This window comes from Hasllibacter halocynthiae (assembly GCF_003003095.1).
In the GTDB taxonomy this organism is placed as follows: Bacteria; Pseudomonadota; Alphaproteobacteria; order Rhodobacterales; family Rhodobacteraceae; genus Hasllibacter; species Hasllibacter halocynthiae.
On the sequence record NZ_PVTT01000001.1, the window covers coordinates 713,405 to 769,879 of the forward strand.

General features: G+C 71.6%; 51 protein-coding genes (2 of these 51 only partly in view). 26 read left to right on the forward strand and 25 right to left on the reverse strand.

Annotation, left to right across the window (positions count from 1 at the left end):
- Window positions 1–717 carry the 5' portion of an ABC transporter ATP-binding protein gene (locus tag BCF33_RS03625; RefSeq protein ID WP_106159542.1) on the reverse strand. The gene continues 15 nt to the left of window position 1, outside the view, so 717 of the gene's 732 nt are visible here — the first part of the coding sequence; the start codon lies at window positions 715–717; its stop codon lies beyond the left edge, outside the window.
- A 121-nt stretch (window positions 718–838) separates the two neighbouring features.
- On the opposite strand from BCF33_RS03625, the gene BCF33_RS03630 reads away from it, so the two are divergent.
- On the forward strand, window positions 839–1,894 hold the full coding sequence (locus BCF33_RS03630; protein ID WP_106160189.1) for a PAS domain-containing sensor histidine kinase: 1,056 nt from the start codon (window positions 839–841) through the stop codon (window positions 1,892–1,894).
- A gap of 11 nt (window positions 1,895–1,905) precedes the next feature.
- On the opposite strand, the gene BCF33_RS03635 is transcribed toward BCF33_RS03630, so the two are convergent.
- The 3 genes from BCF33_RS03635 to BCF33_RS03645 form a co-directional block, all read right to left on the reverse strand.
- On the reverse strand, window positions 1,906–2,679 hold the full coding sequence (locus BCF33_RS03635; protein ID WP_106159543.1) for an ABC transporter ATP-binding protein: 774 nt from the start codon (window positions 2,677–2,679) through the stop codon (window positions 1,906–1,908).
- Between the two features lie 77 nt (window positions 2,680–2,756).
- The gene (locus BCF33_RS03640; protein WP_106159544.1) at window positions 2,757–3,947 is read right to left on the reverse strand and encodes an ABC transporter substrate-binding protein; all 1,191 of its coding nucleotides are present in this window, start codon (window positions 3,945–3,947) and stop codon (window positions 2,757–2,759) included.
- A 70-nt stretch (window positions 3,948–4,017) separates the two neighbouring features.
- Window positions 4,018–5,028 carry a GlxA family transcriptional regulator gene (locus tag BCF33_RS03645; protein WP_106159545.1) on the reverse strand — a complete coding sequence of 337 codons (1,011 nt, stop codon included), beginning with the start codon at window positions 5,026–5,028 and terminating at the stop codon, window positions 4,018–4,020.
- A gap of 143 nt (window positions 5,029–5,171) precedes the next feature.
- Between BCF33_RS03645 and BCF33_RS03650 the strand changes: the two genes are divergently transcribed.
- Window positions 5,172–6,539, forward strand: coding sequence for a class II 3-deoxy-7-phosphoheptulonate synthase (locus tag BCF33_RS03650; protein WP_106160190.1), 1,368 nt, complete (start codon window positions 5,172–5,174; stop codon window positions 6,537–6,539).
- 9 nt (window positions 6,540–6,548) lie between these two features.
- Here BCF33_RS03650 and BCF33_RS03655 read toward each other — a convergent pair whose 3' ends face one another.
- Window positions 6,549–7,163 carry a PAS domain-containing protein gene (locus BCF33_RS03655; RefSeq protein ID WP_158259348.1) on the reverse strand — a complete coding sequence of 205 codons (615 nt, stop codon included), beginning with the start codon at window positions 7,161–7,163 and terminating at the stop codon, window positions 6,549–6,551.
- A 180-nt stretch (window positions 7,164–7,343) separates the two neighbouring features.
- On the opposite strand from BCF33_RS03655, the gene gmk reads away from it, so the two are divergent.
- The 4 genes from gmk to BCF33_RS03675 all read left to right on the forward strand — a co-directional run bounded on the left by gmk (window position 7,344) and on the right by BCF33_RS03675 (window position 10,624).
- On the forward strand, window positions 7,344–7,991 hold the full coding sequence (gene gmk / locus BCF33_RS03660; protein ID WP_106159547.1) for a guanylate kinase: 648 nt from the start codon (window positions 7,344–7,346) through the stop codon (window positions 7,989–7,991).
- Window positions 7,988–8,515, forward strand: a complete 528-nt coding sequence (locus tag BCF33_RS03665; RefSeq protein WP_106159548.1) for a gamma carbonic anhydrase family protein — start codon at window positions 7,988–7,990, stop codon at window positions 8,513–8,515. Before gmk ends, BCF33_RS03665 begins: the two co-directional genes overlap by 4 nt.
- 203 nt (window positions 8,516–8,718) lie before the next feature.
- Window positions 8,719–9,372 (forward strand): outer membrane protein, encoded by a 654-nt coding sequence (locus BCF33_RS03670; protein WP_106159549.1) that lies wholly within the window; start codon window positions 8,719–8,721, stop codon window positions 9,370–9,372.
- A gap of 67 nt (window positions 9,373–9,439) precedes the next feature.
- Window positions 9,440–10,624 carry a trans-sulfuration enzyme family protein gene (locus BCF33_RS03675; protein ID WP_106159550.1) on the forward strand — a complete coding sequence of 395 codons (1,185 nt, stop codon included), beginning with the start codon at window positions 9,440–9,442 and terminating at the stop codon, window positions 10,622–10,624.
- On the opposite strand, the gene BCF33_RS03680 is transcribed toward BCF33_RS03675, so the two are convergent.
- Window positions 10,621–11,007 carry a hypothetical protein gene (locus tag BCF33_RS03680; RefSeq protein ID WP_106159551.1) on the reverse strand — a complete coding sequence of 129 codons (387 nt, stop codon included), beginning with the start codon at window positions 11,005–11,007 and terminating at the stop codon, window positions 10,621–10,623. The genes BCF33_RS03675 and BCF33_RS03680 overlap by 4 nt on opposite strands.
- 98 nt (window positions 11,008–11,105) lie before the next feature.
- On the opposite strand from BCF33_RS03680, the gene BCF33_RS03685 reads away from it, so the two are divergent.
- The 9 genes from BCF33_RS03685 to BCF33_RS03725 all read left to right on the forward strand — a co-directional run bounded on the left by BCF33_RS03685 (window position 11,106) and on the right by BCF33_RS03725 (window position 19,756).
- The gene (locus tag BCF33_RS03685; protein WP_106159552.1) at window positions 11,106–12,149 is read left to right on the forward strand and encodes a sensor histidine kinase; all 1,044 of its coding nucleotides are present in this window, start codon (window positions 11,106–11,108) and stop codon (window positions 12,147–12,149) included.
- A gap of 109 nt (window positions 12,150–12,258) precedes the next feature.
- Window positions 12,259–13,293, forward strand: a complete 1,035-nt coding sequence (locus BCF33_RS03690) for a substrate-binding domain-containing protein (protein WP_106159553.1) — start codon at window positions 12,259–12,261, stop codon at window positions 13,291–13,293.
- 64 nt (window positions 13,294–13,357) lie between these two features.
- Complete coding sequence (pstC, locus tag BCF33_RS03695; protein ID WP_106159554.1) at window positions 13,358–14,803, forward strand: phosphate ABC transporter permease subunit PstC; 1,446 nt, start codon at window positions 13,358–13,360, stop codon at window positions 14,801–14,803.
- A complete protein-coding gene (gene pstA / locus BCF33_RS03700) occupies window positions 14,800–16,134 on the forward strand; it encodes a phosphate ABC transporter permease PstA (RefSeq protein ID WP_106159555.1) in 1,335 nt (444 codons plus the stop codon). The genes pstC and pstA overlap by 4 nt, the downstream gene beginning before the upstream one ends.
- 10 nt (window positions 16,135–16,144) lie before the next feature.
- Window positions 16,145–16,942: a phosphate ABC transporter ATP-binding protein PstB gene (gene pstB, locus BCF33_RS03705; protein ID WP_106159556.1), complete on the forward strand. Its 798-nt coding sequence runs from the start codon at window positions 16,145–16,147 to the stop codon at window positions 16,940–16,942.
- Window positions 16,943–16,947: 5 nt separating this feature from the next.
- The gene (gene phoU / locus BCF33_RS03710; RefSeq protein WP_106160191.1) at window positions 16,948–17,664 is read left to right on the forward strand and encodes a phosphate signaling complex protein PhoU; all 717 of its coding nucleotides are present in this window, start codon (window positions 16,948–16,950) and stop codon (window positions 17,662–17,664) included.
- Window positions 17,665–17,669: 5 nt separating this feature from the next.
- Entirely contained in the window at window positions 17,670–18,359 is a 690-nt protein-coding gene (gene phoB, locus BCF33_RS03715) for a phosphate regulon transcriptional regulator PhoB (protein WP_106159557.1), read from the forward strand.
- A gap of 3 nt (window positions 18,360–18,362) precedes the next feature.
- Entirely contained in the window at window positions 18,363–18,845 is a 483-nt protein-coding gene (locus BCF33_RS03720; protein ID WP_106159558.1) for an ASCH domain-containing protein, read from the forward strand.
- A gap of 137 nt (window positions 18,846–18,982) precedes the next feature.
- A complete protein-coding gene (locus tag BCF33_RS03725; protein WP_245883706.1) occupies window positions 18,983–19,756 on the forward strand; it encodes a LuxR family transcriptional regulator in 774 nt (257 codons plus the stop codon).
- Window positions 19,757–19,918: 162 nt separating this feature from the next.
- On the opposite strand, the gene tsf is transcribed toward BCF33_RS03725, so the two are convergent.
- Together tsf and rpsB are read right to left on the reverse strand one after the other, a co-directional pair.
- Complete coding sequence (tsf, locus tag BCF33_RS03730) at window positions 19,919–20,794, reverse strand: translation elongation factor Ts (RefSeq protein ID WP_106159559.1); 876 nt, start codon at window positions 20,792–20,794, stop codon at window positions 19,919–19,921.
- Window positions 20,795–20,881: 87 nt separating this feature from the next.
- Window positions 20,882–21,859 carry a 30S ribosomal protein S2 gene (gene rpsB / locus BCF33_RS03735; protein ID WP_106159560.1) on the reverse strand — a complete coding sequence of 326 codons (978 nt, stop codon included), beginning with the start codon at window positions 21,857–21,859 and terminating at the stop codon, window positions 20,882–20,884.
- 199 nt (window positions 21,860–22,058) lie between these two features.
- Here rpsB and BCF33_RS03740 point away from each other — a divergent pair, with 199 nt between their 5' ends.
- Genes BCF33_RS03740 through BCF33_RS03755 form a run of 4 tightly spaced genes read left to right on the forward strand, consistent with a single transcriptional unit; the run spans window position 22,059 to window position 25,212 of the window.
- On the forward strand, window positions 22,059–22,931 hold the full coding sequence (locus BCF33_RS03740) for a PfkB family carbohydrate kinase (RefSeq protein ID WP_211292354.1): 873 nt from the start codon (window positions 22,059–22,061) through the stop codon (window positions 22,929–22,931).
- The gene (locus BCF33_RS03745; protein WP_106159561.1) at window positions 22,928–23,851 is read left to right on the forward strand and encodes a pseudouridine-5'-phosphate glycosidase; all 924 of its coding nucleotides are present in this window, start codon (window positions 22,928–22,930) and stop codon (window positions 23,849–23,851) included. Before BCF33_RS03740 ends, BCF33_RS03745 begins: the two co-directional genes overlap by 4 nt.
- A 49-nt stretch (window positions 23,852–23,900) precedes the next feature.
- Entirely contained in the window at window positions 23,901–24,608 is a 708-nt protein-coding gene (locus tag BCF33_RS03750) for a DUF502 domain-containing protein (protein WP_106159562.1), read from the forward strand.
- Between the two features lies 1 nt (window position 24,609).
- Entirely contained in the window at window positions 24,610–25,212 is a 603-nt protein-coding gene (locus BCF33_RS03755; RefSeq protein ID WP_106159563.1) for a LysE/ArgO family amino acid transporter, read from the forward strand.
- Here the strand turns inward: BCF33_RS03755 and BCF33_RS14430 are convergent.
- The 3 genes from BCF33_RS14430 to BCF33_RS03765 are packed head-to-tail and all read right to left on the reverse strand — an operon-like array spanning window position 25,209 to window position 27,218.
- Entirely contained in the window at window positions 25,209–25,340 is a 132-nt protein-coding gene (locus BCF33_RS14430) for a hypothetical protein (RefSeq protein WP_281259999.1), read from the reverse strand. The genes BCF33_RS03755 and BCF33_RS14430 overlap by 4 nt on opposite strands.
- Window positions 25,341–25,400: 60 nt before the next feature.
- On the reverse strand, window positions 25,401–26,420 hold the full coding sequence (locus BCF33_RS03760) for a patatin-like phospholipase family protein (protein WP_106159564.1): 1,020 nt from the start codon (window positions 26,418–26,420) through the stop codon (window positions 25,401–25,403).
- A 24-nt stretch (window positions 26,421–26,444) separates the two neighbouring features.
- Window positions 26,445–27,218 (reverse strand): 3-hydroxybutyrate dehydrogenase, encoded by a 774-nt coding sequence (locus tag BCF33_RS03765; protein ID WP_106159565.1) that lies wholly within the window; start codon window positions 27,216–27,218, stop codon window positions 26,445–26,447.
- A gap of 305 nt (window positions 27,219–27,523) precedes the next feature.
- On the opposite strand from BCF33_RS03765, the gene BCF33_RS03770 reads away from it, so the two are divergent.
- The 4 genes from BCF33_RS03770 to BCF33_RS03785 all read left to right on the forward strand — a co-directional run bounded on the left by BCF33_RS03770 (window position 27,524) and on the right by BCF33_RS03785 (window position 31,798).
- Window positions 27,524–29,326, forward strand: coding sequence for an extracellular solute-binding protein (locus BCF33_RS03770; RefSeq protein ID WP_245883707.1), 1,803 nt, complete (start codon window positions 27,524–27,526; stop codon window positions 29,324–29,326).
- Between the two features lie 126 nt (window positions 29,327–29,452).
- Window positions 29,453–29,797 carry a hypothetical protein gene (locus BCF33_RS03775; protein WP_106159566.1) on the forward strand — a complete coding sequence of 115 codons (345 nt, stop codon included), beginning with the start codon at window positions 29,453–29,455 and terminating at the stop codon, window positions 29,795–29,797.
- A gap of 91 nt (window positions 29,798–29,888) precedes the next feature.
- On the forward strand, window positions 29,889–30,545 hold the full coding sequence (locus BCF33_RS03780) for a DsbA family oxidoreductase (RefSeq protein WP_106159567.1): 657 nt from the start codon (window positions 29,889–29,891) through the stop codon (window positions 30,543–30,545).
- 53 nt (window positions 30,546–30,598) lie between these two features.
- Window positions 30,599–31,798, forward strand: coding sequence for an MFS transporter (locus BCF33_RS03785; RefSeq protein ID WP_106159568.1), 1,200 nt, complete (start codon window positions 30,599–30,601; stop codon window positions 31,796–31,798).
- Between the two features lie 3 nt (window positions 31,799–31,801).
- On the opposite strand, the gene BCF33_RS03790 is transcribed toward BCF33_RS03785, so the two are convergent.
- From BCF33_RS03790 to BCF33_RS03800, 3 genes are all read right to left on the reverse strand, one after another.
- Window positions 31,802–33,127, reverse strand: coding sequence for a cation:proton antiporter domain-containing protein (locus BCF33_RS03790; RefSeq protein WP_106159569.1), 1,326 nt, complete (start codon window positions 33,125–33,127; stop codon window positions 31,802–31,804).
- A gap of 375 nt (window positions 33,128–33,502) precedes the next feature.
- Window positions 33,503–36,958 (reverse strand): transcription-repair coupling factor, encoded by a 3,456-nt coding sequence (mfd, locus tag BCF33_RS03795; protein ID WP_425432741.1) that lies wholly within the window; start codon window positions 36,956–36,958, stop codon window positions 33,503–33,505.
- 36 nt (window positions 36,959–36,994) lie between these two features.
- On the reverse strand, window positions 36,995–37,582 hold the full coding sequence (locus BCF33_RS03800; protein WP_425432742.1) for a component of SufBCD complex: 588 nt from the start codon (window positions 37,580–37,582) through the stop codon (window positions 36,995–36,997).
- 95 nt (window positions 37,583–37,677) lie between these two features.
- On the opposite strand from BCF33_RS03800, the gene hemB reads away from it, so the two are divergent.
- The gene (hemB, locus tag BCF33_RS03805) at window positions 37,678–38,691 is read left to right on the forward strand and encodes a porphobilinogen synthase (protein ID WP_106159570.1); all 1,014 of its coding nucleotides are present in this window, start codon (window positions 37,678–37,680) and stop codon (window positions 38,689–38,691) included.
- Between the two features lie 119 nt (window positions 38,692–38,810).
- Window positions 38,811–39,371 (forward strand): lipid-binding SYLF domain-containing protein, encoded by a 561-nt coding sequence (locus tag BCF33_RS03810; RefSeq protein ID WP_106159571.1) that lies wholly within the window; start codon window positions 38,811–38,813, stop codon window positions 39,369–39,371.
- 253 nt (window positions 39,372–39,624) lie between these two features.
- Here the strand turns inward: BCF33_RS03810 and BCF33_RS03815 are convergent, their stop codons facing one another.
- Window positions 39,625–40,488: an NAD(P)-dependent oxidoreductase gene (locus BCF33_RS03815; RefSeq protein WP_106159572.1), complete on the reverse strand. Its 864-nt coding sequence runs from the start codon at window positions 40,486–40,488 to the stop codon at window positions 39,625–39,627.
- A 109-nt stretch (window positions 40,489–40,597) separates the two neighbouring features.
- Between BCF33_RS03815 and BCF33_RS03820 the strand changes: the two genes are divergently transcribed.
- Entirely contained in the window at window positions 40,598–43,099 is a 2,502-nt protein-coding gene (locus tag BCF33_RS03820) for a penicillin acylase family protein (protein WP_106159573.1), read from the forward strand.
- Window positions 43,100–44,232: 1,133 nt separating this feature from the next.
- On the opposite strand, the gene hflX is transcribed toward BCF33_RS03820, so the two are convergent.
- The 10 genes from hflX to dusB all read right to left on the reverse strand — a co-directional run.
- Window positions 44,233–45,552, reverse strand: coding sequence for a GTPase HflX (hflX, locus tag BCF33_RS03825; RefSeq protein WP_425432744.1), 1,320 nt, complete (start codon window positions 45,550–45,552; stop codon window positions 44,233–44,235).
- Window positions 45,553–45,786, reverse strand: coding sequence for an RNA chaperone Hfq (gene hfq / locus BCF33_RS03830; RefSeq protein WP_106159574.1), 234 nt, complete (start codon window positions 45,784–45,786; stop codon window positions 45,553–45,555).
- An 87-nt stretch (window positions 45,787–45,873) separates the two neighbouring features.
- Window positions 45,874–47,406, reverse strand: a complete 1,533-nt coding sequence (locus BCF33_RS03835; RefSeq protein WP_106159575.1) for a TrkH family potassium uptake protein — start codon at window positions 47,404–47,406, stop codon at window positions 45,874–45,876.
- Window position 47,407: 1 nt separating this feature from the next.
- Window positions 47,408–48,784 (reverse strand): Trk system potassium transporter TrkA, encoded by a 1,377-nt coding sequence (gene trkA, locus BCF33_RS03840; RefSeq protein ID WP_106159576.1) that lies wholly within the window; start codon window positions 48,782–48,784, stop codon window positions 47,408–47,410.
- Window positions 48,785–48,851: 67 nt separating this feature from the next.
- Window positions 48,852–49,748 carry an alpha/beta fold hydrolase gene (locus BCF33_RS03845; RefSeq protein ID WP_106159577.1) on the reverse strand — a complete coding sequence of 299 codons (897 nt, stop codon included), beginning with the start codon at window positions 49,746–49,748 and terminating at the stop codon, window positions 48,852–48,854.
- 19 nt (window positions 49,749–49,767) lie between these two features.
- A complete protein-coding gene (ntrX, locus tag BCF33_RS03850; RefSeq protein ID WP_106159578.1) occupies window positions 49,768–51,183 on the reverse strand; it encodes a nitrogen assimilation response regulator NtrX in 1,416 nt (471 codons plus the stop codon).
- A gap of 13 nt (window positions 51,184–51,196) precedes the next feature.
- On the reverse strand, window positions 51,197–53,440 hold the full coding sequence (locus BCF33_RS03855) for a sensor histidine kinase NtrY-like (RefSeq protein ID WP_245883708.1): 2,244 nt from the start codon (window positions 53,438–53,440) through the stop codon (window positions 51,197–51,199).
- Window positions 53,441–53,598: 158 nt separating this feature from the next.
- Window positions 53,599–54,969, reverse strand: a complete 1,371-nt coding sequence (locus BCF33_RS03860; protein WP_106159580.1) for a response regulator — start codon at window positions 54,967–54,969, stop codon at window positions 53,599–53,601.
- A gap of 1 nt (window position 54,970) precedes the next feature.
- On the reverse strand, window positions 54,971–56,056 hold the full coding sequence (locus BCF33_RS03865) for a two-component system sensor histidine kinase NtrB (RefSeq protein ID WP_106159581.1): 1,086 nt from the start codon (window positions 56,054–56,056) through the stop codon (window positions 54,971–54,973).
- Window positions 56,053–56,475, reverse strand: the 3' end of a protein-coding gene (gene dusB, locus BCF33_RS03870) for a tRNA dihydrouridine synthase DusB (RefSeq protein WP_106159582.1). 531 nt of this gene lie beyond the right edge of the window; the window shows 423 of its 954 coding nt (coding positions 532–954); its start codon lies beyond the right edge, outside the window; the stop codon is at window positions 56,053–56,055. The genes BCF33_RS03865 and dusB overlap by 4 nt, the downstream gene beginning before the upstream one ends.

Here is a 56,475-nt window from a genome sequence, read left to right on the forward strand (position 1 = left end):
GCTGCGCCGCACGTCCGGGTCGGCGAGCAGGGCGGAGCCCGTGTCGGTGTGGCGGTTGCGGCCCTGGACGAGGACGTAGCCGCGGTCGGCGATCTCGAGGGCCTGGCGGGCGTTCTGCTCGACCATGAGGACGGAGATGCCGGTGCGGGCGACCTCGATGATGCGGTCGAAGAGCTCGTCCATCACGATGGGCGAGACGCCGGCGGTGGGCTCGTCGAGCATGAGGACCGACGGCTGCGTCATCAGCGCGCGGCCCACGGCGACCTGCTGGCGCTGGCCGCCCGACAGCTCGCCCGCGGGCTGGCGCCGCTTGTCGCCGAGCACGGGGAAGAGGTCGTAGACCTGGCTGATCGTCGGGCGGACGTCGTCCCGGCGCAGGAAGGCGCCCATCTCGAGGTTCTCCTCGACCGAGAGGGCGCGGAAGACGTTGTTGACCTGCGGCACGAAGGCCATCCCCTCGGCCACGCGGGCCTGGGGGGAGAGGGCGGTGATGTCCTTGCCGTTCAGCGTGACGATCCCGCCGCGCAGGGGGAGCATCCCGAACACGGCCTTCATGGCGGTGGACTTGCCCGCGCCGTTGGGGCCGACGATCACCGCGATCTCGCCGGGTTTCGTGCCGATGGTGCAGTCGTGCAGGATGTCGGCCGCCCCGTAGCCGCCGGTCATCCCGGCGCCGAGAAGGGCGTAGTCGGTCGCGGCTGGGGCGGCGTCGAGCATGGCGGGCCTTCGCGTTGGGCGGCGCGCCCGGTCTGCCCCGGCCCCGCGCGGCTGTCCAGCGGGCCCGCGGTTGCGCCGGCGCACCGGACGTGATGCTGTGGTGCAGCAGCCGGGGGGCATCATGGACGGGCAGTTTCAGCCGCAGAGCGTGTTCTGGAAGGTATCGGCGGACCTTTTGGGCGTGAACGACGCGACGGGCCGGTTCCGCCACACGAATCCGGCATGGCGGACCGTGCTCGGCTGGTCCGCCGAGGAGGTCGAGGCGTTCCGCTACGAGGATCTTCTACACCCTGACGACGTCGACAGGACGAACGAGGCCTTCGCCGCCCTTCTCGATGGCCGCCCGGTGATGCTGTTCGAGAACAGGTATCGCCACAAGGACGGCAGCTATCGCTGGCTGTCGTGGAATGCGGTGCCCGAGGGTGACGTCTTCATCTGCTCGGCGCGCGACGTGACGCAGTCGAAGGCGGACGCGGCCTCGCTCCGCACGCGCGAGGAGGAGGCGCGGCTGCGCGAGCAGTTCGTCGCCGTGCTGGGCCACGACCTGCGCAACCCGCTGACGGCCGTCTCGGCGGCGATGCGGCTGCTGTCGCGCGAGGTCCAGTCGGAGCGCGGGACCGAGCTGATCCGCATGACGACGGAGGCGGCGGACCGCATGGCGGCGCTGATCGGCGACGTGCTCGACTTGGCCCGCACGCGCCTTGGCGAGGGGATCGAGCTGGCCCGCCAGGAGGTCGCCGACCTCGAGGCGGTGATCGACAAGGTCGTCGACGAGACCGCGCTGTCCTACCCGGGCATCACGATCGAGCGATCCTACGACCTGGGCGGGCCCTACCTGTGCGATCCGGGGCGGCTCGGGCAGCTCGTCTCGAACCTGGTGTCGAACGCGGTCACGCATGGCGGGACGGACCGGCCCATCCGCATCGAGGCGCGCGACGACGGCACGGACCTGCACCTCAGCGTGGCGAACGAGGGCGAGGCGATCCCCGAGGACAAGCTTCCGCTGCTGTTCGAGCCCTTCGCGCGGGGCGACGGCAGGGCCTCGCAGAACGGGCTGGGGCTGGGGCTGTTCATCGCCCGGCAGATCGCGCGGGGACATGGCGGCGAGCTGACGGTCGCCTCGGACGACGACCGGACCGTGTTCGCCCTGCGGATGCCCGCGCGGCACCCGTCCTGATCGGGCGAGGCCTAGCCGGCCTTGTTCTTCAGGCCGGTGCCCAGGTAGGCCTCGACGACCTGCTCGTTCGCCTTGACCTCGGCCATGGTGCCGGTCGCGAGGACGCGCCCCTCAGCCATGACGATGACCGGATCGCAGAGGCGGCCGATGAAGTCCATGTCGTGCTCGATCATGCAGAAGGTGTAGCCCCGCTCGCGGTTGAGGCGCTGGATCGCGTCGCCGATCGTCCCGAGGAGGGTGCGGTTCACGCCCGCGCCGACCTCGTCGAGGAAGACGATGCGCGCCTCGGTCATCATCGTGCGCCCGAGCTCGAGCAGCTTCTTCTGCCCGCCGGAGAGGTTGCCGGCCTTCTCGTCCGCGAGATGCGAGACGGTGAGGAAGTCGAGCACCTCGTCCGCGCGGGCGGCGAGCGCGCGCTCCTCCTCGCGGATGGCGGCGCGGCGGGTCCAGGCGGACCAGATCGATTCGCCCGTCTGGCCGCCTGGGACCATCATCAGGTTCTCGCGCACGGTCATGGTCGGGAACTCGTGCGCGATCTGGAACGTCCGCAGGAGGCCGAGGTGGAAGAGCTCGTGGGGCGGCAGGCCGGTGATGTCATCGCCCCCCATCAGGACGCGGCCCGAGGTCGGCGCATGGACCCCGGCGACGCAGTTGAAGAGGGTGGTCTTGCCGGCGCCGTTGGGCCCCACGAGGCCCGTGATCGAGCCCTCCGCGATCTCCAGCGTGGCGCCGTCGACGGCATGGAAGCCGCCGAAGGACTTCACGAGGTTCTCGACGCGGATCATGGGCGTGGCTCCAGGGTTCGGGCGGGGCGGCGGGACGCCAGGAGGGGCGGGCGCCGGGTGCGCCCGCCCGGGATGGCTCAGCGGTAGCCGACGACCTCGAGGCTGCCGTCCACGACCTCGTACTCGGCGTAGCTGCCGGCGGCCTCGCCGGGATCGACCAGCTCGACGCCGGAGGCGCCGACATAGTCCACCTCGCCCCCATCGGCGATGATCTGCAGCGCGCGCGACAGGTCGCCGGGAAGGATGGCCTCGCCCGGGGCGTTGGCGACATCCATGATCCCACCCGCGTAGTCGGCCGGATCGGCCGAGCCGGCGGCCGCCATGGCCAGGAGGATCAGCGCGGCGGCGTCGTAGGATTCGCCGGCGTAGACGGAGGTGCCGTCGATCCCCTCGGCCTCGGCCATGTCGGCGAAGACGGCGCCGCCCTCGTTCTCGCTGCCGGGCGCGGTGCCGACGCTGCCGGCGATGTCCTCGCCGAAGGCGTCGGTCAGGTTGTCGCCGATCATGCCGTCGCCGAAGGCGAACATGTCGAACGCCCCGGTGTCGAGCGCGCCGCGCACGATCCCGGCGCCGCCCTGGTCCACGTAGCCGAGCACAACGAGCGCGTCGCCACCCGCAGAAGCCAGCGCGCCCACCTCGGCCGCGTAGTCGGCCTTGCCGTCCTCGTGCGCGGTGTTGAGGGTGACGGTGCCGCCCATCCCCTCGAACGCGCCGGCGAAGGCGTCCGAGAAGCCCTTGCCGTAGTCGTTGTTGGTGTAGGTCACGGCGACGTCCTCGATCCCCTTCTCCATGAGGATCTGGGCCAGCACCTCGCCCTGGCGGGCGTCGGATGGCGCGGTGCGGAAGAAGAGGCCGTTGTCCTCGATCCCCGTGAGGCCCGGCGAGGTCGCCGCGGGCGAGATCATCACCATCCCGTTCGGCACCGCCACGTTGGTCAGCGTCGCCGTCGTCACGCCCGAGCAGTCGGCGCCCATGATGCCGGACACGCGGTCGCTGTTGACCATCCGCTCGGCCGCGGTGGTGGCGGCGCCGGCGTCGATGCAGGTGGCGTCGGCGCGCACGGGCTCGACCGTGCGGCCGCCGAGGAAGTTCTCGTCGCCGCTGACCTCGGAGAGGGCCAGCTCGGCGCCGGAGGCCATGGCGGGCGTCAGGCTCTCGATCGGGCCGGTGAAGCTGAGCAGCACGCCGATCCTGACCGGATCCTCCTGGGCGTGCGCGGCACCCGCGAGAAGGGCCGCCGCGGCGGCGGAGGCGAGGAACTTGTTCATGTGGTGGTCTCCCTGAAGGAACGTTGTCCTGGCCTGGGACGATACAGCGAAGGGCGCCGGGGGCAACGCCCTAGCCGCGAAGCCCCGGCCCCCGCGCCGCCTGGGCGCCGCGTTCGCGGTAGGGGGTGGTGCCGTATTGGGCGCGGTAGCACTTGGAGAAGTGGGAGGGGGATGCGAAGCCGGATGCCAGGGCGACCTCGATCACCGGCATCTCCGTCTGCATCAGGAGGTTGCGCGCCTTCTGCAGCCGCATCTCCATGTAGTAGCGCTTGGGCGAGCGGCTGAGGTAGCGGCGGAAGAGACGTTCGAGCTGGCGGGTCGACATGCCGACGTCGCGCGCGAGGACGGAAGGGGAGATCGGCTCCTCCAGGTTCTCCTCCATGCGGCGGACGACGTCGGAGAGACGGGGGTGGCGCACGCCGATGCGGGTCGGGATGGACAGGCGCTGCGTGTCCTCGGCCGTGCGTATCGAGGAGTAGACGAGCTGGTCGGCGACCGCGCCCACCAGCCCCTCGCCGTGGTCCTCGGCGATCAGCTTCAGCATCAGGTCGATGGAGGCGGTGCCGCCCGCCGTGGTGATGCGGGGGCCGTCGACGACGAAGACCTGCTTGGTCAGGTCGGTTCCGGGGAACGCCTCGGCGAAGCTGTCGTGGTTCTCCCAGTGGATGGTGGCGCGGCGCCCTTCGAGGAGGCCCGCCGCGGCGAGCGCGTGCCCCGCGGTGCAGAGCCCGCCGAGGACGGGGCCCTTGCGCGCCTCGCGCCGGAGCCATGCGAGGAGGCGCCCGGAGGTGTTGCGCTGCACGTCGAGGCCGCCGCAGAGGAACACGGCGTCGTCGCGCCCGACCTCGCCCAGGTCGCCGTCCACGCCGACGACCACGCCGTTCGAGCAGGCCACCGTCCCGCCGCCCTCGGACCGGACGGACCAGGCGTAGAGGTCGCGGCCGGCCACCCGGTTCGCGATCCGCAGCGCCTCGACCGCGGCGGCGAAGCAGAGCATCGTGAACTCCGGCAGCAGGACGAAGACGAAGCGCCGGGGGCGGGCGGGGGCTTCGACGGGGACGCGCTGGGGTGCGATGGCCATGGCGGGGACCGGCTGTGATGTCCCCGCGCCGTGGCAGGAAGCGACCCCCGAGGCAATCCCGCCTTTCCGCCGCGGCGCGGCGATGGTATGCGCCGCGACCGGGAAGGACCCCGGCGGCCGTGCCGGGGCAGGAGGATGACGAGATGGCCGATTGGACCCCGCAGGACTGGCGCGCGAAGCCCCGGGTACAGATGCCCGACTATGCGGACGGCGAGGAACTGGCCGCGGTCGAGGCCCGGCTGCGGCGGTACCCCCCCCTCGTCTTCGCGGGCGAGGCGCGGCGGCTGCGCGCGCGCCTCGCCGAGGCCGCGCGGGGGGAGGCGTTCCTCCTACAGGGGGGCGACTGCGCGGAGAGCTTCGAGGAGTTCAGCGCCGACGGCATCCGCGACACGTTCAAGGTCATGCTGCAGATGGCGATGGTGCTGACCTGGGGCGCCAAGGTGCCCGTGGTGAAGGTCGGCCGGATGGCGGGCCAGTTCGCCAAGCCCCGCAGCGCGCCCACGGAGACGAAGGGCGGGGTCGAGCTGCCCTCCTACCGGGGCGACATCGTCAACGATCTGGACTTCACCCCCGAGGCCCGCGTTCCCGACCCCGGTCGGATGCTGCGCGCCTACACGCAGGCCGCGGCGACGCTGAACCTGATCCGGGCCTTCAGCACCGGCGGCTTCGCGGACGTCCACAAGGTCCACCAGTGGACGCTGGGATTCACCGAAGGCGAGGGGGCCGAGCGCTACCGCGAGATCGCCGAGCGGATCAGCGACACGCTGGACTTCATGAACGCGGCCGGGGTCTCGGCCGACGCCGCCCACACGCTGCAGTCGGTGGACTTCTACACCTCGCACGAGGCGCTGCTGCTCGAGTACGAGGAGGCGCTGTGCCGGGTCGATTCGACCACGGGCAAGTGGCTGGCCGGGTCCGGGCACATGATCTGGATCGGCGACCGGACGCGCCAGCCGGACGGCGCCCATGTCGAGTTCTGCCGCGGCGTGCAGAACCCTATCGGCCTGAAGTGCGGGCCGTCCATGACGGCGGGGCACCTGAAGTCGCTGATGCGGACGCTCAACCCCGAGAACGAGGCCGGGCGCCTCACGCTGATCGCGCGCTTCGGCGCCGGGGCGGTGGGCGAGCATCTGCCCCGTCTGGTCCAGGCCGTCCGCGAGGAAGGGGCCGAGGTGCTCTGGACCTGCGACGCGATGCACGGGAACACGATCAAGTCTGCCTCGGGCTACAAGACCCGCCCGTTCGAGAGCGTCCTGCGCGAGGTGCGCGAGTTCTTCCAGGTCCATGCCGCGGAAGGCACCGTGCCGGGCGGGGTGCACTTCGAGATGACGGGCGGCGACGTGACCGAGTGCACGGGCGGGGTCCGCGCCGTCACGGACGAGGACCTGGGCAGCCGCTACCACACGGCTTGCGATCCGCGCCTCAACGCCTCGCAGTCGCTGGAGCTGGCCTTCCTCGTCGCGGAGGAGCTGTCGGCGCGGCGGGCCGAGGCGCTGTCCAAGGCGGGCTGAAGGCGGGGGCTAGTCCTTCACCAGCGTCAGCTTGGGGGGGCGCGCCCCGGCCTCGGGCGGGATCTCGGCGAAGGACGCGCCGAGGTCGTGCCGCCGCTCGCCGGTGAAGAGGTCGGTGCGCGCCACACCCCGCAGGCGGAGGCGCGTCGGCGCGTCCGCGGCGCCGCCGGGTGCCACGAGGCATCCGATGGCCCGCGTGGCGTCCCCGAGATCCGACCGCAGGGGGGCGAGGATCATGCGGGCCGGGCCGAACCCGTCGCGCAGGACGTCGAGGTCGAGACGCTCGGGGCCCGCGAACACGGCGTCGACCGCGCCGCCGAGGGCGCGCCGCTCCTCCGGGGCGAAGAGGGCGGTGAAGGGCAGGCCGCGCACCTCCATGCCCATGGCCTCGACGAGGTGGAGCCCGCCGAGGCGGATGCGAGCGAGCGAGCCGGTGATCCGTTCGAGGATGAAGGTCTGGTCGAGCGCGCCGAGCAGCCCGCGGGGGTCGATCTCGGAGCGCAGGGGCATCATGCGGCCGCGTCGCAGCCCCTCCCAGTAGGCGAGGACCTCGTCGCAGGGCCCGAACATGCCGCCGCCGGAGGGCGGGCGCAGCGGAACGACCCGGTCGTCCTGTCCGTCCATACCCGATCCTCCCCCTTGCCGAACGTCGGGACGACATGTCCCTCGGGTGGGGGACATAGCCGAAACCCGCGTGCCGGGCATCAGGATTCGGCAGAATAGGTAAACTTCGGTGCGAATGCCCCGCACGCTTGACCGCGCCGGGCGCAGGCGGCATCGCGCGACGCGGACGGGGAGGGACGCATGACCACCAGGCGGCGCGGGCTGCTCATCATCCTCAGCTCGCCCTCGGGGGCGGGAAAATCCACGCTGGCGCGGCGGTTGCGCGCCTGGGACCCCTCCATCGCCTTCTCGATCAGCGCGACGACGCGCGCGCCGCGACCCGGCGAGGTTCCGGGGCGGGACTACGACTTCCGCTCGGAGGAGGAATTCGTCCGCATGGTCGAGGCGGGCGAGATGCTGGAGCACGCGGTCGTCTTCGGCCGGCGCTACGGCAGCCCGGCCGCACCCGTGGCCCTGGCGCTGAGCGAAGGACGGGACGTCCTGTTCGACATCGACTGGCAGGGCGGGCAGCAGGTCCGCAACAGCGCGCTGGCCAAGGACGTGGTCAGCATCTTCGTCCTCCCCCCCTCGATCCGCGAGCTGGAGCGGCGGCTGACCGGCCGGGGCCAGGACGCGCCGGAGGTGATCGCCCGCCGCATGGCCCGCTCGCGCGACGAGATCAGCCACTGGGCCGAGTACGACTACGTCCTGATGAACGACGACCTGGACCGCTGCGCGGCCGAGATCGAGGCCATCGTGACGGCCGAGCGGCTGCGCCGCGACCGCCAGATCGCCCTGGCGGAGGTCGTCCGGGACCTCAACGCCGAGTTCGAGGAGATGACAGCATGATCTACGCCCTGGGGAAGACGGCGCCGAAGATCCATCCCGACGCCTGGATCGCGCCCGACGCGAACATCATCGGCGACGTGGTGGTCGAGGCCGGCGCGAGCGTCTGGTTCGGCACCACGATCCGCGGCGACAACGAGCGGATCACCGTGGGCGCCGGCTCGAACGTGCAGGAGGGGTGCGTCCTTCACACCGACATGGGCTTTCCGCTGGTGATCGGGCCGGACTGCACGGTCGGGCACGGGGCGATCCTGCACGGGTGCACGCTGGCGGACACGGTGCTGGTCGGCATGGGGGCGACGGTCCTGAACGGGGCGGTGGTCGGGCGGCTGTCGCTGGTCGGGGCGGGGGCGCTGCTGACCGAGGGGAAGACCTTCGGGGAGCGCAGCCTGATCGTCGGCGCGCCGGCCAAGGTGGCGCGGGCGCTGGACGGGGACGCGGCGAAGATGCTGGCGGCCAGCGCGGCCCATTACCGCGAGAACGCCGCCCGATTCCGCGACGGCCTGGCGCCCGTTCGGGACCGGTAGGCGCGGGCGGGGGTGTGGCGGGGATGCCACGCTCTCGCGACTGAAACCTTGTGGCCGGAACCCCTGCCGTTCTTGAGGTTTGAGGTGCGAGGGTGGCGAGACTGCGCCTATGTTGGGACGGTCTTGCATCCGAGGGGTTCGACAACCAAGCGAGTCCCGATAGCTGGGTTCAGGCAACGAAGCGCTAAGGAGGCGCGAATACTATGAAGAAGCTCGCAACTGCGACGGTCCTGTCGGCGTCGGTCGCCATGCCCGCGCTGGCCGGTGGCCTCGACCAGCCGGTCATCGCCCCGGTGATCGTGCCCCCCGCGCCGATCGCCTACGCCCCCCAGTGGACCGGTGGCTTCATCGGTGCCTCGGTGGGCTACATCGACAGCGACGGGAACCTGGTCTCGGTGGTGACGGACGCCGACGGAGGGACGACCGAAGTCAACGACGTCGACCTGTCCGGCGACGGCCTGACCTACGGCCTGCGCGCCGGTTACGACTACCAGTTCCGCAACGGCGCGGTCCTCGGCGGCGTGCTGCAGTACGACCGTCTCGACCTCGACATCGGCATCTCGGATGAGCAGGTGGACATTGACGAGAGCGCCAACTCGGTCCTCCGGGCGGGTCTGCGCGGCGGCTACGGCGCCGGCGCCAACCTGTTCTACCTGACCGGTGGCTGGGCGCGCCTCGACACCGACGTCAGCGGCGACGGCGACGGCTACTTCGCCGGCCTCGGCTACGAGCGTCTCGTGACGGACAACGTCTCCGTCGGCATCGAGGCCCTCTACCACGAGTTCGACGATTTCGATAACGCCGACGTCGAAGTCGACGCCACGACCGTGGGCCTGAACGTCAACTACCGCTTCTAAGGACCGGTAGTCGAAGAAGGGGCCGGGGGCTGTTGCCTCCGGCCCTTTTTCGTGGGCGGATCGCGGGATGACGGAACGATCCCCACCGCCCCGAATCCACTGGCCCGCCAGCGTCTCGCGCCCCGTCGCGACGCCCATCTTCCCTTCGGTGGCCTATGCCGCAGGCGGCCCGGACGAGCTGGACGCCCAGTACGAAGGCCGGACCGAGGGCTGGACCTATTCGCGCGAGGGGCATCCCAACGCCGCCGTTCTGGCCGACCGCCTCGCCGCGCTGGAGGGGGCGCCGAACCCCGGCACTGTCACCGCCAGCGGGATGGCTGCGCTGACGGCCGTGATGATGGCGCTGCTGGAGAAGGGCGACCACGTGGTCGGGGGCGACCAGCTCTACGGGCGGTGCCTCGTCATGCTGTCGGAGGAGCTGCCGCGCCTGGGAATCGGCGTGACGCTGGCCGATCCCACGGACGCCGCCGCGATACGGGGCGCGATCCGCCCCGAGACGCGGCTGGTGCTGATCGAGGTCGTCTCGAACCCGACGCTGCGGATCGCGGACGTCGCGGGGATCGCCGCCGCCTGCCGCGAGGCGGGTGCGCTTCTGGTGCTGGACAACACGTTCACGACGCCCGCGGGCTTCGCCCCCTTCGAGGCGGGGGCGGACGTGGTGATCCATTCGGTGACGAAGCTGCTGGCGGGGCATTCGGACGCCATGCTGGGCTGGGCGTGCGCCGCGGACCCCGAGATAGCCGCCCGGATCGCCCGCACCGCGATCACGCTGGGCCTGACGCCGTCCCCGTTCGACTGCTGGCTGGCCGAGCGGGGGCTGCATTCCTTCCCCCTCCGGTTCGAGCGGGCATCGTCCACGGCCGGGGCGCTGGCGGATCGTCTGGCCGAACTGCCGGGGGTGCGGCGCGTGCTCTACCCCGGGCGGGCGGACCATCCCGATTCGGGCCGCGCGGCGGCGCTGCTGCGGTCCGGGGGGAACATGGTCTCGTTCGAGGTGGGCGGGGGGCGGCCGGCGGCGCAGGCCTTGGTCGAGGGCGCCGCCGGCATCCCCTTCGCGCCGACGCTGGGGGACGTGGCGACGGTGCTGTCGCACCCGGCGACGTCCTCGCACCGGGCGCTGACGGAGGAAGGGCGCGCCGCCCTCGGGATCACGGAAGGGTTCTTCCGCGTGTCGGTCGGCCTGGAGGAGGAGGGGCCGCTGCTGGACGCGTTCGAGGGCGCCGTGCGCGCCGCCGCGGCGGCCGCGACCTAGTGGACCCGCGCGCGCCCGGGCCCGGTGACGAGCACGTCGAAGTCGAGCGCGCGCGCGACGCGCCGCACCTCGCGCCGGACGAGCCCTGCGTCGGGCAGCACGTCAGCCGTCGCCCTGTAGCGCCCCTCGTACCCCGCGCGTGCGAGGGCGTCCGCCACCTCGACGGCGTCCCAGCCCCGATCGACCAACGGCGAGATCACGATCGTCGGCCTGACCGCGCCGAGGAGATCGGCGCCGATCTCGGAGAGGGCCGCGACCCGGACCTCCTGCGCGCCGGGGAGGAGGGCGGCGGGGTCGGGGTGGGCGTCCCTCTCGCCGATGAAGAGGATGCGCTCGGTGGAGACAGCGTTGCCCGCGGGGCGGCCGTGTCGCGTCTTCGGCATGATCTGGCACCTTGCCTGGGGGAGAAGGCCGGCGGGCTTATGTCGCCGATGCGGCATCTAGGCCAGACCGGTCCCGTTGCAACGCGGGGCGATGCCGCATGACCGGCCGCTTGATCGACGCCCTTCCCCTGCCGGTCGTGACGGTGGACCGGTCCGGCCGGCTGAGCGGCGCCAACCCCGCAGGCGAGGCGCTCATCGGCGGGGGCCTGACGGGCCGGCACTTCGTGACGGCGCTGCGCCGCCCCGCCGCCCTGGACGCGGTCGAGGCCGCGCTGGGCGCCGTGGGGCCGCCGGAGCGGGCGGAAGCCCCGTGGGAGGGGGACGACGGCGCACGCTGGCGGATGACGGCGACGCCCGGCCCCGGCGGGGGCGCGGTGCTGTGCTTCGAGGACGTAACGGCCGGGGCGGCCGTGGACCGCCAGCGGCGGGAGTTCGTGGCCAACGTCTCGCACGAGCTGAGGACGCCGTTGACCGCGCTGACGGGCTTCGTCGAGACGCTGCGCGGCCCGGCGCGCGACGACCCGGCGGCGAGGGACCGCTTCCTCGCGGTCATGGCGGAGGAGGCGGCCCGGATGAACCGGCTGATCGCCGACCTGCTGGCGCTGAGCCGGGTCGAGGCCGGCGCCCACGAGCGTCCGGCGGCCCGCATCCCGCTGGGCCCGGCCGTCGCGCGCGCGCTGGAGACGCTGGCAGGTGCGGCGGAGGCCGCCGGGATGGCGATCCGGGCCGATCTGCCGCCGGACGGCGGCGCGGCCGTCCGCGCCGATGCCGATCAGGTGGTGCAGGTGGTCACGAACCTGGTGGAGAACGCCCTGAAGTACGGGCGCAGCGAGGGCGGGACCGTCGCCGTGACGCTGGACGGCCCGGTCGACGCGCCGGCGCTGCGCGGCACGGCGATGCGGCTGAGGGTGGAGGATGACGGGCCAGGCCTCGACCCGGTCCATCTGCCGCGCCTCGCGGAGCGGTTCTACCGCGCGGACGGCGACGGGGCCGCCTCGCGGTCGCGGGGCGAGGGCTCGGGGGGCACGGGCCTCGGCCTCGCGATCGTGAAGCACATCGTCCATCGGCACCGGGGCCGGCTGACCTTCGACGGCGCGCCGGGGAAGGGCCTGACCGCGACCGTGCTGCTCCCCACGGACTGACGTAGCGGCATCCGCATCTGTCATCAAACCGTTACGTAGCCGTCACAGAAGCCCAGCATCCGCGCCATAGCCGGCGCCCCATCGAAACGCTCCTGCGGAGACGACATCCATGTCCCTCACCAAGACGGCCCTCCTGACCGGCGCGGCGACGCTGCTCGCCACGACCGCCCTCGCGCAGTCGCGGGACCAGGTGCAGATCGCCGGCTCCTCGACTGTGCTGCCCTATTCCTCGATCGTGGCCGAGGCGTTCGGCGAGAACACCGACTTTCCCGCGCCGGTCGTCGAATCGGGCGGCTCCTCGACCGGCCTGCGCCGCTTCTGCGAGGGGGTGGGCGAGAACACGATCGACATCGCCAATGCATCGCGCCCGATGCGCGATTCGGAGCGGGAGACCTGCGCCGCCAACGGCGTGACCGACATCACCGAGGTCCGCATCGGCTATGACGGCATCGTCTTCGCCTCGCAGCAGGACGGCCCCGCCTTCACCGAGTTCGAACCCGCCGACTGGTACCAGGCCCTCGCCGCGGAGATCCCGGACGAGAGCGGGACGACCCAGCCCAACGCCGTGACGACATGGTCCGAGGTCCGCGAGGGCCTGCCGGAGGTCGAGATCGCCGCCTTCATCCCCGGCACCCGCCACGGCACCCGCGAGGTCTTCGAGGAGAAGGTCCTCCTGCAGGGCTGCGAGGACACGGGCGCGCTGCAGCGGATGCTGGACGCCGGGATGGACGAGGACGCGGCCGAGGGCGCCTGCATGGCGGTGCGGACGGACGGCGCCTCCGTCGACATCGACGGCGACTACACCGAGACGCTGGCGCGGATCGAATCGAACCCCGAGGGCGTGGGCGTGTTCGGCCTGTCCTTCTACGAGAACAACCAGGACACGCTGAAGGTCGCCACGATGGGCGGCGTGACCCCGTCGACCGAGACCATCGCCTCGGGCGAGTATCCGGTGTCGCGCCCCCTGTTCTTCTACGTGAAGGACGCGCATGTCGGCGTGATCCCCGGCCTGGGCGAGTTCGCGGCCTTCTTCACCTCGGACGAGATCGCCGGGCCGGACGGCCCGCTGGCGGGTTACGGCCTCGTCTCGGACCCCGAGCTGGCCGCGACCCAGGAGGAGGTCGGGGCGCTGGGCGGGCTGTGATCGCCCGGACGGGGACGACGGGGCGGGCCTTCGGGCCCGCCCCCGATGCATTTCCGGGGGACGGATGACGACCGGGACGATCCTGATCGCGCTTCTCGCGCTGGCCGTGGTTGGGTACTTCCTCGGGCGGGGGAGGGCGGTCGCCTCGGCGGGGGGCGACGTGCGGCGGCTGCATTCGCTGCCCCGCTTCTACGGGCTGAACGTGGCGCTGACGACGCTGATCCCCGCGCTGGCAGTCCTGGCGGTAGGCCTTCTCGCGCTGCCGATCTGGACGGACCTGCGGGTGGGGGCCGCCATCGGCCCTTCGCTGGCGGGCGGGGACGCGGGGCGGCAGTCCCTGCTGATCGCGCAGGCGGACAGGCTGGCGGAGGGGCTGGAGGGGGCGGACGCGAACGTCGCCGCCATCGCCGCGCTGGACGACGGCGCCCTCGCGGGGGCGTTCGCCGACGCGGGGATCGCCGTGCGCGAAGGAACGGACCCGTCGATCCTGCGGGCAGCGCTGGCACGGGTCGGCACGCAGGAGACGGGGTCCTGGATGCTCGTCCTGCTCGTGGGGCTGGCGGGCGTGGTCGGGGCGCTGGTGGCGCTGCGCGCGTCGGGGCCCGCGTTCCGCGCGCGCAACGCGGTCGAGCGGGCGATCCTGGGCGTGCTGATCCTGGCCTCGACCATTGCGATCGTGACGACCGCCGGGATCGTCCTGTCCATGCTGTTCGAGACGATCAACTTCCTGCGCGCCTATCCGGCCGCCGACTTCTTCTTCGGCACCGTCTGGAACCCCCGCTTCTCGGGCGACAGCCAGCTCGGCCTTCTGCCGCTGCTGTGGGGAACGATGTATGTCAGCCTCGTCGCGCTGATCGTCGCGGTTCCCGTCGGCCTGCTCGCCGCGATCTACATGTCCGAGTACGCCGGCCCGCGGGTGCGTGCCGTCGCGAAGCCGCTGCTGGAGATCCTGGCCGGCATCCCGACCATCGTCTACGGCCTCTTCGCCCTCGTGACGGTCGGCCCTCTGCTGCGCGACTGGTTCGCGCAGCCGCTCGGGCTGGGAAACAGCGCCTCCTCGGTGATGACGGCCGGCCTAGTGATGGGGGTCATGCTGATCCCCTTCGTCTCGTCGCTTTCCGACGACGTGATCAACGCAGTGCCGCAATCCATGCGCGACGGATCGTTGGGCCTGGGCGCGACGAAGTCCGAGACGATCCGCCAAGTCGTCGTTCCGGCCGCGCTGCCCGGGATCGTGGGATCGATCCTGCTGGCCGCGTCCCGGGCGATCGGCGAGACGATGATCGTCGTGCTGGGCGCCGGCGCGGCGGCGCAGATGGACCTGAACCCGTTCGAGGCGATGACGACGATCACGGTCAAGATCGTCTCGCAGCTCGTCGGGGACAACGACTTCAACTCGCCCGAGACGCTCGTGGCGTTCGCGCTCGGCCTCACGCTCTTCGTGATGACGCTGGCGCTGAACGTCCTCGCCCTCTGGATCGTGCGCCGCTACCGGGAGCAGTACGAATGAGCGACATCGCCGCGAGCCCGCCGGCGGCGGGGGAGGGGAGGAAGACCTCCCTCCTTCGGGAGACGGATCGCGTCCGCAAGCGCAACGCCGCCGAGAGGCGGTTCGAGCTGTACGGCATGGCGGCCGTGGGGATCGGCCTTCTGGCGCTGGCCTTCCTTCTGCTCTCGATCCTGGGCAACGGCCTTTCGAGCTTTCGCCAGACCTTCGTCGACGTGCCGGTCGCCCTCGACCCTGTCGCCATCGAGGAGGCGGAAGCCTCGGTCGTGAAGACCTCGCGCTACCGGGACATAATCGAGGGCGCGTTCGTCAGCGCGCTGGAGGCGCGCGGCCTTCTGGAGGGGATCGACCCGGAGGAGGCGGCCGGCATCATATCGGAAGAGGCGCCGGCGCAGTTCCGGGACTACGTTCGCGCCAACCCCGAGGCGGTGGGCCGGCCGGGGGAGTTCACCTTCCTCGTCAACGGCCGGATCGACGGGTTCTTCAAGGGCCGCGTCACCTTCGAGAGCGCCGAGCTGGACGGCAACGTGACCCCCGCGCAGCTGCGCCTCGCCGAGCGGCTGGCCGGGGCGGGGCTGATCGACACGCGCTTCAACTGGGCCTTCTTCACCGCGCCCGACGCATCGGGCCAGCGTCCCGAGGCGGCCGGCCTCGGGGTGGCTATCCTGGGTTCGGCCTACATGATGCTGGTCGTGCTGTTCCTGGCCCTGCCCATCGGCGTCGCGGCCTCCATCTACCTGGAGGAGTTCGCGCCGAGGAACCGGTTCACGGACATCATCGAGGTGAACATATCGAACCTCGCGGCGGTGCCCTCTATCGTCTTCGGCATCCTCGGCCTCGCGATCTTCATCAACTTCGCCGGGCTGCCCCAGTCGGCGCCGATCGTGGGCGGCCTCGTGCTGACGCTGATGACGCTGCCGACGATCATCATCGCGACGCGCAGCGCGCTGAAGGCGGTGCCGCCGTCGATCCGCGACGCCGCACTCGGGGTCGGGGCCTCGAAGCTGCAATCGGTCTTCCACCACGTCCTGCCGCTGGCCGCGCCCGGCATCCTGACCGGCACGATCCTCGGCCTCGCGCAGGCGCTGGGCGAGACGGCGCCGCTGCTGCTGATCGGGATGGTCGCCTTCGTGGGCGAGTATCCGGACGCTCCGCCCGAAGGGCTGTTCGACCCGGCGACGGCGCTGCCGGTGCAGGTCTACAACTGGACCCAGAAGGCCGACCCCGCCTTCGTCGAGCGGGCGTCGGGGGCCATCATCGTGCTTCTGGCGTTCCTCGTCGTGATGAACGCGATCGCTATTCTGCTGCGCCGCCGTTTCGAACGCCGCTGGTAGGGAGTAGGCCATGAACGACATGCGCATTACGGAGCGGGCCGTGGACCTCAGCGAGACAAAGATCAGCGCGCGGAACGTGCAGGTCTTCTATGGCGACACGCATGCCATCAAGGACGTCAGCGTGGACATCGCCGACAAGACCGTCACCGCCTTCATCGGCCCGTCGGGCTGCGGCAAGTCCACGTTCCTGCGCTGCATCAACCGGATGAACGACACGATCGACACCGCACGCGTGACCGGCGACATCCTGATCGACGGCGAGGACATCTACGACCGCCGCGTCGACCCCGTGCAGCTGCGCGCCAAGGTCGGCATGGTGTTCCAGAAGCCGAATCCCTTCCCCAAATCGATCTACGACAACGTCGCCTACGGGCCGCGCATCCATGGCTTGGCACGCAACAAGGTCGAGCTCGACGAGATCGTCGAGCGGTCCCTGCGGCGCGGCGCCATATGGGACGAGGTGAAGGACCGGCTGGACGCGCCTGGCACCGGCCTCTCGGGCGGGCAGCAGCAGCGCCTCTGCATCGCCCGTGCCGTCGCGACCGAGCCGGAAATCCTCCTCATGGACGAGCCGTGCTCGGCCCTCGACCCCATCGCCACCGCCCAGGTGGAGGAGCTGATCGACGAGCTTCGCCGCAACTACAGCGTCGTGATCGTCACCCATTCGATGCAGCAGGCCGCGCGCGTCTCGCAGAAGACGGCCTTCTTCCACCTCGGCCATCTCGTCGAGTACGGCGAGACCGGCCAGATCTTCACCACCCCCAGGGACCCGCGCACGGAATCCTACATTACCGGACGGATCGGATGACCGACATGCAGGACCAGCACATCGCCTCGGCCTACGATCGCGACCTTGAGGCGATCCAAGCGCTGATCATGAAGATGGGCGGCCTCGTCGAGGACGCGATAACGAACGCGGCCCGCGCGCTGGAGACGCGCGACGACGAGATGGCCGAAGCCGTGCGGCGCGGGGACGCCGCCGTCGACCGGCTGGAGGAGCAGATCAACGAGGAGGTCGCGCGCGTCATAGCCCTGCGCGCGCCCACGGCCCGCGACCTCCGGGTCGTCCTCTCGGTCCTGAAGATCAGCTCCAACCTGGAACGCATCGGGGACTACGCGAAGAACCTCGCCAAGCGCGCCAGCGTCCTGACCCAGATGCAGCCCGTCGGTGACAGCGCGTCGACCCTGCGCCGCATGGCCCAGCAGGTACGCGCGATGCTGAAGGACGCGCTCGACGCCTACGTGCAGCGAGACGAGGCGCTGGCTCTCGACGTGCGCGATCGCGACGTCGAGGTGGATCAGATGTACAACAACATCTTCCGGGCGTTTATCACCCACATGATGGAGGACCCGCGCAACATCACCGCCTGCATGCACCTGCACTTCATCGCCAAGAACACCGAGCGGATGGGCGACCACGTCACCTCGATCGCCGACCAGGTCGTGTACCTGACCACGGGGTCGATGCCCGACGAGAGCCGGCAGAAGAAGGACCGCACCCCGTTCGAGACCCATGGGGCGGTGAGGTAGGGCCCATGGGCGGCGCCAGGCCCCTTGCGCTTCTCGTGGAGGACGAGGCCGCGCAGCGCGAGATCCTCGCCTACAACCTCGGCGCGGAGGGCCTCGACGTGGTCGAGACGCCGAATGGCGCCGAGGCGCTGGAGCTGGCTGCCGACCATCCGCCGGACATCGTGATCCTGGACTGGATGCTGCCGGGCCTCTCGGGGATCGAGGTCTGCCGCCGCCTGAAGCTGCGCGAGGAGACGCGGGGCGTGCCCGTGATCATGATCTCCGCCCGGACGGAGGAGGTGGACCGCGTTCGCGGGCTGGAGACGGGCGCCGACGATTACGTGGTCAAGCCGTACTCCGTGATCGAGCTGATGGCCCGCGTCCGCGCCCAGCTTCGCCGCACCCGCGCCGCGGCCGTCGGCGCCCAGCTCGTGCACGAGGGGATCGTCATGGACAGCGAGGCGCACCGCGTCTTCGTCGACGGGGGCGAGGTGAAGCTGGGCCCGACGGAGTACCGGCTGCTCGCCACGCTGCTGGAGAAGCCCGGCCGCGTCTGGTCGCGCGAGCAGCTCCTCGACCGGGTCTGGGGACGCGACATCTACGTCGACAGCCGCACGGTCGACGTCCATGTCGGCCGGCTGCGCAAGGCCCTCGGCGCGACGGGCGCGTCCGGGCCCATCCGCACCGTGCGCGGCGCGGGCTATGCGTTGGGCTGAGGGATGGAGGAGCTTCATCGGAGAACCCCGCGGACGGAGGCGTTCTGGCATGCATACGCCGCCGCGAGCGGCATCAGGGGCGGCTACGACGTGGTCGCGCTCGGCGACGCCCCGGAGATGGCCGATTCCCTCGCCGAACTGGTGCTGAGCGGGACGAAGCGCGCCACGGCCGGCTTGCTCCGCGACCTCGGGGAGAATCCCGTTCCCAAGGCGGGGGACCATGCCGTGATGGTCGACGGTGCAGGCGAGCCGCGCGCGATCTGGCGCACGGCAGAGGTCCGCGTCGGGCCGCTATCCTCCGTCGACGCGGCGTTCGCCTGGGACGAGGGCGAAGGGGACCGGACGCGGACGGGTTGGCTGCGGATGCACGAAGCCTTCTTCCGCCGGCAGGCCGAGCGGGAGGGCTTCGCGTTCCGGGACGACATCGAGACGGTGTTCGAACGCTTCGAAGTCGTGTGGCCCCGCCAGCGTGCGGATACTCGCTAATCGGTATTATGGTATTAAGTTCGGCGGAGGGCCGTTCGGGGCAAGGCCGCGCCGTCAGATCGTATCCGCCAAGCTGGACCTTCCATACTTGGGCCTGCACTCTCCAACCGTACCGCGCATCATACCGGACCGAGGCCATGAGCCAGCCCGATCTTCCCCTCAGCATCGTCGAGGCCATGCTCCGCGCCGACACGGTCCACGAATGCTGGTCGGTCCTCGAGAGGACGCTGGACGGCTATGGTTTCGACCGGATCATCTACGGCTACACGCGCTTTCGCGAAGGTCGGAACCTCGGCGACGAGGACTCGCTGCTGCTGCTCTCCAACTTTCCGCAGGACTATCTCGACGCGTTCGTCGGCCGGGGCCTGTTCAAGAGCAGCCGGATGATGCGCTGGGCCTGGAACGGCGACGGCGCGCGCACCTGGTCGGACATCGCGGCCGAGATCCACGATCCGACCGAAGCCGAGCGGGAGGTCGCCGAGTTCAACCGTTCCCGCGGGGTCGAGGCAGGCGTGACGATGGCGTTCCCGTCGGCCTGGCGACGCTCGAAGGGGGTCGCGGCGCTGACGGCGCGGCACGGGTTGACGCAGGACGACGTCGACGCGCTCTGGTCCTGCGAAGGCCGTGCGGTCGAGGCGCTGTGTCGTCTGGCGCACCGGTTGATCGTGACGTTGCCCGCCGACGGGATCGGGCCCCGGCTGACCGATCGCCAGCGCGAGGTCCTGGAATGGGTCGGTGACGGAAAGGCGGTCGCTGACGTCGCCCTCGTCATGGGGCTGAGCGTGCCGACCGTCGAGAAGCACCTGCGGCTGGCGCGCGCGAACCTGGGGGCCGAGACGACGGCGCAGGCGGTGCTGAAGGCACAGGCGCTCGGGCGGATCTACCGGATGAAGCTGGACGAACCCGGATAGGGCATCCCCGCCCTGCCCTCTGCCGACCGTGTTCGGGCCTCGTGCGGCGCGGCTTCGGCAGGGCACGATGCCTCTTCGGGCCCGGCCCGAGGCTGCGGGCCGCACCGGAATGGGCGGCAGGATCGCACCTGCCGCCCTTCGATCGAAGTTGGCCTCTCGCGCCTACTCGCCGCGCGCCTTCGCGACCTCGGCGGCGAAATCCTCCTCGACCTTCTCGATGCCCTCGCCGACCTCGAGGCGGACGTAGCCCGTCACGGCCAACCCGGCCTCCTCGGCAGCCTGGGCGACGGTCTTGTCGGGGTCGACGACGAAAGCCTGACCCATCAGCGTGTTCTCAGCCAGGAACTTCTTCATCCGGCCGTCGATCATCTTCTCGATGACCTGCTCGGGCTTGCCGCTCTCGCGGGCCTGCTCGGTCAGGACCGCGCGCTCGCGCGCGACGAAGTCCTGGTCCAGCGACGTCTCGTCCAGCGCGGCGGGGTTGGCGGCGGCGATGTGCATGGCGACCTGGCGCGCGAAACCGCCATCCTCTCCCTTCACGGCGACCAGCACGCCGATCTTGCCCATGCCTGGCGCGGCGGCCCCGTGCACGTAGGAGACGACCGTGTCCCCCGAGAGGTGCGCCATCCGGCGGATCGACATGTTCTCGCCAATGGTTGCGATCTTGTCGGTGATCATCGCGTTGATCGACTTGCCGCCGATCTCGAAGTCGCCGAGCGCGCCGGTATCGGGAACGTGCAGGGCGGTCTCGGCGATCTGGCCGACCATCTCCTGGAAGTCGGCGTTCTTGGCGACGAAGTCCGTCTCGGAGTTGACCTCGACCGCGACGCCCTTGCCGTCCTCGACGCGCACCGCGACGAGGCCCTCGGCCGCCGTGCGGCCAGACTTCTTCGCCGCCTTGGCGAGACCCTTCGTGCGCAGCCAGTCCTGCGCAGCCTGCATGTCGCCGTCCGTCTCGGTCAGCGCCTTCTTCGCGTCCATCATGCCCGCGCCCGTCGTGTCGCGGAGCTCCTTCACCTGAGCGGCCGTGATCGCCATCTCGTCACCTCTTGAATGCGTCGCGGGCAGGGGAAGGCCCCCTGCCCCATGTCGGTTTCGCAAGCGGCCCCGGGGGCCGCCGCGCGATCAGTCGACCTTCTCGCCCGGCTCGCTGTTCTCGATGTCCAGCGGGGCGTCCTTCTGGGCCACGTCGTCGTGCACCGCCTCGTCCGACGGAGCGTCCTGCTCGGCGTTGCCGTCGCCGGCGGAACCGGTCGAGGCGTTGCCCTCGGCGTCCGGGGCCATCGAGGTGCCGACGGCGGCGGCCATCGCGGCGGAGACCTCGTCCAGCTCGGCCGGCTCGGCGGCCTCGCCGGGGTCCTCGACCTCCTCGGCGGCGTCCTCGAACTCGCCGATGTCGACGCCCGCGGCGCCGAGCTGCGCCGACATCCCGTCAAGCGCCGCGCGGCTGGCCAAGTCGCAGTAGAGGGCGATCGCCCGCGCCGCATCGTCGTTGCCAGGGATCACGTAGTCCACCCCGTCGGGCGAGCAGTTGGTGTCCACCACCGCGACGACCGGGATGCCGAGCTTCTTGGCCTCGGCGATGGCGAGATCCTCCTTGTTCACGTCGATCACGAACAGGAGGTCCGGCACGCCGCCCATCTCGCGGATGCCGCCGAGCGAGGCCTGCAGCTTCTGCTGGTCCCGCTCCATGCCCAGGCGCTCCTTCTTGGTCAGGCCCTCGGCGCCCTCGGCCATGCGCTCGTCGATCTCGTTCAGGCGCTTGATCGACTGGGAGACGGTCTTCCAGTTGGTCAGCGTCCCGCCGAGCCAGCGGTGGTTCATGTAGTACTGGGCGCACTTCTCGGCGGCGTCGGCGATGGGCTGCTGGGCCTGCCGCTTGGTGCCGACGAAGAGGATGCGGCCGTTCTTCGCGACCACCTCGCGGATCACCCCCAGAGCCTGCTCGAGCAGGGGCACGGTCTGGGTGAGGTCGAGGATGTGGATTCCGTTGCGGGAGCCGTAGATGAACTCCTGCATGCGGGGGTTCCAGCGCTGGGTCTGGTGGCCGAAGTGCACGCCGGCTTCCAGGAGCTGGCGCATGGTGAAGTCGGGCAGAGACATGGTCTGCGTTTCCTCTCTCTTCCGGTTGAGCCTCGGCGGGGGTGCGGATTGAACCGACCGGATGGACGAGCGGGGGATGTCTCCCCCCGCGGCCCGTCCCCGCCTGCGAAGTGCGGCGCACCTAGGATGCCCGGGCCCCGGACGCAACCCTCCGGCGGCCCGGTTGCGCCCGCCGTCCGGTTGCGCCTACGGACCGGCCATGGCGCCCGACGTCCTCTGCATCGGATCGGTCCTCTGGGACGTGATTGGCCGCGCGCCTCGGACGATGGTCAAGGGGTCGGACGTGCCCGGTCGCATCACCCGGATCCCCGGCGGCGTCGCCCTGAACATCGCGATGACCCTGCGCCGCTTCGGCCTCGTGCCCGCGCTGCTCTCGGCGGTGGGGCGCGACGCCGAAGGGGACGAGCTCGTCGCCGCGTGCGAGGTCCTGGGGCTGGTCACCGATCACCTCTATCGGTCGGACGACCTGCCGACGGATCGCTACATGGCCGTCGAAGGCGCGGGTGAGCTGATCGCCGCCATCGCGGACGCCCATTCGCTGGAGGCCGCGGGCGCGAAGGTTCTGCGCCCGCTGGAAGGGGCGTTGACGGGCTGGGACGGCCCCGTCGCGCTCGACGGCAACCTGACGGAGGCGCTGCTGGCCGAGATCGCCGCATCGCCCCTCTTCGCGAGGGCCGACCTGCGTGTCGCCCCGGCCTCCCCCGGCAAGGCCGAGCGGCTGCTGCCCCTTCTTCGGCATCCCGGCGCGACGATCTACGTGAACCGCGAGGAAGCGGGCCTGGTCGCGAAGACCGACCCCCCGGACGCTGAGGCGGGCGCGCGGGATCTTCTGGCGCGGGGGGCGACGCGGGTGCTGGTGACGGACGGCTCCCGCCTGGCGGCCCTCGGCACGGCCGAGGGGATCGTGACGCGCCGCCCGCGCGAGGTCATGGTACGGCGCGTGACAGGCGCGGGCGACACGTTCATGGCGGCGCACATCGCGGCCGAGATGCGCGGCGAAGGCCGGGAGCGCGCGTTGGATACGGCGCTGCGCGCGGCGGCGGAATACGTAAGCGGAGAAGGCGGAGAATGAGGATGATCGAGATCGCGGCCGAGGTCGAGGAGGCGCTGGCGACCGGGCGCCCGGTGGTCGCGCTGGAGTCCACGATCGTGACCCACGGCATGCCGTTGCCCCGGAACCTGGAGACGGCGCGCGCGGTAGAGGAGACGGTGCGCGAGGGCGGCGCCGTGCCCGCCACCATCGCGGTGCTGGACGGCGTGCTGAAGGTGGGGCTGGACGCAGACGAGCTGGAGGCGCTCGCCCGGGCGGAGGGGGTCGCGAAGCTGAGCCGCGCCGACCTCGCGCTGTGCCTCGCGCGGGGCGGGACGGGAAGCACCACCGTCGCCGCGACGATGATCGCCGCCCGCGCGGCCGGGATCGACGTCTTCGCGACGGGCGGGATCGGCGGCGTCCATCGCGGCGCCGAGGTGACATGGGACGTAAGCGCCGACCTGCAGGAGCTGTCGCAGACGGCCGTGACGGTGGTCTGCGCCGGGCCGAAGGCGATCCTAGACCTGCCGAGGACGCTCGAAGTGCTCGAGACGCTCGGCGTGCCGGTGATCGCGCATGGCCAGGACGAGATGCCGGCCTTCTGGTCCCGAAGCTCGGGCTTGCCGGCGCCGCAGCGCATGGACGAGCCGGAAGCCATGGCCGCCGCGCACCTCGCCCGCGGCGCGCTGGGGGTTCCGGGGGGGCAGCTGATCTGCAACCCGATCCCCGCGGCCGCCGAGATACCGCGGGCCGAGATCGTGCCCGTCGTCGAAGCGGCGCTGGCCGAGGCGGAGAGGAAGGGCATCGCCGCCAAGGACGTCACGCCGTTCCTGCTGAGCCGCATGCTGGAGATGACGGAGGGCCGGTCGCTGGAGGCCAACGTCGCCCTGATCGTCGACAACGCACGGCTGGCTTCGGTGATCGCCCGCGCCATATGCAGGCGGAGGGGCGCGGGCAGCTAGCATGTCCTGCGGCGTTGCGCCCCCCTGCCCCGCCGCCTAGATCGAATCCATGAGCCCCACGCGCCCCCCGAGCGAAAGCGCCAGAAGGTCCAGCCTGTTCGGCCGGGCGCGGGGCAACTTCCTCGCCGGGCTGATCGTCGTCGCGCCCATCGGGATGACCGTCTGGCTGATCTGGACGTTGATCGGCTGGGTGGACGGGTTCGTGCTGCCCCTCGTTCCCCGCCAGTTCCGCCCCGAGCAGTATATCGGGATCAACCTGCGCGGCGTCGGGGTGATCTTCTTCCTGTTCTTCACCATCCTGATCGGCTGGATGGCGAAGGGCTTCGTCGGGCGCCAGTTGATCCGCGCGGGCGAGAGCATCGTCGACCGGATGCCCTTCGTCCGGTCGGTCTACGGCGGCGCCAAGCAGATCGCCGAGACGGTGTTCGCCGACAGCGCGAACAATTTCGACCGCGCGGTGCTGATCGAATACCCACGCCGGGGCGCCTGGGCGATCGCCTTCGTATCGACCCCCGCCAAGGGCGAGGTGGCGCAGAAGCACGTCGAAGGGGGCGGCGCGGACGACCCGCTCCTCTCGATCTTCGTGCCGACGACGCCGAACCCGACCTCCGGCTTCCTGCTGTTCCTCGCGCAGTCCGAGGTGGTCGACCTCGACATGAGCGTCGAGGACGCCGCGAAGCTCGTCATATCGGCGGGGCTCGTTTATCCGAACGGCAAGGACGCCCTGCCCGAACCCGACCTGCGGGCAGCCGAATAACGTGCTTCAGGCCTTCCTGACCGGCCTCGCGGTGCAGGGCTCCCTGATCTTGGCCATCGGGCCGCAGAACGTGTTCGTGCTTCGGCAGGGCCTGACGCGGGACCATGTGCTGCCGGTCGTGCTGTTCTGCGCGGCCTCGGACGCGGCGCTGATCTTCGCGGGTGTCGCGGGGTTCGGGGCGGTGGTCGACGCGGCGCCCTGGATGCCCCGCGCGATGGCGCTGGCGGGCGCCGCCTTCCTGGCCGTCTACGGCGCGCAGCGGGCCTTCGCGGCTTGGCGGGGCCACCATCCCCTCGTCTGCGGCGCGAGCGGCGGGACCTTGCAGGGCGCCATCGGGACGGCCGCCGCGCTGACTTGGCTCAACCCGCACGTCTATCTGGACACGCTCGCGCTTATGGGCGCGATCGGTGCGGGTCTCGGCGGCGACGCTTGGGCCTTCGCCCTCGGCGGCACGCTCGCGAGCGGCGCGTTCTTCGCCGCCCTCGGATACGGCGCGCAGGTGCTGGCGCCGGTCATGCGCTCAAGCTCTGCTTGGCGCATCCTCGACGCGGTCACGGCCGCGGTGATGTGGGCCGTGGCCGCGGGCCTGCTGGTCGCGACCTAGGAGGGCGCGATGGTCGTCGACGGGATGGCCTCGACGATCGGCTCGTCCTCGATCACGACCCCTTCCTGGGGCAGGGGCTGGCACGCGGCGGCGAGGGCGGCGATCACGATGGGGGCGAGCAGGCGCATGGGGTCTCTTTCCTTCGTTCTGTTTGTCGCACGTCCCGCCAGGACGCGACACGCGACCTCCTAGCCGAACATCGCTTGCAGATCGACGGTTCCACGCCGCCCGATGTCCCCTTTATGCGAGGCGAGGAAGCTGTCCATCGCCGCCTCGCCCGCCGCGCGCAGCGTTTCGATAACCGCGCGGGTCGGGACCAGCTTGGTCGCGACGTTCAGCCGCCGCATCAGGTCGTCGTCGGCGATCATGTGGACCAGCACCTCCTTCATGCTGCCTTGGGGCACCTGCCGCTGCGCGAGCAGCCGCTGCACGAAGGCGATCGCGCGCAGCTCCCGCAGGAGCGACGTGTTGAACCCGATCTCGTTGATGCGGTTCTGGATCGCCTGCGCGCTGCGCGGCACCTCCGGGCGAACGAGCGGGTTGATGTTGATCACTATGACGTCCGCCGGCAGGTCGGGCCCGAAGAGGGGGAAGAGGGCGGGGTTGCCGGTGTAGCCGCCGTCCCAATAGGCGTCGCCTTCGATCTCGACGGCCTGGAACAGCGTGGGCAGGCACGCGCTCGCCAGGAGGACGTCGGGCGTGACCTCCTCGGCGGGAAAGACGCGGACCTTGCCCGTCCGGACGTTCGTCGCGTTCACGAAGAAGGCCGGGCCCTCGGCCGCGCGGACCCTGTCATAGGACAGCCGTTCGGCGATGGGGCGCAACGGGTTGTCGTAGAAGGGGCCATAGCCGTAGGGGCTGAACACGCGGGTGGCTGCGTCCATCGCCCGGTAGCCCGGCGTCAGCTCGAGAAAACGCGCGAGGTTTCCCGCGTCGGGCAGGAAATGCGTCATCCAGTTGGCCAGGCGCAAGTCGCCGACCCGCGCGACCTCGCCCCAGAACCAGGCAAGGTTTCGGCGCGCCGCGTCTCGCGATTCGATCAGCCCGGCCTTCAGCGCCGCCCCGTTCAGCGCGCCCGCCGAGGTGCCCGAGATGCCGGCGATCTCGACGTCCTCCTCGCCGAGGAGCCGGTCGAGCGCCCCCCAAGTGAAGGCCCCGTGCGCGCCGCCGCCCTGCAGCGCGAGGTTGACGCGGACGCCCTCAGCCACCCGGGCGCCCGCCCATCGGCGCCTTCACAGCGCTGTCCATCCGCCATCGACGCTGATGGTCGTGCCGGTGATCTGGCTCGCGGCGTCCGAGCAGAGGAACAGGACGGTCTGGCCGATCTGCTCGGCGGTCGCGAAGGCCTTGGAGGGCTGGCGCTGCAGCAGCACCTCGCGGATCGCGGTCTCACGGTCCATCCCGTACTTCTCCATCGTGTCGGGGATCTGCTTCTCGACCAGCGGCGTCATGACGTAGCCCGGACATACGGCGTTCGCGGTTATCGGCTCCTCCGCGGTCTCCAGCGCTACGACCTTGGACAGCCCGACGATCCCGTGCTTCGCCGCGACGTAGGCGGACTTGTAGGGGCTGGCCGTCAATCCGTGGGCCGACGCGACGTTCACCACCCTGCCCCATCCGGCCCGCCGCATCATGGGCACCGCGACCGCCGCCGTGTGGAAGGCGGAGGACAGGTTGACGGCGAGGATCGCGTCCCACCTCCCCGGGGGGAAATCCTCGATCGCGGCGACGTGCTGGATGCCCGCGTTGTTGACGAGGACGTGGCATTCGCCCGCTTCCTCGATCAGGCGCCGGGCCTCCCCGCCGTTCGACAGATCCGCCGCGACGTAGCGGACCTCCGCCCCCGTCTCCTCCGCGATTCGCGCGGCGAGGGCGTGGTCAGCCTCGTCGTCCGTGTAGCTGTTCAGGACGGTGCGCGCGCCCGCGCCGGCCAGTACGCGCGCGATGCCGAGGCCGATCCCCGAATTGCTGCCGGTCACCACCGCCGTCCTGCCCTTCAGGTCCATCGCCGATCCCCCTTCATGCCGCGTCGCGGCGACACTAGGGGCAGCGGTGTCGGGGTTGAAGGCGTCCCGACCGGGCGAGGCCGATCCTGCCGACCGAGCGCAGAACAAAAAAACGCCCGCACGAGGCGGGCGCTAAGTCATGAGGCAGGTTTCATACAGGCAAGAAACCTATCGAGCAGTGACTTGGTTATAGGCGCCCGCTCGCCCGAGTCCAACCGAAAGTTTGTGCCCCGGCCGGGCGGACGTTACCAAACCGCCAGCGGACACAAGAAGATGGGGGCGTCGTTTCGAGCATGCTGATGGGGATGATCACGAGGGCAAGGAAGCCCGTTCTGGCGCTCGCGCTGACGTTGCCGGGCGCGGCCTTCGCCGACGGCCACGGCATCGCGATGTACGGCGAGCCCGCGCTTCCCCCGGACTTCGCGCATCTTCCCTACGCGAACCCGGACGCGCCGAAGGGCGGCAGGATCGTCACCGGCGAGGCGGGCGGCTTCGACAGCCTCAACCCCTTCATCCTCGGCGGCAACGTGCCGTGGAACCTTAGATACCTTACTTCCGAGGGACTTATGGGCCGTTCCTGGGACGAACCCTTCACCCTCTACGGCCTTCTCGCAGAGCGGGTCGAGACCGCGCCCGACCGCTCCTGGGTCGAGTTCACGCTTCGCCCGGAGGCCGCGTTCAGCGACGGCACGCCCGTCACCGTGGAGGACGTGATCTGGTCCTACGAGACGCTCGGGACCGAGGGCCATCCGCGCTACCGGGGCCTCTGGGAGAGCATCGAGAACATCGAGGCAACGGATGACCGCACCGTCCGCATCACCTTCTCGGAGGAAAACCCTGAACTCGCGCTGATAAGCGGACTTCGGCCGATCCTGCAGCGCGCGCAGTGGGAGGGGCGCGATTTCGGCGAATCACCCCTCGAGCCGCCGATCGCCACCGCGCCCTACGTAGTGGACGATTTCGAGCCCGGACGCTTCATCTCGCTGCGACGCAACCCGGACTACTGGGGCGCGGACGTGCCCTTCATGCAGGGTCAGGCGAACTTCGACGAGGTCCGGCTGGAGTTCTTCGGCGATGGCGCGGTCGTGTTCGAGGCGTTCAAGGCCGGGGAGCTGACCACCCACCGCGAGTTCAACGCCGCGGTTTGGAACTCGCAGTACGACTTCCCGGCGGTCGAGCGCGGCGAGGTCATCCTTGAGGAGGTGCCCCACCGCCGCCCCTCGGGCATGACGGGCTTCGTGATGAACACCCGCAAGCCGCCCTTCGACGACTGGCGCGTCCGCGAGGCGATGATCCAGGCGTTCAACTTCGAGTTCATCAACGAGGCGATCAACTCGGGCGATATCCCGCGGATCACCTCCTATTTCTCCAACTCCGACCTCGGGATGCGCGAGGGGCCGGCCGAGGACATGGTCGCCGACCTGCTGGGGCCCTTCGCAGACGAGCTGCTGCCCGGCGCCATCGACGGCTACGCCCTGCCCGTCGGGGACGGGTCCGAGCGCAACCGCGCCGGGGTGCGCGCGGCCCTCGGCCTGCTGGAGGAAGCGGGCTGGGTGCCGGGCGACGACGGCGTGCTGCGGAACGAGGCGGGCGAGCCGTTCCGCTTCGAGATCTTGCTTCAGCAGGGCGCGACGGAGACGCAGCAGATCACCGACATCTACGTGCAGGCCCTCGCCCGTCTCGGAATCACGCCGACCGTGACCACGGTCGACCAGGCGCAGTACAATCAGCGCACGGGGTCCTACGACTTCGACATGACCTACTACCGGGTCGGCCTCTCGCTCTCGCCGGGGAACGAGCAGTACCGCTACTGGGGGTCCGAGGACGCCGCATTGGAAGGCGGCCGGAACTGGGCCGGCATCGAGGATCCGGCGGTGGACGCCATGATCGACGCGATCCTTTCCTCCCAGTCGCGGGAGGAGTTCCTCGCCGCGACGCGCGCGCTAGACCGGGCGCTGATGGCTGGGCGCTACTTCGTGCCGGTCTGGCAGTGGAACATCTCTCGCCTCGCCTACTACGACACGGTCGCGCACCCGGACTACGTCCCGATCTACGGCGACTGGATCGGCTGGCAGCCGGACGTCTGGTGGTCCACCGAGGCGCAGTGAGGGCCCGCATGGCAGGGGCGCGCCAGATCGAAAGCGCGCCCGCATTTCCCGCCTCTGGGGCGGGAACCGATCCCCCCGGGATCGGGGTTGCCCGGGTGAGATGCACGCACCCCGGAGGAACCCGACATGAAATGGTCACAGGTCAAGGCCGACTGGCCCGCCTTCATCGACGCCGTAATCGATCAGTGGCCGCAGGCCGACCGAGAGGAGCTGGAGGACCTCGAGGGCGACCGCGCCGAGGTTCGCGCCTATCTCATGGAGGCCACGGGCGAGGACAAGGCCACCGTCGAGGAGGAGATCCGCGAATGGCTGGAGAGCGACGTCCCCCTCGACGCCATCATGGACGAGTCCAAGGACAACGAGATGATCGGCGAGTCCGGCCGCTACATCCCGGAAGGCGAGGACGTCTATGACGACGACCGCGAGTTCGGCGACGACAACCAGCCCGCCCCCCCGATCGGCCGCACCTAGGGTATCCGCCCTTGTTCTCCTGCCGGCGGCCGAGGTTCGGCGGCGGGCGATCCGGGGTGACGCCGGCGCCGTGCGGGCGTAGGGCGGATTCATGGTGCGCCTCGACATCCTCTCCGATCCGATCTGCCCCTGGTGTCTGATCGGGAAGACCCATCTCGACCGGGCGCTGGAGGCGCGGCCGGACCACCCGTTCGTGGTCGCCTGGCATCCATTCCAGCTGAACCCGGACATGCCGGAAGGCGGCATGGATCGGCGCGACTACCTCTCGCACAAGTTCGGCGGGCGCGAGCGGGCAGCCGAGGTCTATGCACGCATCGACGCCGCCGCCCGCGAGGCGGGGATCGAGATCGATTGGTCCGCGATCCGGCGCACGCCGAACACGCTGGACGCCCATCGCCTGATCCACTGGGCGGGCGTCGAGCATCGGCAGGGTCCGGTGGTAGACGCGCTCTTCGCCGCCTACTTTCGCCAGGGACGGGACATCGGCGATCCCGAGGTCCTCGCCGCCATCGCCGGCGAGGCGGGGATGGACGCCGGGGCGGTGGCCCGCCTCCTCGCCTCGGATGCGGATCGCGCGGACGTCGCCGCACGCGACGCGAACGCCCGCGAGAAGGGCGTGACGGGCGTTCCGACCTTCATCGTCGGCGACCGCCATGCCGTGTCGGGCGCCCAGCCTCCCGACCTTTGGGAGCGCGTCATCGACGAGCTGGCCGGCACCCCGCAGACGCATCCCGGCGGGACCGCGTGAGGCTTCGCCCCGGCGCGCCCGCGTCGGGCGACCCACTCGCCCCGAGGCCCGACATGGCCACCGCCGCCGCCGCCGGGCGCGCCGCGCCGGGACCCGGCCAGATCGAGTTCATCGCCCTCATGGCGATGCTCGCGGCGACGGTCGCCTTCTCCATCGATGCGGTGCTGCCGGCGCTCGGCGACATCGCGGAGGAGATGTCGCCGGACGCGCCGAACCTCGCGCAGTTCGTGCTCACGGCATTCGTTCTCGGGATGGGCGCGGGCACCTTCCTAGCCGGCCCCTTGTCGGACGCGATCGGGCGCCGGCCGACGGTCGCCCTGGGCGCGGCGCTCTATTGTGCGGGGGCGGGCTGGGGCTTCTTCGCGCAGACGCTGGAGGGGCTCCTCCTCGCGCGGCTGATCCAGGGGATCGGCGCGGCAGGTCCGCGCGTCACCATGCTCGCCATAGTGCGCGACCGGCATTCGGGGCCCGAGATGGCGCGCATCATGTCGTTCGTGATGACGGTCTTCGCGCTGGTGCCCGCGGTCGCGCCCCTCCTCGGGGCGGGCATCATCGCCGTCACGGGCTGGCGGGGCGTGTTCGGGGCGTTCCTGGTCTTCTCGGCGATCTCGGTCGGCTGGCTCTGGCTGCGCCTCCCCGAAAGCCTGCCGCCGCCGCGCCGCCGTCCGATCCGGCCCGCGCTTCTGATGGCGGCCCTGCGCGAGACGCTGTCGAACCCCCGCGTCCGGCGCGCGATCATCGTGCAGATGCTGGCCTTCGCGGCGCTGTTCGCCACGCTGTCCTCGCTGCCTTACGTCTTCGAGGAACCCTACGGCCGCGGGGCGTCGCTGGCCCTCTGGTTCGCTGCCCTGGCGGTCCTCTCCGCCGGGGGCAGCCTTCTGAACGCGCGCCTCGTGGGACGCCTGCCCCTGGGGTGGATCGTGACGGGAACAATGGCCGTCCTGGCGGTCCTGTCCTTCTTGGCGGCGGCGCTGGCGTCGGCAGGCGCCCTGCCCTTCCCGGCCTTCTGGCTCTGGGGGGTGTCGGTCTTCTTCATGGCCGGCCTCGTCATGGGCAACGTCAACACCATCGCGCTCGAGCCGCTGCCGCACGTCGCCGGCCTCGCCACTTCGGTGGTGGCCTCGCTGGCGACCGTCGGGGCCGTCGCCCTCGCCGCGCCCGTGGGCCTTCTCTACGATGGGACGCCCGTGCCGCTGACCCTCGGGGTCGGCGCGATGGCGGGCGCCGGGGCGTGGCTGGCGCGGCGGCTCTAGCGGCTATGCGGCGGCATCGGGTCGGGTCTGGGCGACGCTCTCGTTCGGATGATCCTCGCTGTCCTCCTCCTCGTCGGGTCCGACGATGAAGTTCGCCATGAAGCCGTGGATGCCGATGGAGGCGAAGATCACAATCGCGGCGATGCGCCAAACCGCGTCGATACTCTCGAACTCGGCGTGGTTCTGCGCGTAGGCGATGTAGAAGACGGAGCCCATGCCGCGTACGCCGAAGAAGGCGACCTTGTATCTCTCGAGGTTCTGGCAATCGACGCGCAGCAGCGAGAGAAGCCCCGCGGCGGGGCGGATGACGAAGATCAGAAGCGCGGCGAAGAGAATCTCGGCCAACGTCACCCCGGCCATGCCCCCGGCGTAGAGGAACGTGCCGAACCAGAGGAGGAGGAACGCGAGGAGGATCGTCTCGAGCTGGTCCGATCCATGATGGACGAACCTTTGATAATCCTCGGAGGACGTGCCGCGCGTGTTCATCCGTCCCGCCCGGGCGGCGAAGAACACGGCGAGGAAGCCGTAACCGTCCACCGCCTCGACGAGGCCATAGGACAGCAGCGTCGCCGACAGCGCCGTCACGATGGCGTTCCAGGCCCCGTTGCGCGCATCGCCGACGGGCGACGTGACGACCCACGACACCGCGAATCCCACGAGAAAGCCGCCGATGCACCCGACCGCGACGCGGTAGAAGAGGTCGAAGGTCAGCCACTGGGTCCAGAACCATTCGGGCGCGCCGAGGGCGCCGTTCGCCATCCATCCGTAGCTGGCGACGCTGATGGCGAGGTAGATGAATGGAAAGGCGAGCCCGTCGTTCATCCCGGCTTCGGCGGTCAGCGCGACTTCCATGGGCCGCTCGCCCTTGCCCGGCGGGGCGACCTGGACGGTGCGGGCCATGACCGGATCGGTCGGCGCCAACGCCGCGGCAAGGAGGAGCGCGCCGGCCAAGGGCAGGCCCAGCCACGCGACCCCGGCGAAAGCCGTCGCCGCGATGGTCAGCGGCATCGCGACCAGCAGCAGCATGAAGGCGGACTTCCAGTTCCGCCAGTTCATGGGCGTGTCGATGGCGAGCCCCGCACCGGCGAGCGAGATGATCACGATCAACTCGGAGATATGCTCGATCGCCGCGCTCTCCCAGGCGCCGTCGCGGGGGTCGATCATGGGAAATCCCAGCGCCGCGACCGCGATCCCGCCGAGGATGTAGAAGAACGGAATGTTGACGAGGCGGTACTTCCCGAGCGCGGTCTGGAAGGTCAGCCCGAGCAGCGCGAGCCCCAGCACGCCGTAGATCAGGTCGCGCATGTCGATGGTCGGCCAGTCGAGCAAGCGAAGTCCCCCGTTCGGCGTTCAACCGGCGGGGACCGGAGCGGTTCCCGTCAACAGTGGCGGGGCTGACGCCAGAGGTCCGCAAGGACGACGGCGGGTATTACGGCTGCGAGTCATTCGGAAGTCGCGTGCATGGGTCCCGCCGAATACGGGCGCCGGCACGCGATCCAAGCGAGGAGGCGCGCGATGCCACAAGGAACACCGCCGGTCTTTCGATGGGGGTCATTGAAGATCGCCGATCACCGAACCCTGGTAATCGTTTGCGTGACCCTGGTCGCCATCGTGTTCTTTGTTACCGAAGTGCCGTCGTTGCGGATCGTTTGGAAGGAGTTGTCGGCGTTCTTCCCAAGGACGAATTAACCGCCGTTCCCCCGCCTACTCCGCCGCCACCTTCTGCTTCGCGTCGCGGACCTTCTCGGCCAGGTCGCGGGCGATGGCGAAGGCGCCCTTGATCTTGTCGGCCGTCCGCGCCCAGTCGCGCAGCACCACGATCTTGTTGTCCTTCACCTTCGCCTGCCCCTTCTCGGCGGCGACGAACTCCACCAACCCCTCGGGGGAGGCGAACTTGTCGCCGTGGAAGCGGATCGTCGCGCCCTTGGGCCCCGCGTCGAGTTGCGCGATCCCGGCGCGCTTGCACATCGCCTTGATCCGCACGACCAGCATCAGCGTGTTCACCTCCTTGGGCAGGGGGCCGAAACGGTCGATCAGCTCCGCCGCGAACCCCTCCAGCTCGACCTTCGTGGTCAGCGAGGACAGCCGCCGGTAGAGGCCGAGGCGCACGTCGAGGTCCGGCACGTAGTCCTCGGGAATCATGACGGGAACGCCGAGGTTGATCTGCGGCGACCAGTCCCCCTCCAGGTCGGCGGGCCCGGCCATCTCGCCGCGCTTGAGCTTGGCGATCGCCTCCTCCAGCATCGACTGGTAGAGTTCGTACCCGACCTCGTTGATCTGGCCCGACTGCTCCTCGCCGATCAGGTTGCCCGCGCCGCGGATGTCGAGGTCCTGCGAAGCCAGCGTGAACCCGGCCCCCAGCGAATCCAGCGTTCCCAGAACCTTCAGCCGCTTCTCGGCCGCGGGGGTCAGCTTCTGGCGGGGCTTCGTCGTCATGTAGGCGTAGGCCCGCACCTTGGACCGTCCCACCCGCCCCCGGATCTGGTAGAGCTGCGCCAACCCGAACATGTCCGCGCGGTGCACGATCATCGTGTTGGCCGCCGGGATGTCGAGGCCGGCCTCGACGATGGTGGTGGCCAGAAGCACGTCGTACTTGCCGTCGTAGAAGGCGTTCATCCGGTCGTCGAGCTCGCCCGCCGCCATCTGGCCATGCGCTGTCACGAACGTGATCTCGGGCACCTGCTCGCGCAGGAACTCCTCGATCTCGGCGATGCCGGCGACGCGGGGGACGACGAAGAAGGACTGCCCGCCGCGGTAATGCTCGCGCAAGAGCGCCTCGCGGATGGTGACGGCGTCGAACTCGGACACGTAGGTTCGGATCGACAGGCGGTCGACGGGCGGCGTGGCGATCAGCGAGAGGTCCCGCACCCCCGTCAGCGACATCTGCAGGGTGCGGGGGATCGGCGTCGCGGTCATCGTCAGCACGTGGATGTCGGAGCGCAGCTCCTTCAGGCGCTCCTTGTGCTGGACGCCGAAGCGCTGCTCCTCGTCGATGACGAGGAGGCCGAGGTCCTTGAAGCGCACCGCCTTCGCCAGGAGCGCATGGGTGCCTACCACGATGTCCACCGTGCCGTCGGCGATGCCCTTGCGGGTCTTCGCCGCCTCCTTGGCCGGGACGAACCGCGAGAGGGCGCGCACCTCGACGGGAAAGCCGCGGAACCGCTCCTTGAAGCTCTGGGCGTGCTGGCGGGCCAGCAGAGTCGTGGGCGCGATCACCGCGACCTGGCGGCCGGACATGGCGGCGACGAAGGCCGCCCGCATCGCCACCTCGGTCTTGCCGAAGCCGACGTCGCCGCAGATCAGCCGGTCCATGGGGGTGCCGGAGGCCATGTCGTTCACGACGTCCTCGATGGCCGAAAGCTGATCGTCCGTCTCGCTGTAGGGAAAGCGCGCGCAGAACGCGTCCCACATGCCGGCAGGCGGCTCCATGATGGGCGCGCGGCGCAGCAGACGCTCGGCCGCGACGCGGATCAGGCGGTCGGCGACGAGGCGGATCCGCTCCTGCATGCGGGCCTTGCGGGCCTGCCACGCGCCGCCGCCCAGCTTGTCGAGCAGCCCCTCCTCGTGCCCGTAGCGCGACAGGAGCTCGACGTTCTCGACCGGCAGGTAGAGCTTCGCGCCCTCCGCGTACTCGAGGTGCAGCATCTCGTGCGCCGCGCCGAGGGCCTGGACGACCTCCAGCCCCTGATAGCGCCCGATCCCGTGGTCGACGTGGACGACGAGGTCCCCGGGGGAGAGGGCCTGCGCCTCCGTGATGACGTTCTCGGCCCTCTTGCGGCGCTTGGGGCGGCGGATCAGCCGCTCGCCCAGGACGTCCTGCTCGGAGATGACGGTGAGGTCCGGCGCCTCGAACCCCGCCTCCAGCGGCCAGACCGCGAGGTTGAGGCCCGAGGAGAGGTCCCGCACGTCGTCCACGAGGGTGGCGTTCCCCTGCCCCTCGTCCTCCAGGAGGCCCTGGAGCCGCTCGCGCGCGCCCTTCGAGTAGGAGGCGACCACAACGGGCCCCTCGTTCCGCCGCTCGGCGATGTGGTCGGCCAGCGTGCCGAAGAGCGACAGCTCGACCTGCTGGCGCTCGGGGGCGAAGTTGCGGCCGATCCGCCCCCCGGCGTCCACGACCCCCGGCCCCGGCGCCTGCGCCAGCGGGTGGAAGCGGACGACGCGGTGCCCGGCCAGGGCCGCGTCCCAGGCCGCGTCGTCGAGATAGAGCGCGCCGGGCGCGACAGGCTTGTAGACGGTGCCCATGCGCGCCTTCGAGCGCATCGCCTCGCGGCGGGAATCGTAGGCGTCGACGAGGCCCTCCCAGCGCGCGGCGCGAGCCGCGTCCGTCTGGTCGTCGAGGCAGGCCACGCAGCCGGGGAGGTAGTCGAAGATCGTCTCCAGCCGCTCGTGGAAGAAGGGCAGCCAGTGCTCCATCCCCGTCTGCTTGCGGCCCGCGCTGACGGCCTCGTAGAGCGGATCGTCCGTGCCGGCGGCCCCGAACTCGATCCGGTAGGCCTGGCGGAAGCGGGTGATCGCGGCGTCGTCCAGGATGATCTCGGACACGGGCGCGAGGTCGAGGCCGCGCACCTTGTCGGTCGTCCGCTGCGTCGCCGGATCGAAGCGCCGCGCCTCGTCGAGGACGTCCCCGAAGAGGTCGAGGCGCACGGGCTGCGCGTGGCCCGGCGGCCAGACGTCGATGATGCCGCCCCGGACGGAGTAATCCCCCGGCTCGACCACCGTGGGGGCCTGGACGTAGCCCATGCGGGCGAGGAAGTCGCGGAGGCGCCGCTCGTCGATCTGCTTGCCGACCGTCGCCGTGAACGACGCGCTTCGCACCGTGTCCCGCGGCGGGATCCGCTGCGTCGCGGCCGCCAGCGTGGTCAAGAGGACGAAGGGCCCCCGCATCCCGTCCGCGAGGGCGGCCAGGGTGGCCATCCGCGCGGCGGAGACGTCCGCGTTCGGGCTGACCCTGTCGTAGGGCAGGCAGTCCCAGGCCGGGAAGTCGAGCACGGGCAGCCCCGGCGCGAAGAAGCGCAGCGCGGCGCGCGTGGCCTCCATCCGGGCGCCGTCGCGGGCGACGTGCACGACCGCGCCGCCCGCCTTCTCGGCCTCGCGCGCGATCAGCCGGGCGTCGAAGCCCTCCGGCGCGCCGCCGACCACCACATCGGTCATATCCACCATGCGCTGCGACCTACGATCCGCCGCGGGGCTGTCAACCTAGCCCCAGGCCCCGATCGCGAGGTTCTGATACATTCCGAACATCGCGGTGACGAAGATCGAGGCCATCCCGATCGCCTGGACCGTCCGGCGGTGGTGCAGCAGGTGCCGGTAGAGCACCTCGCCCACGGCCTGCTCGTTCGCGATGCGGTGCGCGCGGTTCACGGCCAGGACCCCGACGGCGGCGCCCGGCGCCGCGATGAAGAAGACGGCCTGGGCGAACTCGACCCCGTACCAAAAGGCGAGGATGGCCAGCAGCGTCATGGCGAAGGCCGCGAACCAGAGCGCCAGCAGCCCCGAGACCCTGCCGATCATCAGGAGCCGGTTCACGTTGACCCGCACGAGGTCCTGCACGTCCGCCGCCATCCGCTCTTCCCCGCCGCGGCGGGCCCGCTGGATCATGTCCCACGGCACCCCGAGCACGTAGTAGGAGAGCGAGGACCAGAACACGGCCAGCCCGATCCAGTACCAGAGGTTGGAGAAGGAGCGCATGTCGATCACCTCGAACACGCGGGCGTAGAAATCCAATTCGTCGTCCTCCGCCTGGCCGGGGCCTTCTAGCGGCCGGCTCGTCGGGGGGTCCAGCACGGTTGCGGGGGTCGCCGGGCCATGGAAGACACGTCGGGCGCCGGACCGTGACCTTTATGCCGCGCCCCGACCGGCAGGGGCCCCGAGACACGCCGATGCGCCCGACGATCGCACCCTTCCCCCTCGCCCGGCCCCGCCGCCGCCGCCGCACGCCCGCCCTCCGGGCCATGGTCCGCGAGCACGCCCTGACGCCCTCGGACCTGATCTGGCCGATCTTCGTCACCGAAGGCGAGGACCGCGAGGACGAGGTCGCGTCGATGCCCGGCGTCACCCGCCGGACCGTGGACCGCGCCGTCGCCGCCGCGCAGGAGGCGCGGGACCTCGGCATCCCCTGCCTCTGCGTCTTCCCGCATGTCGACCCGTCGCTGAAATCCGCCGCGTGCGAGGAGGCTTGGTCGCCCGACAGCCTGTCCAACCGCGCCTTCCGCGCGATCAAGGCCGCGGTGCCGGAGGTGGCGCTGATGTCGGACGTCGCGCTCGACCCGTACAACGTCGCGGGCCATGACGGCCTCGTGCGGGACGGCCGTGTCCTCAACGACGAGAGCGTCGAGGCCCTCGTGCGGATGGCCGTGAGCCAGGCCGAGGCGGGGGCCGACATCCTCGGCCCGTCGGACATGATGGACGGCCGGGTCGGCGCGATCCGCGCCGCCCTGGAGGAAGGGGGGCACAGCGACACGGCCATCCTCGCCTACTCGGCCAAGTACGCATCGGCGTTCTACGGCCCGTTCCGCGACGCGGTCGGCGCCTCGGGCGCGCTGGCGGGATCGACCGCCGGGGAAGGCAAGCAGACCTACCAGATGGACCCCGCCAATACCGAGGAGGCGCTGCGCATGATCGAGCGCGACCTCTCGGAGGGCGCCGATATGGTGATGGTGAAGCCCGGGATGCCCTATCTCGACATCGTCCGGCGGGTGCACGAGGCGTTCGCGGTGCCGACCTTCGCCTACCAGGTCTCGGGCGAGTACGCGATGATCGCGGCCGCGGCCGCGAACGGCTGGCTCGATCGCGACGAGGCCGTCCTGGAATCGCTGATCGCCTTCAAGCGCGCGGGCTGCGACGGGGTGCTGAGCTATTTCGCGCCGGAGGCCGCCCGCGCCCTGTCGCGCTGATGTGCCACTCGGGGCCCCTCGCCCCCTCAGGCGGGTGACGGCGCCCGTCGCCGCGGTCTAGTCTGCGGCAAGCGGCCCGGAAGCGGCCGTGCCGGCGGCATTGAGCGGGGGCGGAACCCATGAGCAGACACATGAACAGGCGCGCCCTCCTGGGCGGCGGCGCGGGCGTGCTGGCCCTGGCCGGCTGCGGCAACGGCGTCGGCGCGGGGGGGGCGGCGCTGATCGACGCGCGGGTCCAGGCGACGCAGAGCTTCCTGCAGCAGAACTACGCCTCGGCGCGCGACCTGCAGGCGCGGGCCGTGGGGCAGCTGGTGATGCCCCTCATAACCGAGGCGGGGTTCTTCGCGGGCGGCGCATACGGTCGTGGCGCCCTCGTCGTGAACGGGGTGACGGTGGATTACTACAGCGCCACGCAGGCCAGCTTCGGGCTGCAAATCGGGGCGCAGCAATACGCGCACGTCCTCTACTTCATGACCGAGGAGGCGCTGCAGGAGTTCCGCACGTCGCCCGGCTGGGAGGCCGGCGCGGACGTGGAGTACGCGCTTAACGACAGGGGCGCGAATGCGGGGGCGACCTCGACCACGCTGCTGACGCCGGTGATCGGGATCGTGTTCGGCCAGCAGGGCCTGCTGGCGGGCGCGAGCATCGAGGGCACGAAGTACACCCGCATCATCCCCTGAGGCGCGGGCCCGGACGATTTCCTTGCCGGCGTGAACCCGCCCTTAACCCGGCCCTGGCATCATGGCCGGGATGATTGCCGAATCGACATCGCGAAAGGGCCGGGCGGGCGCGGCGTTCCCAGCGGCGGGAGAGGTGCGCCCGGCCGCCCGGCCCGCCCGGGCCGATCGGACGCCGGGTGCGATGGCGGCCGTGCTTCTCGCGCGCCTTCTCGGGATCCTTGCGGGCGTCCTGCAGCGGATGGCCCGAGGGGCGTCAGCCGAGGCGGCGGAGCCGCTCGATCAGGCTGGAGGTGTCCCAGCGGCCGCCGCCCATCGCCTGCACGTCGGCGTAGTACTGGTCGATCAGCGCAGTGTTCGGCAGCGAGGCGCCGATCTCGTCCCCCGTCGCGATGCAGATGGCGAGGTCCTTGCGCATCCAGTCGACGGCGAAGCCGTGGTCGAACGCCCCGTCCAGCATCGTCGCGTGCCGGTTCTCCATCTGCCAGGAGCCGGCCGCCCCGCCCTTGATCACCTCGACCACCGCGCGTCCGTCGAGGCCGGCCTTCTCCGCGAAGCGCAGCGCCTCGGCCAGGCCCTGGAGGAGCCCGGCGATGGCGATCTGGTTCACCATCTTCGCGAGCTGACCCGCCCCGGTCGGCCCGATGAGGGCGATCGACCTGCCATAGGCGGCCATCACGGGCTCGGCCCGGGCGAAATCCCCCTGCGAGCCGCCGCACATGATGGAGAGGACCCCACCCTCGGCCCCCGTCTGGCCGCCGGAGACCGGCGCGTCGACCCAGCCCCCCGGCGCCTCGGCGGCGAGCTCGCGCGTGACGGCGGCCGACACGGTGGTGTGGTCGACGAAGAGCGCGCCCCCCCCCATGCCGGCGAAGGCCCCGTCCGGGCCCCGGCAGACCGCGCGCAGGTCGTCGTCGTTCCCGACGCAGGCGAACACAATGCCGGCGCCTTCGGCGGCCTCCCGCGCGGTGGGGGCGGCGCGTCCGTCATGCGCGCCGGTCCAGCCATCCGCCTTGGCGGCGGTGCGATTCCAGACCGTCACACGGTGCCCGGCGGCGGCCAGATGCCCCGCCATCGGATACCCCATCACCCCCAGACCGAGGAACGCCACATCAGCCATAGCCAGCCCGCCTTTCCGATTCCCGGCGCGGCGGCTAGACCCGCCCGGCGCCGCCCCCCGCATCGCCTGCCGGGGGCGGGCGCGTCAACGAACGAGGGCGGCGAGACGAATGGCAGCGGTGTTCCGATGGCTCCTGCGCGGCTTCCTCGCGCTCGCGGTGCTGGCGCTGGCGGCGGTGGGGATCGCCTACTGGTTCCTGGCGCGATCGCTCACCGACCCGGACGGTCGCTGGGTGGCGCGCGGCGTCTCGGCCCCGGTCGAGATCGTGCGCGACGTCCACGCGATCCCCCACGTCTTCGGCGAGACGGACGAGGACGTGTTCTTCGGCCTGGGCTTCGCGCACGCGCAGGACCGCCTCTGGCAGATGACGCTGCTGCGCCGAACCGTGCAGGGCCGCCTGTCGGAGCTGTTCGGCGCCGAGACGCTGCAGACGGACGCCTTGATGCGGCGGCTGGACCTCGCGGGGGCGGCGCGGGCGAGCGTGCCCGCGCAGGACCCCGCGACGCGGGCCATGCTGGAGGCCTACGCCGACGGGGTGAATGCCTGGATCGCGGAGGTGGACCAGGGCGCGCTCGGCCGCGGCGCGCCGGAGTTCTTCTTCTTCGAGCCGGCGATCGCGGCCTGGTCGCCGGCCGACTCCATCGCCATACTCAAGCTGCTCGCCCTGCAGCTGAGCCCCCATCTCGAGGCGGAGGTGCTGCGCGCGCGGCTCTCGCTCCTCCTGGAGGACGAGGGGCGGGTCGACGACCTCCTGCCGGAGGTTCCGGGGCCCGGGCTGGCCGCGCTGCCGCCCGTCGAGACGGTGGACTACGGCGCCCTGGCGCCCGGCGTTGCGCCGGATGCGGGGCCGTTGCGGCACGCGGCGGCCCACCCCCTATCGCCGTTCCGGCGGATGCCGTTCGCGGGTGCTTCGAACGCGTTCGCCGCGGGGCCCGAACGGGCGGCGTCCGGCGGGGCGCTGCTGGCGAACGACCCCCACATGGCGCTGACGGCGCCGACGCCCTGGTACCTCGCCCGTCTGGACCTGCGGGGCGGCGCGGTGATCGGGGGGACGATCCCCGGGGTGCCCGCGGTGCTGGCGGGACGGTCCGACCGGATGGGCTGGGGCGTGACCGCGTCCTACGCCGACGACGTCGACGTGCATCTGGAGCGGGTCGATCCGGAGGATTCGTCTCGCTACCGCACGCCGGAGGGATGGGCGCCCTTCGCGATGCGCGACAGCATCGTCCGCGTCGCCGACGGCGCGCCCGTGACGCTGCGGCTGCGCTGGACGGCGAACGGTCCGGTGATGACCGGCGACCTCTACGACCTGGCCTCGATCACGCCGGAGGGGCACGTGATGTCGGTCGCCTGGCCGGCCCTCTCGCGGGAGGACACGTCCATGACGGCCGCCCGGCGCCTGATGGCGGCCCGCGACGTGGGGGAGGGGATCGAGGCCGGCGCGCTCTTCCTGGCGCCGACGCTGAACCTGACCCTCGCCGATGCGGACGGGGCCGTGGCGCTGAAGACGGTCGGCGCCCTGCCCCGCCGGGACGCCGGCCACGCCACGCTGGGCCGCATGCCCAGCCCCGGGTGGGTCGAGGCGAACCGCTGGCAGGGCACCCTGCCCTACGCGACCAACCCCGAGTTCGTGGACCCGCCCGGCGGGATCGTCGGCAACACGAACAACAAGACCGTGGACCGGCCCTTCCCGACCCATGTCTCCTACATCTGGGGGGATGCCGTGCGCGTGAACCGGTGGCGCACGCTGATGCAGCGGCGGGCGGTCCACACCCGAGAGAGCTTCGTGGAGGCCCAGCTCGACACCGTGAGCCAGGCGGCGCGGGTGCTGCTGCCGCTGATCGGGGCGGAGCTGTTCTTCACCGGCGAGGCCGCGGCCGAAGGCACGCCGGAGCGGCAGCGCCGCCGGGCGATTGACCTTCTGGCGGAGTGGAACGGCGAGATGTCCGAGCACCGGCCCGAGCCACTGATCTACGCCGCCTGGCTGCGCGCGTTGCAGCAGCGGCTGATCCGCGACGAGATCGGCCCCCTCGCCGGCGAGTTCCCCCATCCCGACCCGATCTTCCTGGAAAGGGTATTCCGCGACGTCGGCGGCGCCGGGCAGTGGTGCGACATCCTGCAGTCGGCGCCCGAGGAGAGCTGCGCCGACATCGCGCGGATCGCGTTGGACGACGCGCTGGTCTGGATCGCGGAGCACCACCCGGGCGAGCTTGAGTCGGTCCGCTGGGGCGACGCGCACCAGGCGACGCACGATCATCCGGTGCTGGGGCAGATCCCGGTGGTGCGCTGGCTGGTGAACATCCGGCAGAGCACCTCGGGCGGGAACGCGACCCTGATGCGTGGCCGCACGCGGGGGGGGGCGGGCGACGACGCGTTCGAGAACGTCCATGCCGCGACCTACCGGGGGGTGTACGACTTCGCCGATCCGGACGCCTCGATCTTCGTGACGTCCACGGGGCAGTCGGGGCATCCCCTCTCGCGGCATTACGAGGATCTGGGCCAGCTCTGGCGGCGGGGGGAGTACGTGCCTATGATCCTCGACCCCGCGCTGGCGCGGGCCGGCGCCGAAGGCGTGACGGTGATCGCGCCGCCGAGCCGCCCGGAGGGGTGACGGCGCTGGGCAGGGGCGGCGCCCCGCGCGCATCCCGCGGGAGCGGAGCGCGGGCGGCCCTGCGCAAGGGCCAGATCGGAGCGAGACGCGATGCACACCGGGGCGGGCACGCGGCCCCGCGCAGCGTGCCCATGGCCGATCCCGGACCCCAACCGCGCGGGGCGGAAGCGCCTTGCGGAAGGCCGGGTGCACATCTCGCCGTACCCCGCCCGCGGATGGAAGCGGTGGCGTGAGCCGACGGAGCCGCGGGTCGATCCAGCCGACCCGCGCAGCCTTCGAGGCCGGAACGGGTTCCGGGGCGGTGCGCCACCCTCCGGGATGACGCGGTTGGGGCGCGGGAACGATGCGGCCATCGCCCCGAGCGACACCGGCGTTCACCAAGCCATTCCAGCCTTCTGCGTTCTCCGAGAGCCCCGGTCCGGTCCTTGCGCAAGTCTCTCGCGGCGGGCAGGCGCGGCGCGTCGGCAGGCCGAGCCCCCGAAGGGCCGCGCAGGTGCCCGCAAGGGGCGCCGAGGGGTTGGCGAATTCGCCCGACCTTCGCGGACACCTGTAGGCTTCGTCCCGTCCGGCGGCGAGATGCGAGCCGGGTTCGTTCGGGCGTTTCCGCCTCCAGGGCGGCTGGTTTCCGGGACGGACGGGGGGAGATGGCCGGCGGCGCGGCGCTTGAGCCGGGCGCGGGCAACCTATCGGAAGTGCCCGCCGCAGGAGGTCGGAGACGCCTGCTAAGGGCATCGACGCGCGCGGCGCCCTGCGGCGGCGGAAGCTCTCGTCCGGCGGCGAGATGGGGGCCGGGTTCGTTCGGGCCTCTCCGCCTCCGGGACGGCCAGGTCCCGGGGTTGCGGTGAAGGGGCATGCCCGGCGGCGCGGCGCTTGGGCCGGGTGCGGGCAGCCTGTCGGGCGTGCCCGCCGCGGGGGGTCGGAGACGTCCGCGACAGGCGTCGATCGGCGGGGCGGCCTGCGGCGGCGGAGGTTTCGGCGGTGGTCGCGGCGTCTGCTCTCGTCAACCCGGCAGAGGACGAGGGCGCGCGGCGGGGCGGCCCGTGGATCGGGCGCGGCGGATGGGGGTGCGACCTTCGCAGCGACCGTCCGCGACGCCGGCGGGTTCGACGATCGCCGGTGCGGAAGGCCCGCGCCTAGGGCTGGCGCTTGGCGAAGCGGGCGGCCTGGGCGGGGGTCCAGTCGACGGTGAGGGTGGTCGTGGTGCCGTCCTCGGACAGATCCTCGCCTGCGACGACGCCCGCATCGTAGAGCCAGGCGCGGGCGGCGCCGTCCGCAGTGGGCAGCGTCACCGCCTCGCGCGCGCGGGCGGCGCCGAGGATCCCGGACACACGGGCGAGGAGCGCGTCCACCCCCTGCCCCGTCCGGGCCGAGATCAGGGCGACGTCGTCCCGCCGCTCGGCTTGGGCGAGCGCGGCCTCCTCCCCCGCCGGGGGGAGGAGGTCGGCCTTGTTCCAGACCTCGATCCGGGGGGTGTCCTCGGCCACGCCGAGATCGTGGAGGATCGCCTCGACGTCGGCCGCCTGCTCCTCCGTCTCGGCATGGGCGATGTCGCGGACGTGGAGGACGAGGTCGGCCGACAGCACCTCCTCCAGGGTGGCGCGGAAGGCGGCGACGAGCTGGGTGGGAAGGTCCGACACGAAGCCCACCGTGTCGGACAGGATGACGTCGTCGCCCGTGGCGAGGGTGACGGCGCGCATCGTCGGGTCGAGCGTGGCGAAGAGCATGTCCTTGGCCATCACGTCGGCGCCCGTCAGGCGGTTGAACAGCGTGGACTTGCCCGCGTTCGTGTAGCCGACGAGGGCGACGACCGGATAGGGCACCTTGGCGCGCGCCGCGCGGTGAAGGTCGCGGGTGCGGGTGACCTTGCCGAGCTGGCGGCGCAGGCGGACCATCTGCTCGTCGATGGCGCGGCGGTCGGCCTCGATCTGGGTCTCGCCCGGGCCGCCGGTGAAGCCGCCCACGCCGCCCGAGCCGCCGCGCTGACGCTCGAGGTGGGTCCAGGCGCGCACGAGGCGGGTGCGCTGGTAGGCCAATGCGGCGAGATCGACCTGGAGCACCCCCTCGCGGGTGGCGGCGCGGTCGGCGAAGATCTCGAGGATGAGGCCCGTGCGGTCGAGGACCTTGGCCTTCCACGCCTTCTCGAGGTTGCGCTGCTGGACGGGGGTCACGGGTCCGTCGATCACGACGAGCTCGACCTCCTCGCGCTCGATCCGGTCCTTCAGCTCGGAGAGCTTGCCGGGCCCGAAGAGGGTGCCGGGGCGGGCGTCGCGGACGGGCACGACGGCGCCGCCCGCGATCTCGAGCCCTGGCAGGGCGCGGGCGAGGGCCAGCGCCTCCTCCAGGCGGGGGCCGGGGTCGCGGCGGGCGCGGTCGGCCTGCATCTCGGGGTGGAGGACCAGGGCGCGCGTCAGGCGCGTGCCGTGGTCGACCAGGCCGTCAGCGTCGCGCGCCAATCAATCCTCGCCTTCGTAGAGCTGGATGGGCTGCGAGGGCATGATGGTCGACATGGCCGACTTGTAGACCAGCTGCGACTGCCCGTCCCGGCGCAGCAGGACGCAGAAGTTGTCGAACCAGGTGATGACGCCCTGCAGCTTGACGCCGTTCACGAGGAAGATCGTCACCGGCACCTTGGCCTTGCGGACGTGGTTCAGGAACGCGTCCTGGAGGTTCTGCTTGTCGGCAGCCATGCGGCATCGCCCCGTTTCTTGTTGCTCTTCTCGGGCGGGACGTCCCGCTTGCCCCCGCAACATGGCCCGTAAGAGGCATGGGTTCAATCAGTTCCGCCAGAGCGAGGGGTTCAGCAGCGCGACGATGGCGAGGGTCTCGAGCCGGCCGAGGACCATGGCGGCGGCCATCACGGTCTTGGCGAAGGGCGTGAGGGCGGCGAGGTCGATGGGGCCGTCCCCCGCCACTTGGGCGACGGGCCCGCAGTTCGACAGGGCCGCAGCGGTGAGGATCAGCGCGTCCTCGAGCGGCACCCCCGTCGCGGCGAGGGCGAGGCAGGTCCCCGCGAGGGACAGCGCGAAGAGCATGAAGAACACCCAGGCCGCCCGCGCGCCGGTGCGGCGGATGCGGCGGGCGACCATGCCGGCCCCGGCGATCGAGGAGGGCAGGACCAGCCGCTCCAGCTCGCGCTCGGCATGCTTGCCCAGGGCGTAGATGCGGAAGAGCTTCACCCCCCCCGCCGTCGTGGCGACGCCGCCCCCCACGAGGGCCAGCGCCATGAGGACCACGCCCGGCGTCTCGAGCCCGGACCAGAGGGCGGCGTCGGACCATCCGTCGGAGACGAACCCGGTGGTCGTCAGGAAGGAGGCGGCGGTGAAGAGGCTGCCCCAGGCCGCGCCGAGGGCGGTGGGGATGTCCTCGGTCTCGGTCACGCCGAGGTCGGCGGCGCCGACGAAATGCCGCAGGAAGAGGAAGGCCGCCGCCGAGGCAAGCAGGACGAGGCCCAGCCGCAGCTCGGGGTCGCCATGCATTCGCGAGACGGCGGCGGACCGGCTTTCGTCGGCGAAGGTCGCGCGGGAGAGGGCGAAGACGAGGAACATCAGGACGAGCACCTCGCCCAGCACCCCGGAGGTGCCGGTCGCCCCCAGCCCGCCGGCCACGATGCCCGAGGTGGAGAGGGTGGACATGGACGTGATGAGCGCGCGCAGCGGCGTCTCGCCCGCGACGAGGAGCGCGACCCAGAGCGCGGCCGTCAGCCCCGCATAGGCCGGCAGGAGCTGGCGGGCGTAGCGGCGCATCCGGTCGCCGGCGCCACCCGATCCCCGCCGCCGGGCGGCGCCCGCGCCGATGGGGCCGTCGGCGGCGATCTCGAACCCGCCGAGGTTCATCGGCGCGAGGATCGCGGCCGCCGCCACCCACATGAAGAGCCCCCCGAGCCATCCCACCGTCGCGCGCCAGAGATGGGCCGGGCCGCTCAGCGCCGAAGGGTCGTAGAGGGTGGCGCCGGTGGTGGTGAGCGCGGAGACCATCTCGAACGCGGCGTCGCCGAGGGGCAGGCCCTCGGCTTCGGCGAGCGGCACGGCCAGCAGGAACGGCAGCGCGGTGAAGGTGCCGACCAGGGCGACCAGCTCGGCCCGGGCGGCGGCGCGGCGGTCGGGCTCGCCCCCCCGGGCGAGGCTGACGAGGACGCAGCCGAGAAGGATCAGGATCGCGGCGTAGAGGAAGGGTCTGGCCGTGTCCTCGTCGTCGCGCAGCACGGCGTGCAGGGCCGGAAGCAGCATCGCCAGCGCCGCGATGCCCGCGAAGATCGCTAGGAGGGGGATGCGGCCCAGCGCGGGGCGGCGGGCGGGCGCGCGCGGCATGCTAGAAGTAGTCGATCTGCACCTGGAGGAGCGCCTCGACCTCCGGGACGGCGCCGGCGAGGACGAAGAACACCGCCGTGTCGCCCGCGTCGATCCGGGTGGCGCCCCCCGGGCGCACGACGCGCCCGCCCTTCGAGACGGCGCCGACGATGACGCCCTCGGGCAGGTCCACCTCGCGGATGGTCCGGCCGGCCATGGGGGAGGAGGGAAGGATCTCGGCCTCGATAACCTCGGCCTCGGCGTCGCCGATGGAATAGACGTTCCGCACCCGCCCGTGCCGGACATGGCGAAGGATCGACGACACCGTGGTCGAGCGCGGGTTGATCCAGGCGTCGATGTCGAGCGGCTCCATCAGCGATTCGAGCGAGGGGTCGTTCACGAGGACGATCGCCATCTTCGCGCCCGCGGCCTTGGCGCGCACGGCGGCGAGCATGTTGGTCTTGTCGTCCGAGGTCACGCAGAGCACCGCGTCCGCCCGCCCTGCCCCCGCCTCGGCGAGAAGGTCCGCGTCGAGCCCGTCGCCGTGGAGCACGATCGTCCGGTCGAGCGCGTCGGCCGCCCGCTCGGCGCAGCTGCGGCTGGCCTCGATCACCTTGACGCGCAGCCGGTCGGCCCGCTCCTCCAGGGCGAGGGCGACGTTGAGGCCGACGTTGCCCCCGCCGAGGATCACCATCCGCTCCTGGCGGGCGGCGGGCTTGCCGAATATCTCGAGGACACGGGGCACGTCCCCGGCGTCCGCGGCGACGTAGATCGCGTCGCCCGCGTAGAGCTGGTCGCCCGGATCGGGGGTGAACAGCTCGCCGTCGCGGCGGACCCCCGTGACGATGGCCCTGAGCGTCGAGAAAAGGTCCGTGAGCTGGCGCAGCGGCGTCATCAGCACGGGGCAGTCCTCCTCCAGGGCGAGGCCGAGGAGCTGGATCGCGCCGTTCGCGAAGCTCTGGCTGTCGAAGGCGGTGGGGGCGGCGATCCGCTTGAGCGCGGCGTCCGCCACCTCCCGCTCGGGGGAGATGACGACGTCGATGGGCATGTGGTCGCGCCGGTAGAGGTCGGCGTAGATCGCCTCGCGGTAGGACTGCGCGCGCAGGCGGGCGATCTTGCGGCGGATGTCGAAGACCGAATGGGCGACTTGGCAGGTCACCATGTTCACCTCGTCCGACGAGGTGGCGGCGATGATCATGTCCGCGTCCTCGGCCCCGGCGCGCTGGAGGACGTCGGGGTAGGAGGCGAAGCCCGCGATCCCCTGCACGTCGAGCGAATCCGTCGCCCGCCGCACCAGCGCGGCGTTCTGGTCCACGACCGTGACGTCGTTGCGCTCGGAGGAGAGGTGACGGGCGATCTGCCAGCCGACCTGACCCGCGCCGCAGATGATGACCTTCATGGAAGGCTCCGTTCCGGGCCCCGTCCGGGGATCAGGGGTGAAGGCTGACCCGGGGGGGCCGCCGGGTTCAAGCGGTGCGGAGGGTCTGCACCCCGGCGCGGGCGGCGTCCAGCAGCACGCGGGCGACGGGGCCGGGCGCCTCGCGCGGGGGGAGGTGGCCGCAGTCCAGCTCGAGCAGGCGGCGCGGCGGGCGGGCGGCGCGGCGGGCGTCCGCGACCGGTATCAGGGGATCGCGGGTGCCATGGACGAAGGTGACGGGCGCCGCGATCTCGTCCAGGCGGGAGGTGAGGTTCGTGCGGAAGCCGCCGGGCCCGACCTCGCGCGAGACGAAGCCCGCGAGGGCGGGCGTGGCGACCTGCCGGCGGGCGGCCGCCTGCAGCGCGGCGACGAGGCCGGGATCGACCGGCCCGCGGCTGGCGGTGACGCGGCGGATCAGGCCGCGCGCGACGAAGGCGCTGCGCGCGATGAGGGCATAGGCCGGGCCGCGCCGCCCCAGCCTGCCGGCGATCAGCCGGCGCAGCCGCATGTGCGGCGTCCGGCGGCTGATCCCGTAGGAGGCGACGGGCACCAGATGGCGCACCGCATCGGGCTGCGAGAGGGCGAGTTCGAGCGCGATGCCGCCGCCCATGGAAAGGCCGGCGACCACCGAGGGGCCGAGGCCGGCCACCTCGCGGAAGTCGCGGACCCAGTGGGTCATGTCCGCTACCCCAGCGGCCCGGCCGAAGCCCTGCGTGCCGCCATAGCCCGGAAGATCGGGCGAGACCACGCGCAGCCCCTCGCCCGCGAGGATCGCGGCGACGGGGCCCCAGGTCATGCGCCCCTCGTCCACGCCCGACCCGTGCAGCAGGAGGACGGGCGCGCCGTCCCCGGGCCCGGCGACCCACCAAGTCGCGGGCCGCCCCTGCACGATGCCTTCCCGCCGTTCGAGCGGCGGGGCGTCGAGGGGATCAGTCGAGGTCGTCATCCGCCCCCTCCCCGTCCTTTCAGGCCGTCGCCCGGAGCTGCTCGTCCACGTGGGCGACGCGCGCGCCGGCGCGGTTGGAGGTCACGACGCCGAGGGACTTGAGCTTGCGGTGGAGGGCCGACCGCTCCATCCCGACGAAGGTCGCGGTGCGCGAGATGTTGCCCCCGAAGCGGTTGATCTGGGTAAGGAGATACTCCCGCTCGAAGAGCTCGCGCGCCTCGCGCAGCGGCATGGTGGCGAGGTTGCCGGCGAGGACGACGCGCCCGTCGTCCGGCTCGGCGGCGCCGCCCTCGCCGGGCAGCTCGCGCGCCTCGATGGGGCCGGTCCCGTCGCCGAGGATGAGAACCCGCTCGACCACGTTGCGGAGCTGGCGGACGTTGCCGGGCCAGAGCATCGTCTGAAGCAGCGCCTCGGCCTCGGCGGACAGCTCGCGCAGGGGCAGGCCCTGCTCGCGGTTGAGGGTCTGGACGAAGTGCCGGGCGAGGACGGGGATGTCCTCGCGCCGCTCCTCGAGGGAGGGCACGGCGAGGGGCACGACGTTCAGCCGGTGGTAGAGCTCGGACCGGAAGGCGCCCTCCTCGACCAGCTTGTCGAGGTCGCGGTTGGTCGAGGAGATCACGCGCAGGTCCACGCGGACCTTCTGGGTGCCGCCCACGCGGGTGAACTGCTGCTCGGTCAGCACGCGCAGGATCTTGCCCTGGGTGCCCAGCGGCATGTCGGCCACCTCGTCGAAGTAGAGCACGCCGCCGTTGGCCTGCTCGAGCAGGCCCTGCTCGACGCCCCCCGCGCCGCCCTCGCGGCCGAAGAGGACCTCCTCCATGCGGTCGGGCTCGACCGAGGCGGAGGAGACGGTGACGAAGGGGGCCGAGGCGCGGGGGCTGTCGGCGTGGATCATGCGTGCCGCGACCTCCTTGCCGACGCCGGCGGGGCCGGTCAGCATGATGCGGCCGTTGGACCTGGTCACCTTCTCGATCTGCGAGGTGAGGGTGCGGAAGGCGGCGGACTCGCCCACCATCTCGACCGCCTGGGCGCCGCCGCGCTTGAGGTCGACGTTCTCGCGGCGCAGGCGCGAGGTCTCCATCGCGCGCTTGATGACCACGGTGAGCTGGTCGATGTTGAACGGCTTCTCGATGAAGTCGTAGGCGCCCTGCTTGATCGCGGCGACCGCGATCTCGACGTTGCCGTGGCCCGAGATGATGATGATCGGGATGTCCGGGTGGCTGCGCTTGACGGACTTGAGGATGTCGATCCCGTCCATCGCGCTGTCCTTCAGCCAGATGTCGAGGATCATCAGCGCGGGCGGCTCCTCCTCGATCTGGGCCATGCATTCGGACGAGGTGCCGGCGAGGCGCGTGGTGTAGCCCTCGTCCTCCAGGATGTCCGAGATAAGCTCGCGGATGTCCTTCTCGTCGTCCGTGATGAGAATGTCGCTCATGGTTCCTGCCTCTCTATACCGCCATTTTTTGTTCTTGGCTGGTGATTTCGCCCGCCCCCTGCAGGACGGGCAGCTCGACGACGGCCTCCGCGCCCCCGCGCTGGCCCGGCCCGAAGGGCCGCGCGTCGCGCAGGGTGAGGGTGCCGCCGTGTTCGGTGACGATCTTCTTGACGATGGGCAGGCCGAGGCCCGTCCCTTCCGATCGCGTCGTGACGTAGGGCTCGAAGAGCTTGGCCCGATCCTCAGGCAGGCCGATCCCGTTGTCGGCGATGCGGATGAGGGCCGTCCGCTCATCCGCTTCGAGGGAGACGCGAATCTGAGGCTTCCAGCCCTCGGGCGCCTCGCCGCTTTCCTTCAACGTCTCCGTGGCTTCGCCGGCGTTCTTCATCAAGTTCGTGAGCGCCTGCCCGATCATGCCTTCGTCCACGTCGGCGCAGACGGCACCGTCCGGCAGGTCGGCCCGGATGGTCACGCCGGGCTGCCCGTTGCGCTGCAGCAGCACGGCGTCCGACAGGAGCGCGACGAGATCGGCCGGCTTGCGCTCGGGCTCGGGCATGCGGGCGAAGCGGGAGAACTCGTCCACGATCCTGCGAAGCCCCTCGGTCTGGCGGACGATCACGTCGGTGTACTGCTCGAGCGCGTCGGCGTCGACGCCCTCCACCCGGGCGAACTTGCGACGGATGCGCTGCGCCGAAAGCTGGATCGGGGTGAGCGGATTCTTGATCTCGTGCGCGATGCGGCGGGCGACGTCGCCCCAGGCGGCGGTGCGCTGCGCGGCGACGAGGTCCGAGACGTCGTCGAAGGCGAGGACGTACCCCTCGAGCGCGCCCTCCTCGCCCCGCCGCTCGGCGAGGCGGACCATCAGCGTCTCCTGCTTGCCGGAGCGCACCAGCCTGACCTCGCCGCCCGCCTGCGGCGCGCCGGCCGCGACCTCGGTCCAAAGCGCGCCGAACTCGGGGATCGCGGCCTCGAGCGGGACGGGGTCGGCGGCGATCTCCAGCAGGCGCTCGGCCGCGCGGTTCACGAAGGTGACGCGGCCCTCCTCGTCCAGGCCGACCACCCCGGACGTGACGGAGGACAGGACGCTGTCGAAGAGGCGGCGCCGACGCTCGACCTGGTCGGTCTGATCGAGGAGCGACTGGCGCTGGCGGTCCAGCTGCCGGGTCATGGTGTTGAACATGCGGCCGAGCATCGCGATCTCGTCGTCGCCCTGCTCCTCGCGCACGCGGGTGGTGAAGTCGCCGGCGCCGACGCGCTGCGCGGCCCCCGCCAGGCGTCCGATCGGGCGCGACAGCGTCTCGGCGAAGCGCATCCCGGCCCAGATCGCCGCGAGGACGAGGACCAGCGCGAACCCCAGGTAGAGGAGGCCGAAGTCGAAGAGCAGCCGTCCGCGCTCCCGCTCGAGCTGTTGGTAGAGGGCGACCTGCTCCTTCGTGTCGTCGAGGAGGCCCAGCAGCTCGCCGTCGACCGCGCGCGAGACCCAGAGCCACCGGTCGGGAAAGGCGTCGAGGCGGGTGAGGGCGCGGAACTCGCCCCCTTCGGGGTCCTCGACGATCGCGACGCCCCCCATGCCGGCATCGCCGAAGGCCGAAGGCGGCGGCGCGTCGTAGTCGAAGAGGTAGGACCGCTCGCCCCGGGCGCGGATCTCGCCCGCGCCGTCGATGACGAAAGCCTCGCGCAGCCCCCGCTGGATCAGGCCCTGGCTCTCCCCCAGGAGGACGCGGAGCGCGCCGTCGTCCGTGCCGATGTCCCTGCGCCGCGCGGCGTCGAGCGCGCCGGCCAGCAGCTCGGCGTCCGCGGCGAGGCCGTCGATCTGCTCGCGCTCGTAGGCCTCGGCCGCCTCGAGCGAGGAGCCGACGACGTTGCGCACGCGGTCCGAGAACCACCCTTCGAGCCCGATGTTGATGATGAGCCCGGCGAAGAGGGCGACGAGGATCGTCGGGACGAGCGCGAGACCCGCGAACATCGCCGTCAGCCGCAGCAGCAGCCGCGAGCCGGCCGAACGGGCGCGACGGGCGGCGAGGGACTGCACGATCCGCGCGAGCACGAGGCCGGCGACGAGCAGGATGTACACCATGTCGAAGAGCAGGACGACCCGCAGCGCGGTTCCGTCGGCGAACGGGCCGAGGACCCCGATCGTGGCGATGGCGAGGATCGGGCCGGCGGCGATCAGCGCGAGGGCGGACCCGCCCCCGATCAGCCGGGCACGCCGGAGACGGGACGCAAGGTCCCACGTCGCGCCCTGCCCTGTCGCCAAGCCCCGGCTGCCCACCGATGACCCCCCGCCCATTAGGAGCCGCACGATCCCAAGGGATGCCCGTCCGGTCCTGCCCAGTGCCATGCGTCGTCTTTTCAGGGGCTTATCGACCGAAGTTACGTCGAATGCGCCCCTGTCGCAACGCTTCTGTGCCTTGCTTACGACAGCTTGCGCCGTCTTGTCACCGAAATTTTCAAATCCACGATCTTCTTTCGGAGCGTGTTCCGGTTGATTCCCATCAGGTCGGCGGCGCGCGCCTGATTGCCGCCCGTCGCGTAGAGGCAGATCTCGATCAGGGGGCGCTCGACCTCGTCTATGATGCGCCGGTGGAGGCCGGCGGGCGGCAGCTCGCCTGCGTGGAGGTCGAAGTATCGGCGCAGGTGGCGCGCGACCGAGGCCGAAAGGCGTTCCTCCTCGGCGTGGGTCTGGGCGGGTTCGGGCCGGGGCTGGCTGCCGAGGACGGCGGCCACCTCCGTGTCGGCGATCAGGGGCTCGGTCCCGGTCGCGGCGAGGCGGCGGACCGTGTTCTCGAGCTGGCGGACGTTGCCGGGCCACGTGAAGGCGCGGATCGCCTCGCGCGCGCCGTCCGAGAGGGCGCGCTGGGGCATCCCCTCGCGCTCGGCCCGAAGGAGGAAGTGCTCGGCCAGGAGGGGGATGTCCTCGACCCGGTCGCGCAAGGGCGGCAGGTCGATCACGACGCCGCCAAGCCGGTAGAACAGGTCCTGCCGGAAGCCGCCCGCCTCCATCAAGGCGTTCAGGTCCGTCTGGGTCGTCGCGATGGCGCGGGGCGCGGGATCGGGCAGCGCGTCCAGGAGGCGGACCAGCTTGGCCTGGGCGCCGGGCGGGAAGTCGCCGACCTCCTCCAGCGCGAGGGTGCCGCCGCGGGCGCGGGCCAGCAGCGCCGCCGGGCCGTCGGCCCCTTCGAGGTCGGCGCCCGAGACGGGGACGTAGGGCTGCGTGCGGCGGTCGGAGAGGTCGTGGATCGCCCGGGCGGCGAGGGACTTGCCGGTCCCGCTCTCGCCGGTGACGAGGATCGGCAGCTCGCTGTTCACGACCCGCGCCACGAGGCGGTAGATCGCCTGCATCACCGGCGCCCGCCCGACCAGCGGCAGCTCGTCCTCCGCGCCGGGGGGCGGAGGGGCGGCCGTGGCGGCGCGGGGCGCCCCGTCGCGCGCGAGCGCCTTCGCGCTGCGCTTCATCAGGTCGGGCAGGTCGAAGGGCTTGGGAAGGTAGTCGTAGGCCTCGGCCTCGGCCGCCTGGATGGCCGTCATGATCGTGTTCTGCGCCGAGATCACGATCACCGGCAGGCCGGGGCGCTGGCCCGATATGGCCGGTATCATCTCCAGCCCGTTCCCGTCGGGCATCATCACGTCGGTGATGACCAGATCGCCCTTCCCCTCGCCCACCCAGCGCATCAGCGTCGTCAGCGACGAGGTCGCGTGCACCCGGCACCCCGCGCGCGTCAGCGCCTGGGTCAGCACCGTGCGGATGGTGCGGTCGTCGTCCGCGACGAGAACGGTTCCGTCCATGCTATTCCTCCTCGGCGATGGGAAGCGACAGGCGGAAGGCCGTGCGCCCCGGCCCGCTGCGCGCCGCGACGAGGCCCCCGTGGTCCCCGACGATGCGGGCGGCGAGCGCGAGGCCGAGGCCGGTCCCGTTTTCGCGCCCCGAGACGAAGGGCTCGAACACGTGCTCGGCGATGTGCGGTGGCAGGCCCGGGCCGTCGTCGATCACCTCGATCTGCAGGGGCACGGGGCGTGGCACACCGTCGGGGCCGCGCCGCCGCAGGCCGCCCTCGTAGAAGGTCCGCAGGGTGATCGTGCCCTGCGGACGGGCGGCCGCGGGGGGCTGCGCCTCGGCCGCGTTCTTCATCAGGTTCAGGAGGACCTGCACCATCTGGTCGGGGTCCGCGGACGTCCGGGGGAGCGAGGGGTCGTAGTCCTCGCGAAAGCGCATGTGCGCGGCATGCCCCAGCGCGGCCGAGCGGCGCGCGCGGTCCAGCAGGTCGTGCAGGTTCACCGCGACCGGACGCGGGGGCGGCGTCGCGCCGAATGCCTCGACCCGCTCGAGCAGGGTCGAGACGCGGCGCGTCTCGGCGACGATGAGGTCGGTCATCTCGCGGTCGCCCCCCGAAAGGTTCATCGACAGCAGCTGCGCCGCCCCGGAGATGCCGGCGAGCGGGTTCTTAATCTCGTGCGCGAGCATCTGCGCCATGCCGATCGCCCCCTTCGCGGCCCCCTCCTGCCCCGCGCCATGGCCGACCTGCCCCGGAACGTGGCCGGACGCGTCGCGCGGCGTCAGCAGGAGAAGGGCGCCCGCCCCGAGCGACGCGACGCGGACGTCGCAGCGCGCGGGCCCGCGCCGGGGCACGGACACGGAGACCTCGGAGAGGACGACCTCGGCCTGCCCGTGCGAGGCGCGCGCGATGGCGGCGACGACGTCCCCCTCCCCCACGAGGCGGGCCAGCGGCGTTCCGGCGAGGGCGCGCGCCGAGAGGGTCAGGAACGCCTCGGCTGCGGGGTTGGCGTGGCGGATCGTCCCGTCCAGCGTGACGAGGAAGGCCGGCGCCGGCAGCGCGTCCCAAAGGGCGCCGTCGTCGCGCCAGGGCGCGCTCACGCGGCGAGGTCCGAGGACAGCGCGCCCGGAAGGAGCGCCCGCACGGCGGCCGGGTCCGGCGCGGTCAGCACCGCGCGGCGCAGCGCCAAGGGCGTTCCGGCCCGGTCCATCGCCCAGCCCAGGTGCTTTCGGGCGACCCGGTGGCCCAGCGCGGCGCCGTAGAAGGCGAGGATCGCCTCGTAATGCTCTGAGGTGACGGAGAAAGCGTCGAAGCGGGGCGGCGCGTGCCCCGCCAGCCCCGCTTCGATCGCCGCCGGCATCCAGGGGGCGCCCTGCGCGCCGCGCCCCACCATCACCGCCGCCGCGCCCGAGCGGCGCAGCGCCTCGCCCGCGGCGGCGGCGTCGATCACGTCGCCATTGGCGATCACGGGAACGGAGACGGCGCGGACCACCCCGGCGATGGCATCCCAGTCGGCGGT

Coding starts and splice junctions, on each gene's coding strand:
- BCF33_RS03680 (WP_106159551.1), bottom strand. CDS start 11,007: ATGCCGAAGACGCGACACGGCCGCCCCGCGGGCAACGCTGTCTCCACC.
- BCF33_RS03780 (WP_106159567.1), top strand. CDS start 29,889: ATGGTGCGCCTCGACATCCTCTCCGATCCGATCTGCCCCTGGTGTCTG.
- BCF33_RS03820 (WP_106159573.1), top strand. CDS start 40,598: ATGGCAGCGGTGTTCCGATGGCTCCTGCGCGGCTTCCTCGCGCTCGCG.
- BCF33_RS03675 (WP_106159550.1), top strand. CDS start 9,440: ATGACGGAACGATCCCCACCGCCCCGAATCCACTGGCCCGCCAGCGTC.
- BCF33_RS03775 (WP_106159566.1), top strand. CDS start 29,453: ATGAAATGGTCACAGGTCAAGGCCGACTGGCCCGCCTTCATCGACGCC.
- BCF33_RS03770 (WP_245883707.1), top strand. CDS start 27,524: ATGATCACGAGGGCAAGGAAGCCCGTTCTGGCGCTCGCGCTGACGTTG.
- phoB (WP_106159557.1), top strand. CDS start 17,670: ATGGGCGGCGCCAGGCCCCTTGCGCTTCTCGTGGAGGACGAGGCCGCG.
- BCF33_RS14430 (WP_281259999.1), bottom strand. CDS start 25,340: ATGCGCCTGCTCGCCCCCATCGTGATCGCCGCCCTCGCCGCCGCGTGC.
- BCF33_RS03685 (WP_106159552.1), top strand. CDS start 11,106: ATGACCGGCCGCTTGATCGACGCCCTTCCCCTGCCGGTCGTGACGGTG.
- mfd (WP_425432741.1), bottom strand. CDS start 36,958: ATGGTGGATATGACCGATGTGGTGGTCGGCGGCGCGCCGGAGGGCTTC.
- BCF33_RS03750 (WP_106159562.1), top strand. CDS start 23,901: ATGAGCCCCACGCGCCCCCCGAGCGAAAGCGCCAGAAGGTCCAGCCTG.
- BCF33_RS03785 (WP_106159568.1), top strand. CDS start 30,599: ATGGCCACCGCCGCCGCCGCCGGGCGCGCCGCGCCGGGACCCGGCCAG.
- BCF33_RS03635 (WP_106159543.1), bottom strand. CDS start 2,679: ATGATCCGCGTCGAGAACCTCGTGAAGTCCTTCGGCGGCTTCCATGCC.
- ntrX (WP_106159578.1), bottom strand. CDS start 51,183: ATGAGCGACATTCTCATCACGGACGACGAGAAGGACATCCGCGAGCTT.
- BCF33_RS03645 (WP_106159545.1), bottom strand. CDS start 5,028: ATGGCCATCGCACCCCAGCGCGTCCCCGTCGAAGCCCCCGCCCGCCCC.
- pstB (WP_106159556.1), top strand. CDS start 16,145: ATGAACGACATGCGCATTACGGAGCGGGCCGTGGACCTCAGCGAGACA.
- BCF33_RS03740 (WP_211292354.1), top strand. CDS start 22,059: ATGGCGCCCGACGTCCTCTGCATCGGATCGGTCCTCTGGGACGTGATT.
- BCF33_RS03810 (WP_106159571.1), top strand. CDS start 38,811: ATGAGCAGACACATGAACAGGCGCGCCCTCCTGGGCGGCGGCGCGGGC.
- BCF33_RS03640 (WP_106159544.1), bottom strand. CDS start 3,947: ATGAACAAGTTCCTCGCCTCCGCCGCCGCGGCGGCCCTTCTCGCGGGT.
- pstC (WP_106159554.1), top strand. CDS start 13,358: ATGACGACCGGGACGATCCTGATCGCGCTTCTCGCGCTGGCCGTGGTT.
- hemB (WP_106159570.1), top strand. CDS start 37,678: ATGCGCCCGACGATCGCACCCTTCCCCCTCGCCCGGCCCCGCCGCCGC.
- BCF33_RS03670 (WP_106159549.1), top strand. CDS start 8,719: ATGAAGAAGCTCGCAACTGCGACGGTCCTGTCGGCGTCGGTCGCCATG.
- BCF33_RS03650 (WP_106160190.1), top strand. CDS start 5,172: ATGGCCGATTGGACCCCGCAGGACTGGCGCGCGAAGCCCCGGGTACAG.
- phoU (WP_106160191.1), top strand. CDS start 16,948: ATGCAGGACCAGCACATCGCCTCGGCCTACGATCGCGACCTTGAGGCG.
- BCF33_RS03720 (WP_106159558.1), top strand. CDS start 18,363: ATGGAGGAGCTTCATCGGAGAACCCCGCGGACGGAGGCGTTCTGGCAT.
- BCF33_RS03835 (WP_106159575.1), bottom strand. CDS start 47,406: ATGCCGCGCGCGCCCGCCCGCCGCCCCGCGCTGGGCCGCATCCCCCTC.
- gmk (WP_106159547.1), top strand. CDS start 7,344: ATGACCACCAGGCGGCGCGGGCTGCTCATCATCCTCAGCTCGCCCTCG.
- BCF33_RS03860 (WP_106159580.1), bottom strand. CDS start 54,969: ATGGACGGAACCGTTCTCGTCGCGGACGACGACCGCACCATCCGCACG.
- BCF33_RS03725 (WP_245883706.1), top strand. CDS start 18,983: ATGAGCCAGCCCGATCTTCCCCTCAGCATCGTCGAGGCCATGCTCCGC.
- trkA (WP_106159576.1), bottom strand. CDS start 48,784: ATGAAGGTCATCATCTGCGGCGCGGGTCAGGTCGGCTGGCAGATCGCC.
- pstA (WP_106159555.1), top strand. CDS start 14,800: ATGAGCGACATCGCCGCGAGCCCGCCGGCGGCGGGGGAGGGGAGGAAG.
- BCF33_RS03655 (WP_158259348.1), bottom strand. CDS start 7,163: ATGGACGGACAGGACGACCGGGTCGTTCCGCTGCGCCCGCCCTCCGGC.
- BCF33_RS03845 (WP_106159577.1), bottom strand. CDS start 49,748: ATGACGACCTCGACTGATCCCCTCGACGCCCCGCCGCTCGAACGGCGG.
- BCF33_RS03690 (WP_106159553.1), top strand. CDS start 12,259: ATGTCCCTCACCAAGACGGCCCTCCTGACCGGCGCGGCGACGCTGCTC.
- hfq (WP_106159574.1), bottom strand. CDS start 45,786: ATGGCTGCCGACAAGCAGAACCTCCAGGACGCGTTCCTGAACCACGTC.
- BCF33_RS03815 (WP_106159572.1), bottom strand. CDS start 40,488: ATGGCTGATGTGGCGTTCCTCGGTCTGGGGGTGATGGGGTATCCGATG.
- BCF33_RS03765 (WP_106159565.1), bottom strand. CDS start 27,218: ATGGACCTGAAGGGCAGGACGGCGGTGGTGACCGGCAGCAATTCGGGG.
- rpsB (WP_106159560.1), bottom strand. CDS start 21,859: ATGTCTCTGCCCGACTTCACCATGCGCCAGCTCCTGGAAGCCGGCGTG.
- BCF33_RS03665 (WP_106159548.1), top strand. CDS start 7,988: ATGATCTACGCCCTGGGGAAGACGGCGCCGAAGATCCATCCCGACGCC.
- BCF33_RS03630 (WP_106160189.1), top strand. CDS start 839: ATGGACGGGCAGTTTCAGCCGCAGAGCGTGTTCTGGAAGGTATCGGCG.
- BCF33_RS03745 (WP_106159561.1), top strand. CDS start 22,928: ATGAGGATGATCGAGATCGCGGCCGAGGTCGAGGAGGCGCTGGCGACC.
- tsf (WP_106159559.1), bottom strand. CDS start 20,794: ATGGCGATCACGGCCGCTCAGGTGAAGGAGCTCCGCGACACGACGGGC.